We start from the raw sequence: 56,064 nt of genomic DNA, 5'->3' as shown, positions 1-56,064 counted from the left end.
TGCAGTGGTTCCAGGGCGGCAAGCTCAACGTGGCCTACAACTGCCTGGACCGGCACCTGGACACCCGCGGCGACCAGCCCGCCCTCATCTGGGAGGGGGACGATCCCGGTGAGGACCGCACCCTCACCTACCGCCAGCTGCATGAAGAGGTGAGCAAGTTCGCCAACGTGCTCAAGGACCGGGGTGTGCAGAAGGGGGACCGGGTCTCCATCTACCTGCCCATGATCCCCGAGGCCGCCGTGGCCATGCTGGCCTGCGCCCGCATCGGCGCCGTGCATTCCGTGGTCTTCGGCGGCTTCTCCCCGGACGCCCTGCGGGACCGCATCCTGGACGCCGAGTGCAAGGTGGTCATCACCTCCGACCAGAGCCTGCGCGGCGGCCGCAAGGTGCCCCTCAAGGGCAACGCCGACAAGGCCATCGCCCAGTGCCCCAGCGTCAGCACCTGCATCGTGGTGCAGCGCGGCGGCGAGCCGGTGGACTGGCACGAGGGCCGGGATGTCTGGTACCACGAGGCCATGGCCGGTGCCAGCGCCGATTGCCCCGCCGAGGAGATGGACGCCGAGGATCCCCTGTTCATCCTCTACACCTCCGGCTCCACCGGCAAGCCCAAGGGCGTGATGCACACCACCGGCGGCTACCTGCTGCAGGCGGCCATGACCCACAAGCTGGTGTTCGACTACAAGGACGGCGAGGTCTACTGGTGCACCGCCGACGTGGGCTGGGTCACCGGCCACACCTACATCGTCTACGGCCCCCTGGCCAACGGCGCCAAGACCCTGATGTTCGAGGGGGTGCCCAACTACCCGGACTTCGGCCGCTTCTGGCAGGTGTGCGACAAGCACAACGTGTCCATCTTCTACACCGCCCCCACCGCCATCCGCATGCTCATGGGGGCCGGCGACGAGCACGTCACCAAGCACCAGCGCACCAGCCTGCGCCTGCTGGGCACCGTGGGCGAACCCATCAACCCCGAGGCCTGGGAATGGTATCACCGCGTCGTGGGGGATGGCCGCTGCCCCATCGTGGACACCTGGTGGCAGACCGAGACCGGCGCCCACATGATCGCCAACCTGCCCGGCGCCGTGGACATGAAGCCCGGCTCCGCCACCCGGCCGTTCTTCGGCGTGCAGCCGCTGCTGGTGGATGACAAGGGCAACGAGATCACGGAGACCCCCGCCGAGGGCAACCTGTGCATCCGCCATCCCTGGCCCAGCATGATGCGCACCCTCTGGGGCGACCACAAGCGCTTCCTGGAGACCTACTTCTCCATCTATCCCGGACTGTACTTTACCGGGGACGGCGCCCGCCGCGACGCCGATGGCTACTACTGGATCACCGGCCGCGTGGATGACGTACTCAACGTCTCGGGCCACCGCCTGGGCACCGCCGAGATCGAGTCCGCCCTGGTGCTGCATCCCAAGGTGGCCGAGGCCGCGGTGGTGGGCTATCCCCACGACATCACCGGCCAGGGGATCTACGCCTACGTGACCCTCATGTCCGGCGAGCAGGGCAGCGAAGAACTGGCCAAGGAGCTGGTGAAGCTGGTGCGGGACGAGATCGGGCCCATCGCCAAGATCAACCTGCTGCAGTTCGCCCCGGGGCTGCCCAAGACCCGTTCCGGCAAGATCATGCGCCGCATCCTGCGCAAGATCGCCGCCAACGAACTGGAAAACCTGGGGGACACCTCCACCCTGGCGGATCCGGACGTGGTCAACGTCCTCATCGACAGCCGCCTCAACAAGTAAGGCGCGCCTGCGGCGCGGTGTCCGCGGTCCTCCGGGCCGGGCGCCGCGCCGCCCCTACCCTCCCCAGGCCTCCCGCAGGTCTTCCCGATGCAACCGCAGCCACTGCAGGGCGATGATGGGCATGGCCGTCTCGATATTGCGGCGGTCCAGCCAGTCGAAGGCCTCGTCCACCGACAGGATATGGGTGCGGATCTCCTCCCCCTCCGCCTCCAGCCCATGGATCCCCCCTTCCAGCTGGGGTAGATCCGCCCGGCCCACGAACAATGAGATGCGCTCACTGGCGCTGCCGGGGGTGGCGTAGTAGTCGTGCACATGGCGCATCTCCCCCAGGGTGCAGCCCGCCTCCTCCATGGCCTCACGCCGGGCCACCGCCTCCGGATGCTCCCCCGGCTCCACGAGACCGGCGATGATCTCCACCAGCCAGGGCCCGTGGGGGGATTCCAGGGCACCGACCCGGAACTGCTCCACCAAGAGCACCCGGTCCCGCACCGGGTCGTAGGGCAGGACGGCGGCCGCGTCCCCCCGCTGGATCAGCTCCCGCTCGATGACCATGGGCTCTCCGCCCCGGAAACGGGCATGGCTCAGGCGCAGGCGATGCAGCCTGAAGAATCCCCGGTAGAGCTCCTCCACATCCAGCAGATCCCAACGCATCATGGCCTGGTCCTCCATCGCATCTTTTCCCGCCCCGGCGGCGGATTCTATCCCCATGGCACCATACCGCGGCGGATGCGTATACTCGGGTCCATGGACACACTACTGCAAACCCTGGGGACCCTGGTGGGCCGCGAGACGGACCTGGAGGGGGTGCGCCTCCAGGTGATCGAGATCCTGGACGCGCCCCCCCTGCCACGGGTGGTGCTGGGGGAGCCCCAGGGCCAGGCCGAGATCCAGGCGGACCAGCACGGCGATCCCCGGCGCCGCACCCGGCGCACCCACACCCTGTCCCTGACGGACGAGGACGGCACGGACCTGAACCCCGTGATCCGCGCCCTGGCGGGTCCTGAACTGGCACGGCGCCTGAAGGAGCAGCTGATCCCCTGAAGGGCCCTCGCCGGGCCGCCCTGGGGGATTGGTTCGGCAGCCGCCGATGGCGCAGCCGGGGACGGGTCAGGGGTTGGGCCGCTTCGCCCCCAGGATCATCGTTACCCGTTCCATATCCTCCCGGGTGTCCACCCCGGCCGGCGGCACCTCCAGGGCCACGTCCACGTGGATGCGGGCGCCGTTGTACAGGGCGCGCAGCTGCTCCAGGCGCTCGATGCGCTCCAGGGCGCAGGTCTCCATGCGGGTGAAGCGCTTGAGATAGCCCACCCGGTAGGCGTAGAGACCGATATGGCGGTGACAGACCTGCAGCTCCGGCGCGGTCTCCATGTCCAGGGCGTCCCGCTCCCAGGGGATGGGGGCCCGGCTGAAGTAGAGGGCGTAGTCCCGGGCGTCGCGCACCACCTTGACGGTATGCGGATCGTAGAGCTGGGCCGCCCGGGAGATGGGGGTGCACAGGGTGGCCATGCTGGCCTCGGGACGCTGCGCCAGGTTGTCCGCCACCTGGCGGATGATCCCCGGCGGGGTGAGGGGCTCGTCCCCCTGGAGATTCACCACCAGGGTGTCCTCGCCCCACCCCCGCCGGGTGGCCACCTCGGCGATGCGGTCGCTGCCCGACTCGTGGTGCACGGAGGTGGGGCAGGCCTGCCCGCCAAAGCCCTCCACCACCTCGAGGATGCGGTCGTCGTCCGTGGCCACCACCACCTCTTCGGCACCGCTGGCCAGGGCCCGTTCGTACACGTGGCGGATCATGGGCGCACCCGCCAGGTCCACCAGGGGCTTGCCCGGCAGGCGCGTGGAGCCGTAGCGGGCGGGGATCACCACCTGGAAACTCACCGCGCCCCCTCCATCACCGCCGTGACCCCGTACATCAGCGGGCGTCCTTCCACTTCTCCACCTCCTCCTCGCTCAGGGTCCGGGCCTCGTCCTCCAGCATCACCGGGATGCCATCGCGGATGGGATAGGCCAGACGCGCCGCGCGGGAGATGAGTTCATCATGTTCCCGGTCCAGGATCAGCGGGCCCTTGGTGACCGGGCACACCAGGATGTCGAGCAGTCGTTTGTCCATGGTCCTCTTACCTCGTGCTGTGGATTCGGTCGACGGCCTGCACCGCCCCCAGGATGGCCTTCCCCAGGGCCGGGTCGGGCACGGCGCTGACGGGGACGAACCAGTGTTCCGGGCCGGCGATGGGACGGCATTTTACGGCATCCTTCTCCGTCATCAGAACGGGCAGATGGTCGCCGAAGCGGATCTCCCCGGGGGTGAAGGCGTGGTGATCGGGAAAGGCATGGGGCACCACCTCCAGGCCGCGGCGGCGGAGCATGTCGAAGAAGCGGGGGGGATGGCCGATGCCGGCCAGGGCATGCACCCGCTGACCGCGGAAGGCCTCCAGCGGCCGGGTGTGCCCCGGATCGGCCAGCGCCAGGGCGGTGCCCCCGGTCAGGGTCATGGCGTACTCCCCGGGCCCGGGCGTGCCCGTGGCGACGCGAAAATCCACCTCCTGCAGGCGCCCCAGGGGTTCGCGCAGGGGGCCGGCGGGCAGGCACAGGCCATTACCGAAGCGCCGCGCCCCGTCCACCATGACGATCTCCAGATCCCGCCCCAGGGCGTAGTGCTGCAGGCCGTCGTCGGCGATGATCAAGTCGCAGGGATGATGCGCCAGCAGGGCCCGGGCGGCGCGGCGGCGGTCCCGGTCCACATACACGGGACAGCCGCTGCGGGTGGCGATGAGCACCGGCTCGTCCCCCACCTGGGCCGGGTCGCTCTGCGGCGTCACCGCCCGGGGACCGCCCCGGGCGCGGCCGCCGTAGCCGCGGCTGACCACGCCGGGGCGATAACCGTGCTCCTGCAGCCAGCGGCACAGCCAGACCACCATGGGGGTCTTGCCGGTGCCGCCCACGGTCAGGTTGCCCACCACCAGCACCGCCCGCACCGGCAGCCGCGGGTGGCGGCGGGCAGACGACGCCTCCAGACGGATCCGGTTGAGCCGGGCCAGGGCGCAGTAGAGGAGCGACACGGGATACAGGGCCAGGGTCACCCCATCCCGTCCTGCCCAGTGCCGCTCCAGGGGGTGCATGGGCTTTACGTACCGGCCGCGGCGGCATCGGCCTGCGGCTCATGGAACTGGAGCTGGTGCAGGCGGGCATAGGCCCCGTCCCGGGCCAGGAGTTCCCGGTGCGTACCCGTCTCCAGGACGCGCCCCGCCTGCATGACGACGATGCGGTCGGCGTTCTCCACGGTGGACAGGCGGTGGGCGATCACCAGGGTGGTGCGATTGCGCACCAGGTTGTCCAGGGCCGCCTGGATCTGGCGCTCCGATTCCGTGTCCAGGGCGGAGGTGGCCTCGTCCAGGATGAGGATGGGGGCATCCTTGAGCAAGGCCCGGGCGATGGCGATGCGCTGGCGCTGGCCTCCGGAGAGCAGCACCCCGTTGTCCCCCACGGGGGTCTGCAGCCCCTGGGGCAGACGCTCGATGAACTCCATGGCGTGGGCCGCCTCGGCCGCCTCGCGGATGCACGCCTCGTCGGCGGCCTCCACCGGGCTGCCATAGGCGATGTTGCCGGCGATGGTGTCGTTGAACAGGGTGACGTGCTGGCCCACGTAGGCGATCTGGCGGCGCAGCTCCGCCAGGCGGTAGCTGCGGATGTCCTCCCCGTCCAGCAGGATGCGCCCCCGCTGGGGCTCGTAGAAGCGGGGCAGCAGGTTCACCAGGGTGGTCTTGCCGCTGCCCGAACGCCCCACCAGGGCCACGGTCTCGCCGGGGGCCACCTCCAGGTGGACATCCTGCAAGACCTCCCCCTTTTCCGGCTCGTAGGCGAAGGAGACCCCCTGCAGGGTGATCTCTCCCCGCGCCCGCGGCAGGGGGCTGGATCCGGTATCCCGCTCCAGGGGCTCGTCCAGCAGGCCGAAGATGTTCTGCCCGGCGGCGATGCCCTTTTGCAAAGTGGCGTTGACGTTCACCAGGCGCCGGATGGGGGCCAGCAGCAGGAACATGGCCGTGACGAAGGAGACGAAGGTCCCCACGGAGACGTCCTGCAGCATGGAATCCTGGGTGGCGAGCCAGACGATCAGGGCCAGGGCGATGGCCACGAAGAACTGCACGATGGGCACGTTACTGGACTGTGTCGCCACCATCTTCATGTGCAAGCGGCGGTTGCGCTCGTTCACCTCCTCGAAACGCGCCTCCTCGAAGTCCTCACCGCCGAAGATCTTCACCACCCGGTGCCCGTCCAGCACCTCGCCGGCCACGTGGGTCACGTCCCCCATGGAGTTCTGGATGCGCCGGCTGATGCGGCGGAAGCGGCGGGTGACCCGGTCCACGGCGAAGACCACCGCCGGGGCGACGATGAGCACGGTGAGGGTGAGGGTGGCATTGAGATAGAGCATCCAGGCCAGCAGCCCCAACACCGTCACCGAGTCGCGCACGAGCACGGTGAGGCTGTCGGTGGAGGCCTGGGCCACCTGCTCCACGTTGTAGGTGAGGCGGGAGATGAGCTGGCCGCCGCTGTTGCGGTCGAAGTAGGCGGCCGGCATGTGCAGCAGGTGCCGGAACATCTGCCCGCGCAACTCCTTCACCACGCGCCGCCCCACCCACTTGATGCAGTAGTTGGCAAGGAACTCCCCCACCCCGCGCACCACGAAGATGCCGACGATGGCGAAGGGGATCCAGCGGATCACGTTCGGATCCTGCTCCACGAAACTGCCGTCCATCAGCGGCCGCATGAGGGCGGCAAAGCCCGTCTCCGTGCTCGCGGTCACGATCATGGCCACCACGGAGACCGCCAGGTAGGGCCAGTAGTGCAGGGAATGGGACAGCAGGCGGCGATAGACGCGCATGCCCGAGACCTCGCCGGGCTCCACTTGGGGGGATCGGGGGGTGTTCACCGGGGATCCTCCTCCAGGGTGGCGATGGACAGGCGGGAGACCCCCAGGCGGGCGGCGGCGTCCATCACCCGCACCACGGCCTGATGAGGCGCGCGGGCATCGGCCTGCACCACCACGGGGGCGTCGGGGTGGGCCTCCAGGGCCCTGGAGAGGGCGGCGCGCAGGGTGCGGGGCTGGGTGTTCACCAGTTCCGCCCCGTCCACGAAGAAGCGGCCCTGGGCGTCCACACCCACCCGCACCCGCTCCCCGGCGGGCGCCTCCTGGGTAGAGTCTGCCCGAGGCAGCTGCAGCTGCATCACGCTGGGGCGGTCGAAGGTGGTGGACACCATAAAGAAGATCAGCAGCAGGAAGACCACGTCGATGAGCGGCGTGAGCTGGATCTCCACCGGCTCGCTGGCTTTGCGGCGAAAATTCACCCCTGGTTCACCTCCGCATCCCCCCGCTCGCCCTTGAGCACCTCCACCAGGCGGATGGCCTCCTGCTCCATCTCCAGCACCAGCTCGTCCACCCGGCCGCGGAAATAGCGGTGGAAGACCAGGGAGGGCACCGCCACGGAGATGCCGGCGGCGGTGGTGATCAGGGCCTGGGAGATACCTCCCGCCAGTTCGCCGGGATCCCCCACCCCCACGGCGGTGATGACGGAGAAGACCTGGATCATCCCCAGCACGGTCCCCAGCAGGCCCAGCAGCGGGGTCACCGCGGCGATGGTGCCCAGGGTATTGAGGAAACGCTCCAGCTCATGGGCCACCTGGCGTCCCGTGTCCTCGATGGACTCCTTCATCACCTCCCGGGAATGCACCCGGTTCACCAGTCCCGAGGCCAGGATGCGCCCCAGGGGGGAGCCCTCGCGCAGGGCCCGCAGGCGGGCGTCATCCAGTTCCCCCGCCTGCAGCCACTGCCAGATCTGCACCACTAGCCGCGGCGGCACCACGCGCCGCCGTCGCAGGGTCCAGAGGCGCTCCAGGACGATGGCCAGGGCCAGGACGGAACAGGCCAGGATGGGCAGCATGAGCCATCCCCCGGCCTTCACCAATTCAAACACGTGGGCTCACCCCGGATGCGGTTGCTGTGGAACGGTTGCCGCGCATGATACTTGATCGGCCGGGGCAAAGGCCAAGGCCGGTTCAGCGGTGCCAGTGCCGCCGCGCCGCATGGCGGTACCCCGGGGCGACCCGGATCCCCTGGGGCGGCACCTCCACCCGCAGCGCCCCGGAGAGGGCGGTATCCAGCAGCGGGATACCCCGATTGCGCAGCCGCGCCCGCACCGCCGGGTCAGGATGACCCGCGCGGTTGTCGAAACCCCGGCTGACCAGGGCCAGCCGCGGCGAGACCGCCTCCAGGAAGTCCGCCGGCAGGGCGCCGCCGGCGCCATGATGGGGCAACACCAGGACATCGGCCTTCAGAGCCTCTCCCGCGCGGCGCAGCAGCACCGACTGCCCCAACCCCTCCACGTCCCCGGGAAGGAGCACGGACCCTCCCGGCCCCTGCACCCGCAGCACACAGGAGGAGACATTGTCATCCCCCCAGTAAGGCGGCGGATGCAGCACCGTGAACGCCACCCCGTCCCAGGACCAGCGTTCCCCGGCGCGGCAGGCACGGCCGGAGAACCGGGACGGATCGCGACTGAGGACCTCGGTCACCGGCAAGTGTGCGCCCAGGCTGGCGGCGCCCCCGGCATGATCCAGGTCCCCGTGACTGATCACCAGCCGGTCCACCCGGTACCGGCCCACATGCCGCAGGTAAGGCACCACCGCCGCCTCGCCCGCATCGAAGCGGGGCCCGAAACGGGGGCCGGTGTCATAGACCAGGGTATGCGCCCGGGTGCGCACCACCGCCGCCAACCCCTGCCCCACGTCCAGGAGGGTGAGCCGGAAGCCCCCCTCCGGGATCTCCGCACGCGGCGGCCACAACAGGGGCAGGATCAGCAGCAGCCCCAGCCAGCGGGCGGGCAGCCCCTTCGGCCCCAGGAGCCAGGCCATCCCCAGCAGGGCGGGAATCACGGTCCAGGCCGGGGCGGTATGGCGCCAATGAGCCCCGGGCAGGGTCTGCAGGAACTCCAGCAGCGGCCAGAGCAGGCCCACGGCCCCATGGGCCAGGTCCCAGGACAGCGCCGCCGCCGGCGCCGATACGGCGGCAAGGGCCGCCCCGGCCAGGGTCAGGGGCACCACCACGAAGCTCATCCAGGGCACCGCCACCAGATTGGCCAGGGGGGAGATGAGCGACCCCTGCTGGAACAGGACCAGGGTCAGCGGCAGCAGCCCCAGACCCGCCGCCCATTGCACCCGCCACCAAACACGTACGCCGCCGGCGGGTCCGGTGCGTCCCGCCATGACGTAGAGGATCACCCCCACGGCGGCGAAGGAGAGCCAGAACCCGGAGGCCAATACCGAACGGGGATCCAGCAGCAGCACCGCCAGCAGGGCCAGGGACAGGGTCTGCACGGGGCGTTGCGTGCGGCGCCACCACAGGGCCCCCAGGGCCACCAGCAGCATCACCAGGGCCCGCTGGGTGGGCACGGAGAATCCCGCCAGGGCGGCATAGGCCAGGGCACAGGCCAAGGCCGCCGGCACCGCCGCCCGCTGCGCCGGCAGGCGCAGGGCCAGGAACGGCACCCGGCGCCAGAGGGCCAGGACCAGGGCATAGCCCAGACCGGCGGTGAGGCCCACGTGCAGACCCGAGATGGCCATGAGGTGGTTGGTGCCGGTGGCGATGAGGGTGTCCCACTGCCCCGGGCCGATGCCCGAGCGGTCCCCGACGGCCAGGGCCTGGAGGATACCGGCGAAGGGGGCCTGGGGGCCCAGGGCCGTGTCGATCCCCGCCGCCAGCGCCCCCCGCAGACGGTTCACCCCGTGGATAGGGGCCCCGCTGTATCCGATACGGTGGGCGCTGTCGGCATCCCGCACGTAGGCGGTGGCGCGATCACCTTGCCGAAACAACCAGCCCTCATAATCGAAACCGCCGGGATTGCGCATCCCCCCGGGCGGGCGCAGCCGCAGGGTCATCCTCCAGCGCTCCCCGGGGGCCAGGGGCGGGGCGTCCCCGTACCAGCCCACCCGTATCCGCCCGCGCCAGGAGGAATCCTGGACGGAGACCGCCTCCAGGGTGAAGCGGGTCACCCGGCCGCGGGTCTCGGGCAGACCATAGATGACGCCGGTGACGATGCGCTCGCTGCCGGCCAGCTCCGCGGGCAGGGGCGGTCCCACCACCCAGTGGGCATGGGCCAGGGCCCAGAGGCACCCCGCAAGCCCCCAGGCCAGCAGGGGCAGGGGCGGCGGTGCCCGGTACAATGGCAGGGCGAGGGGCAGCAGCAGGATCCAGGCGGGGGACGGCAGCTGCCCCAGCCCGTGCAATAGCAAGACTCCGGCCAGGAAGGCCCATGCCCGCAGCGCCATCTCCATTCCCTGGAACCAGTTCCATGCTCCCGCGGGTGGTCCACCCGGCAGGACGGCATCCATACTCTATATCACGCCATGGCCAAAAAGCTCATCAAGGACCTGTTTCCAGACTACCAGCGCATCCGCCAGCACGAGGCCCTGCGGCTGTTCGGGGCCATCCTGCACGATCCCTTCCTGTGGCACCTGAACCGGCGCTCCGCTGCCGGGGCCTTCGGCGTGGGCCTGTTCACGGCCTTCCTGCCCCTGCCCGGGCAGATGCTGCTGGCGGCGGCCCTGGCCATCATGCTGCGGGTGAACCTGCCCATCGCCGTGATGCTGGTCTGGATCACCAACCCCCTCACCTTCGCCCCCATCTATTACGCCGCCTACACCCTGGGGCGATGGGTGCTGGACAGCCCGGCACGGGGCTTCTCCATGGAACTGAGTCTGGAGTGGTTCACCGGCGAGCTGCTGGAGATCTGGAAGCCCCTGGTGACCGGCAGTCTGATCCTGTCCACCGTGGCGGGGCTGGGGAGCTATGTGGCGGTGCGCCTGCTGTGGCGGCTGCATATCCTGCACCGGCTGCGGGAGAGGCGCCGACGGCCCGGGGCGCGGCGCTGAACGAGGGCCTCAGTCCTGCTTCGGCGACAGGCGGCCGTGGGAGAGCAGCAGGATCCGGTCCGTGCGCGCCGCCAGATCCAGATCATGGGTGACGATCACCAGGGCCGTACCCGAGTCCCGGTTGAGTTCCAGCATGAGTTCGAAGATCTCCTCGGCGCGGCCCCGGTCCAGGTTGCCCGTGGGCTCGTCCGCGAGCACGGCCCGGGGCCGGGTGATGAGGGCGCGGGCGATGGCGGCGCGCTGGCGCTCCCCGCCGGAGAGCTCCCCCGGCTTATGGCCGGCGCGCTCCCCCAGGCCCACCCGTTCCAGCAGCGCCCGGGCGGCCTCGGCGGCCCGGGCCGGGGATTCGCGCCGCACCAGCAGGGGCATGGCCACGTTCTCCAGGGCGGTAAACTCCGGCAACAGGTGATGGAACTGGTAGACGAAGCCCAGATGGGTGTTGCGCAGCCGCCCCCGGCGGGTGTCCGAGAGGCCGGCCAGGTCCTGGCCACACACCGATACCGTGCCGCCAGTGGGCAGATCCAGCCCCCCCAGCAGGTGCAGCAGGGTGCTCTTGCCGCTGCCGGAGGTGCCCACGATGGCCAGCTTCTCCCCCGGGGCCACGTCCAGGTCCACGCCGCGCAGCACCTCCACCTGCATCGCCCCCTCGTCGAAGGTGCGGCGCAGGTCGCGGCAGTGGAGGACGGGGGCGGTGTCGGTTTCGGCTTGCGGCATCGGCATCTCGGACCTCATTCGTAGCGCAGGGCCTGGGCCGGCTGCGTGCGCGAGGCGCGCCAGGCGGGATAGAGGGTGGCCACCACGGTCAGGCCGAAGGCCAGCAGGCCCACCTGCAGTACGTCCCGTGGATCCAGGTCCGAGGGCAGGTCGGAGATGTAGTAGACGTCCGCCGGCAGGAACTGGCGCCCCAGCAGGGACTCGATGGCCGGGACGATGGTCTCCACGTTCAGGGCCAGGGTGACGCCGCCGATCACCCCCAGCACCGTGCCCAGCAGGCCGATGACCGTCCCCTGCACCATGAACACCCCCATCACCCCGGGCGGGGACAGCCCCAGGGTGCGCAGGATGGCGATGTCCGACTGCTTGTCCACCACCATCATCACCAGGGTGGATACGATGTTGAAGGCGGCCACCGCCACGATCAGCGAGAGGATGATGAACATCACCGTCTTCTCCGTCTGCACGGCGCGGAAGAAGTTGGCGTGCTGACGGGTCCAGTCGTTCACCCAGAAGCGCCCCTCCAGGTCCGCCGCCAACTGCCGGGCGATGATGGGGGCGCGCATCAGGTCGTCCACCCTCAGGCGCAGACCGGATACGGCATCGTCCATGCGGTAGATGGTACGGGCATCATCCAGGTGCAGGAAGGCGGTGCCCCGGTCGTACTCGTACATGCCCACCTCGAAGACCCCCACCACCGTCAGGCGGCGCATGCGCGGCAGCACCCCCACAGGGGTGACCGCCGCCTTGGGGGTGATGAGGGTCACCCGGTCCCCCAGGCCCACCCCCAGGGCCCGGGCCAGTTCACGCCCCAGCACCACGCCGTAGCCCCCGGCCTGCAGATCCTCCATCTCGCCCTGGATCATGTGTTGCCCCACCCGGGAGACCCGCGCCTCCAGGGCGGGCTCGACGCCGCGCACCAGGGCGCCGCTGACCCGGTTGCCACTGGCGAACATCCCCTCCCCTTCCACATACGGGGCCACCCCCTGCACATGGGGGGCATCGGCCACCTGTGCCATGACCTGCTCCCAGTCCTGCAAGCGGCCATCGAACTCCGACAGGGTGGCATGGGCGGCCATCCCCAGGATGCGCTCGCGCAGCTCCTGCTCGAAGCCGTTCATCACCGAGAGCACGGTGATGAGCGCCGTGACCCCCAGGGCGATCCCCAGCATGGAGATCAGGGAGATGAAGGAGATGAAGTGATTTCGGCGACGGGCCCGGGTGTAGCGCAGGCCGATAAAGAGTTCGAGGGGACGGAACATGGCGCGATTACATCACAGCGCGGGCGGATTGCCTATGGCATCCAGGTCCACGGGCAGGCTCCGCTCCAGCAGGATGGTGCGGGGCGAGACCTGTGCCCCCAGGGCCAGCACCTCCACCCCCGCCGCCGCGGCCCGGCGCAGCCACTGTCCGTATTCCGGATCGATCTCGTCGGCCGGGCGCACCCGCTCCACGTCCGACCGCTGCACGCAGAAGACCAGGGCGGCGCGGTGACCGGCCTCCACCATAGCCATCAGCTCCCGCAGATGGCGCGTGCCCCGGGTGGATACCGCGTCCGGGAACAGGGCCGTATCCCCCTGCACGGCGGCGGTGACGTTCTTCACCTCCACGTAGCAGTCCTGCCCCGCGAGGCTCAGCAGCAGGTCGATGCGACTGCGCTCACGGCCATAGGCCACCTCCCGCCGCACCCGATGGGCCCCGGCCAGGGTGGGCAGACGCCCGGCCTCCAGGGCCTCCACCACCAGGGCGTTGCTGCGTCCGGTATGGATGCCCACCAGGGTGCCGTCCGCCTCCACCAGCTCCCAGGTATAGGCCAGCTTGCGGCGGGGATCTTCTCGATGGCTGAGCCAGACCCGGGCCCCGGGGGTGCAGCAGCCCATCATGGACCCGGTGTTGGGGCAGTGGGCCGTCACCCGGCGGCCATCGTCCAGATACACATCCGCCAGGAAGCGCTTGTAGCGGCGCTCCAGGGTGCCGGGCAGCAGGGGATCGGGGAAATCCATCCAGGTCCTCTTGGGTGAAGGGGCGGCCAGGATCATACCCGTTCCCCGGCCCCGGGGACATGGGCGGGGGATGCCTCCCAGCCGGCTGGTTTCGGCCCCAGTGGGGGGGTGCTATAGTCCAGCGATCAAACTTGTGTTTTATCCATCGCGCCGGAGCGCCGCCATGCCCGCACGACCCATCTTCTACCTGGGGCTTGCCGCCGCCCTCTGCCTTCCCTCAGCCGGGGCGGACATCCTGCGTCTCCCCGAAGGGCAGCGCCAGGTGATCCAGGCCCCCTGGACCCCACCCCGGGGCATGGACCGGGACACGGTGCTGCGCCGCTACGGCGAACCCCAATCGCGCCAGCCCGCGGTTGGGGATCCCCCCATCAGCCGCTGGGTCTATCCCGGCTTCACCGTGGTATTCGAGGGCCGCTATGTCCTGCACACGGTGGTGCAGGCCCCCGCGCAGCGCAGCCCATCCCCCGACGCGGAACCGTGATGACCGTCCTGCCCGCCGAATGGGCGCCGCAGAGCGCCGTACTGCTCACCTGGCCGCACCCACAGACCGACTGGGCCCCCATCCTGGACGAGGCCGAAGAGGTCTTCGTGCAGATCGCCCGGGAGGTGACCCTCCGCCAGGGGCTCATCGTGGTCTGCCGCGACGAGGCCCACGAGGTCCGCATCTGCCGCATGCTCTCCGGCGCGGGCGCAGTGATGGAACGGGTGGTGACCGCCCTGGCCCCGTCGGACGACACCTGGGCCCGGGATCATGGCCCCATCACCGTGCTGGAGGACGGCCACCCCGTACTGCTGGATTTCCGTTTCAACGGCTGGGGGGGCAAATACCCGGCCGATGCGGATGACGCCCTCACCGGCAGGCTCCACCGCCAGGGGGCCTTCGGCGATCTGCCCCTGCGCCCCGTGGAACGGGTGCTGGAAGGCGGGGCCATCGACAGCGACGGCGCCGGCACCCTGCTCACCACCCGCTCCTGCCTGCTGGCCCCCACCCGCAACCCGGACCTGGATGCCGCCGGCGTGGAGGCGATGCTGCGGGATACCCTGGGGGTGCATCGGGTGCTCTGGCTAGAGCACGGTCACCTGGAGGGGGACGACACCGACGGCCACGTGGACACCCTGGCCCGTTTCTGCGACGCGCAGACCATCGCCCACGTGACCTGCGACGACCCCGGGGACCCGCACCATGGGCCGCTGGCGGCCATGACCCGGGAACTGGAGGCCCTGCGTACCGCCGATGGCCGGCGCTACCGGCTCATCCCCCTGCCCCTGCCTGCCCCGATCCACGACCTGGAAGGCCGCCGCCTGCCGGCCACCCACGCCAACTTCCTCATCCTCAACGGCGCGGTGCTGGTGCCCACCTACAACGATCCCGCCGACGCCACCGCCCTGGCGGCCCTGCAACAGGTCTTCCCCGGGCGGGAGGTGGTGGGCATCGACTGCCGTCCACTGATCCGCCAGTTCGGCAGCCTGCATTGCGTGACCATGCAGATCCCGGCGGCGAGCGTCTGAATCCCGAACCCCCCGGCAGACCCTTTCCGGGTCTTCACCCCGGCCACCAGGAAGGCGCCCCGGCGGACGGCCGCGGCGGTTCCGGTTCGGCGCAGGGGGCCCGCTCGGCCGGCACGGACCCGTTCAGGAAGGGCATCCAGCGCACCGGGTCGCAGCCCTCCCCGGCCCGCAGGCCGGTGGCCGGGTCCACCGGCACCCACACCACCCCCTCGGGGCGCGAGGGCGCGAGCCCCTGGCGGGAAACCCGACCCATCACCTCCGCCCAGATCGGCAGGGCCCCGGAGGACCCGCTCAGGCCCGTGGGACCGTTGTCGTCCCGCCCCACCCAGACCACGCCCACCAGATCGCCGCTGAAACCGGCGAACCAGGCGTCCCGCAGGTCGCCGGTGGTGCCGGTCTTGCCCGCCACCGGCAGCGCCTCCGGCAAACGCCAGCCCAGGGAACGCGCAGTGCCGCTGCGGGTCACCTGGTGCAATGCCGCGATCACCAGGTACACCGGCCCCGGCTCGGCCACCCGGTTCAGGGAGAGGCCATAGCGGCGCAGCCGCCTCCCCTCCCGGTCCAGCACCGCGCGGATGGCCCGGGGCGGCAGGCGGTAGCCACCGGAGGCCAGCACCTGGTAGAGGCCGTTCACCTCCAGGGGCGTCATCTCCACCGCCCCCAAAAGCAGCGAGGGATAGGGTTCCAGTTCCCGTTCCAGACCCAGCCGCCGGAGCCGGTCCACGAACCGCTCCACGCCCACCTCCAGCCCCAGGCGCACGGTGGCCACGTTGTAGGAATGCACCAGGGCCTCCTGCAGGGGGACGGCGCCGTGGTATTCCCGATCGCTGTTCTGCGGCGACCAGACCTCTCCATCGTCCATCTCCAGGTGCAGTGGGGTATCCTGCAGGCGCGTGGCCAGGGTGAAGCGTTCCGGCCGGGACAGGGCGGTCAGATAGAGGAAGGGCTTGATCACCGAGCCCACCGGACGGCGGGCGTGCAGGGCCCGGTTGAAACCGGCACGGCGCACATCCCGCCCCCCCACCAGGGCCAGGACCTCGCCGCTGTCCGCCGCCGTCACCACCACGGCCCCCTCCAGCTGCCCCAGTGGCAACCCCCGTTCCGACTCCAAGCGCCGCAGACGCGTGCGCAGGGCCTCCTCCGCCGCCAGCTGCACCCGCGGATCCAGGGTGGTGAGGATGATCAGCCCCTCCTCCCTCAGGTCCGCCTCACGATAGTCCTGGCGCAGACGGGCCTGCACCAGTTCCAGGAAGGCCGGGAAGGGGGTACTGCCAGCGGGCACCCGCTCGCTCACCCCCAGGGGGGCCTGCATGGCTTTTTGCGCCGTCTCCGGGGAGATCTGCCCCTGATCCCGGAGCATGGCCAGGACCCGATTGCGCCGCTCCAGGGCGCGCTCTGGATGACGCCGGGGATTGTAGTAACTGGGCCCGCGGATCATGCCCACCAACAGGGCGATCTGCGGCCAATCCAGTTCGGAGACCCGTTCGCGGAAATAGAACTGGCTGGCCATACCCACGCCATGGATGGCCCTTGCCCCCTGCTGTCCCAGAAAAACCTCGTTGAGATAGGCCTCCAGGATCTCCGCCTTGGAATAACGCCACTCCAGCAGCAGGGCCATGATGGCCTCGTTGAACTTGCGCACCAGGGTACGCTCCGGGGTGAGGAAGTAATTCTTCACCAACTGCTGCGTAAGGGTGCTGCCCCCTTGCACCGCCCGCCCGGCGCGGAGATTGGCCAGGGCCGCCCGGGCGATGCCCTGGGGATCCACGCCGAAGTGGTGAAGGAAGCGGCGGTCCTCCACGGTCAGCAGGGTCTGCACCAGGGCCGGGGGCACGTCCTCCAGGCGCACCAGCAGGCGGTCCTCCCCGTGACGCGGGTAGATGTTGGCGATGAGGGCCGGCTCCAGGCGCAGGAGCGCCAGGGCAGCGCCCGTCTGCGGGTCCTCCAGGGCATGCACCCGCCCGCCCCGGAAGATCACCCGCGCCCGTCGTGGCCCCTCATAGCCCTCGGGGAAGGGGAAGCCCCGGGTGTGCAGGGTCAGGGTATCCCCCTCCCGACGGTAATGGCCGCTGGCATCCCCCCCCTGACGGTAGTGCAGCAGCCCCAGTTCCCGTTCCAGCTCCTCGGGGGTGAGGGACTGGCCGGCATAGAGCTCCAGGGGGCGCGCGAAGACCCGGGCCGGCAGGGACCAGCGCTTGCCCTCGAACTGGGCCTGGATGCGCTGGTCCAGGTGCACGGTATACCCACCCAGGCCAACCACCGCCCCCAGGGCGGCGAGCACCAGGGCCGGGACCAGCCACCGGCGCCGTCGCACCGGATGGCCGGTCCCTGAAGAAGACGGGTTCCGGGAGGCGTTTTGCCGCCCCTTGCGGGGGGAGGAACTACGGGAATCCGATGCGCGGCTGCGTTTGGCCATACCGGGGGAATGGAGTAGGATCCGTGGGGGTAGACCTTACTATAACCGCCCACCGGCGGCGACGATCGGAGGCCTGTCACATCGGCATGAGCGATCAGCACACAACGCAGCAGCGCCTGCTCATGGCGCTGCAGTCCCCCACGGCCTACCCCCATCCCGTGGACCGGGTGGAGCGCATCGAGACTCACATCTCCACCGTGCTCCTGGCCGGCGACTACGCCTACAAGATCAAAAAGCCCCTGGACCTGGGCTTTCTGGACTTCAGCACCCTGGAGCGGCGGCGCTTCTTCTGCGAAGAGGAGATCCGGCTCAACCGCCGCCTGGCACCGCAGATCTACGAACGGGTGGTGGCCTTTTCCGGAGACCCCGATCGACCCGTGTTCGACGGCACGGATCCCGCCTTGGAATATGCCGTGCGCATGCACCGCTTCGATCCCGGGTGCACCCTGGACCGGCTGCATGAACGCGAAGGGCTGTCGGCGCGGCTCATGGACACCCTGACCCTGCGCATCGCCGATTTCCACGAGGCGGCCGAAATCGCCCCGCAGGACAGCGACTACGGTACCCCGGCGGCGGTGCTGGCCCCCATGGAGGAGAACTTCCGCCAGATCCGCGCCCTCAGCGATGACCCCCGGGCCCTGGAGATGCTGGAGGCGGTGGAGGCCTGGACCCGGACCCGCTTCGATGCCCTCACCCCGCGGCTGGAGGCGCGCCGCCGGGAGGGGCGCATCCGGGAATGCCATGGCGACATGCACCTGGCCAACATGGCCCTGGTGGACGGCGAACCCCTGCTCTTCGACGGCATCGAGTTCAACGCCGACATGCGCTGGATCGATGTGGTCAATGACCTGGCCTTCTTCACCATGGACCTGCACGACCGCGGCGCCCACGGCCTCGCCGCCCGCGTGCTCAACACCTGGCTGGAACGCACCGGCGACTACGCCGGCCTGGCCCTGCTGGACTTCTACCAGGTCTACCGGGCCATGGTGCGGGCCAAGGTGGCCGCCATCCGCCTGGGCCAGGAGGGACTGGAGGCGGCGGAGGCCGAACGCCAGCAGGCCGAGTTCATGGCCTACCTGCAACTGGCCCGGGACTTCACCCAGCCCCGGGACCGGGCCCTGTTCATCAACCACGGCTTCTCCGGCAGCGGCAAGACCAGCATCAGCCAGCCCATCCTGGAGGAGCTGGGGGCGGTGCGCATCCGCTCCGATGTGGAGCGCAAGCGCATGGCGGGCCTGGAGGCCACACAGCGGGGGGACGCGGCCGTGGGCGAGGGACTGTACAGCCGGGAACGCAGCGAACACACCTACGACCACCTGGCCCGCCTGACCGGGGAGATCCTGGACGCCGGCCACAGCGTGATCGTGGACGCCACCTTCCTGGAACGCCCGCGCCGGGACCGCTTCGCCCATATCGCCCGGGGGCGGGGACTGCCCTTCGTCATCCTGGACTACCAGGCCCCGGCGGACCTGCTGCGGCAGTGGGTGCGGGAGCGCACTGAGGCGAACGCGGATGCATCGGACGCCGACCTGTCGGTGCTGGAGCATCAGCTGCGGCACCACGACCCCCTGGGGGACGACGAACCCGTGGTGACCATCGATGCCCGGGGGGAACCGCCGCTGGACACCTTGCGCCGCATCGTGCCCCCGCCGGGGGACACGGGGGACTGATCCATGGCGGGGAGGGTCCCATCCCCGCGGCCTTGGCGGCGGACGGCGGCCCATGCCGCGGTCTGCACCCTGACCTTGCTGCTGGCGGCCTGCGCCTCGCCTCCCCCACGCACCGTAAAGGGACCCGACGAGCCGCTGCCGCCGCTGCGGGAGAGGGTGGTGTTCAGCGCCCTGAGTCAGGTGGGCACCCCCTACCGCTATGGCGGCCGCACCCCGGAGCAGGGCTTCGACTGCAGCGGCCTGGTCTGGCATAGCCATCGCCAGGCGGGACTGAATCCCCCACGCACCACCACCGCCCAGAGCCGTGCGGCCCACCGGATCCCCACCACGGCCCTGCGCCCCGGGGACCTGCTGTTCTTTCGCACCGGCGGAGGCGGCGTGAACCACGTGGGGATCTACATCGGCGAGGGACGCTTCGTGCACGCCCCCTCCAGCGGGCGCAGGGTAAGCACCCAGCGCCTGGACCACCCCTACTGGCGCCCACGTCTGCTGCATGCCGGCCATCTGTACGGAGACACCGACCCACCCGGAGGAAGGAGACCATGAAACCCCTGACCCAGCTCTGCACCCCCCTGATCCTGGCGTGCCTGACCCTCTGCCCGCCGGCCCTGGCCCTGGAACCGGACCACGTCACCCCCCACATGCGTCTCTACAGCGTGGAAGGGGACTTCCAGCTCTACCGGGATGCCCTGGAGATCGCCATCACCGGCCGCGGCATCGTGATCAACAACGTGGCCCACATCGCCGACATGCTCCAACGCACCCGCGATGCGGTGGAGGGGGAACCGGTGTACCGCCACGCCCAGGCCCTGGAATTCTGCAGCGCCGTACACTCCCGGCGGATGATGGAGGCGGACCCGCGCAACATCGTCTACTGCCCCTACGTCATCGTCCTTTACGAGACGGTGCACGAACCCGGGGTCATCCACATGGGCTACCGCCGCCCCGCCGGGGGCGGTGACGATGCCAGCCGGGAGTGCCTGGAACGGGTGGAGTCCCTCCTGGACGGGATCGTGCGCGAGGCCCTGGCGTTCTGAGGATGGACCGGCTCAGGCCCCGATGCGGCGCCGCAGCAGGCGCAGGATCCCCCGCACCACGGGGATCTGATCGTAGAGGTATTCCGCCGGGTCCCAGTAGTCCACATGGCTGACGGCCCGGCCGGCCTCGTTGAAGAGGACACGGCTCACCCCGTCCACATCCAGGCGCAGGCGGCCGTCGGCATCATCCTCCCGGTCGGTGAAGCGCCAGTGGAAGAAGGCCGTGTTGCCCTGGACCGCCCAGGAGTGGAGATAGAAACGCGGTTTCGGGCACTGGCGGAACATGTGGCGGAAGACCCGTCGGATCTCCTCCAGGCCGGTGACATCATTGAAGGGATCCTTGAACCGGGCCTCGGGTTCGAAGATCTCCCCCAACCGCTCCAGGTCCGGTTCAGAAAGTTCGGAGAAGAAGGCGGCATAGCGCCGGGCCCAGGTCTCGGTGGACTCGCTCATGGCTTGAGCATCCTTTGCGTGATACGCAGGAACACCCCATAGGGCAACAGGCGCAACCCGTGCATGATCAGGGCGAAGGGCCGCGGGAAACGGATCTCGAATCTCCGCCCCTCAAGGCCGCGCAGGATGGCCTCCACGGCCGCGTCCGTCTCCATGAGAAAGGGCATGGGGAAACGGTTCTTGTCCGTCATGGGGGTACGCACGAATCCGGGATTGATCACCCTCAGGCGCACCCCCTTCTGCGCCAGTTCCGGCTGCAGGGATTCCGCCATGCTGATCACCGCCGCCTTGGAGGCACCGTAGGGCGCGGCCCGGGGCAGCCCCCGGTAGCCGGCCAGGCTGGCGGTGAGCAGGATCTCCCCCCGCCCGCGCCGGATCATGGCGGGCATCACCGCCGCCAGGCCGTTGACCATCCCCAGGTAGTTGATCCGCATCAGGCGTTCGAACAGGGCGGGATCGAAGGCATCCAGCCCCATGGGCTCGTAATCCCCCTGATTGAAGAGGGCCCGGTCCACGGGCCCGAGATGCGCCTCCACCGCCGCGGCCAGTTTCGCCATGGCGGCGGCGTCGGTCACGTCCCCCGGAAAGGGGACCACCCGCCCCGGACCCGGGGCCTCCGCGGCCAGGGCCTCCAGGGCCTCGGCACGCCGGGCGGTGGCCGCCACCTGCCAGCCCGCGGCCGCCAGGCGCAGGGCCAGGGCCCGGCCGATCCCCGAACTGGCCCCCACGAGCCAGAAGACACCGCCATCCCCACCGGACCCCGTCTGCGCCTGTTGCATGCGTCCTCCTCCAATCGGCCTGTACCTGCCGACTATCCAAAAATTATACAACGATTGTACAATAGCACCATGATCGACACCTCCCCTTCCGCGCAGCGGACACCCCAGGGCGAAGGACTGTTCCCGATCCGTACCGCAGCCGCCATGACCGGCGTCCACCCGGTGACCCTACGGGCCTGGGAACGCCGTTACGGCCTGGTGAATCCCCGCCGCACCGCCAAGGGGCACCGCCTCTACAGCCCGGAAGACGTGCACCGCATCCGCCGCATCCTGGAGCTGCTGGACCAGGGGGTCTCCATCGGCCAGGTGGCCCCGCTGCTGGAATCCCCCGCCCCCGAACCGGGTGAGACACCCGCCACCGGGGTCTGGCCGGGATACCGGCGGGACCTGCAGGCGGCCGCCGCCGCCTTCGATCACCACGCCCTGGAACGCATCTACGCCGATGCCCTGTCCCTGTTCCCGGTGCAGCAGGTCATCCCCCGGCTGCTGGCGCCGGTGCACCGCAGCCTGGTGGAGGACGGCGGCGGCCCCCAGGCCCTGGCGGCCCTGCAGTTCTTCCGTGCCTGGGCCCGGCCCACCCTGGGCTGCCGCTTCCGCCATGAGGCCAGCCATGCCAGCGGCCCGGCGGTGGCCCTCTGCCCCTACCCCCGCCAGGGGGACGGCCTGGAAGCGGACATGCTGGCCCTGCTCCTGGCTACCCACGACCTGCGCGTCCTGCGCCTGTGCGGTCCGGGACAACTGGAGGCCGTGGGGACCCTGCAGGCCCGCAGCGGCGCCGGCGCGGTGGTGCTGGTGGGCCCCGCCCCCCTGGCGGAGGCGGTGATGCGCAAGACCCTGCCCCGCTGGAGCGCACACCTGCCGGTACCGGTGTTCGCCGCCGGCCCCGCCGCCAAGGCCCACACGCCTGCCCTGGAACGGGCCGGCCTCATCCCCCTGGACCCGGACCCGCAGCGGGCGGCCGGGACCATCCATGCCCGCCTGCAGGATCCGGCGGCGGACGACGGATACATCTAGCCCCATGTCCATCACCCTCATCTGGTTTCGCCGCGACCTGCGCCTGGAGGACAACCCGGCCCTTATCCACGCACTGGAGGCGGGGGGGCGGATCCTCCCCGTCTATATCCACGCCCCCGAGGAAGAGGGGGAATGGGCCCCGGGGGCGGCGGCCCGCTGGTGGCTGCACCACAGCCTGCAGGCCCTCGGCGGCGAACTGGCCCGCCGCGGTGCCCCCCTGGTGATCCGCCGCGGCCCCAGCCGGACGGCACTGGAGGCACTGGTGCGGGAGAGCGGGGCGCAGCGGGTGGTATGGAATCGCCTCTACGATCCCGCCGTGATCCGACGGGACCGGGAGATCAAGGCCGCCCTAAGGGAACAGGGGCTGGAGGTGAAGAGCTTCAACGCCGCCCTGCTCATGGAACCCTGGGCGGTGAGCAACCGAAGCGGTCAGCCCTATCGCGTCTTCACCCCCTTCTGGAAGGCCAGCCGCGCCTTGGGAGCGGAACGCCAGAGCCCGGGTCCTTCGGCCCCGGCACATCTTCCGGGTTTATCCGGGGCCCCCGCCACGGAGTCGGTGGAGGCCCTGGACCTGCTGCCACACATCCCCTGGGACACGGGATTGGCCGCCACCTGGCAACCCGGCGAGGCCGGGGCGCGGCAGGCCCTGGCGCGTTTTGCCGAGAAGGCCCTGGAGGACTATGACCGGGGAAGGGACCGGCCGGGGCGGACCGGCACCTCCCGCCTCTCGCCGCACCTGCATTTTGGCGAGATCGGCCCGCGGCAGGTGATGGCGGTCTGCACCCGGGCCCGGGAGCGCGCGGCAGGGGGCGTGGACCGTTTCCTGAGCGAACTGGGCTGGCGGGAGTTCGCCCATCACCTGCTGTTTCACTTCCCGCAGACCCCCACCCGCCCCCTGGACCGGCGCTTCGAGGACCTGCCCCTGGCGGATCCCCGGGAGGTCCCCTTCGAGGCCTGGTGCCACGGGCGCACGGGCCTGCCCATCGTGGACGCAGGCATGCGGGAACTGTGGCACACCGGCTGGATGCACAACCGCGTGCGCATGATCACCGCCTCACTGCTCACCAAGAACCTGCGCGCCCCCTGGCTGGAGGGGGCCCGATGGTTCTGGGATACCCTGGTGGACGCGGACCTGGCGGCCAACACCCTGGGCTGGCAGTGGACCGCCGGCTGCGGTGCCGACGCGGCGCCGTACTTCCGCATCTTCAACCCGGTGCTGCAAGGGGAACGCTTCGATGCCGCGGGCGACTACGTGCGCCGCTGGGTGCCCGAACTGGCCCAACTACCCGACCGCCACCTGCACCGGCCATGGGAGGCCCCGGCGGCGGTGCTGCGCGCCGCCGGGGTGGACCTGGACCGGGACTACCCCCGGCCCGTGGTGGACCTGGCCGAGAGCCGGCGCGCGGCCCTGGCGGCGTTCGAGCACATCAAGGCACGGCCCAAGGCGGACTGAGCCCCCGTCAGCCCCGCACCAGATCCATGAACTCGGCGCGGGTGCGGGCGTCCTCGCGGAAATTGCCCAGCATGACGGAGGTGATCATGGCGGATCCCTGCTTCTCCACGCCGCGCATCATCATGCACATGTGCCGCGCCTCGGCCACCACCCCCACGCCCCGGGCCCCGGTGACCTGCATCACCGCCTCCGCGATCTGGCGGGTCAGGCTCTCCTGGATCTGCAGGCGGCGGGCGAACATGTCCACGATGCGGGCGATCTTGGACAGACCGAGGACGCGGCCATCGGGGATATAGGCCACGTGGCACTTGCCGATGATGGGCAGCAGGTGGTGCTCGCACAGGGAATAGAGTTCGATATCCTTCACCAGCACCATCTCGTCACTGTCCGTGGTGAACAGGGCGCCATTCACCAGGGTCTCCAGGGACTGGTGATACCCCCCGGTGAGGAACTGCATGGCCCGGGCCGCCCGCAGCGGCGTGCCCTGCAGGCCTTCCCGCTGCGGATCCTCCCCCAGGCCTTCCAGCACCCGGCGATAGAGGCCCGCCAACTCCTCGGTGGGCATGAGGGCGCCATCCCCGGCTGCTGCATCTTCGTCCCCGGCGATGCGGGCCGCTGAATTAATCATGGGTCTCCCTCCGATCCGGTAAGGCCGCTGGCATGGCGACCCCGGGGGCCGCCCCCGACCCGGGGTGCTGCCCCCGGGCCTTCAGGATCCTTGTATAACAATTCTCAAAGATTGTACAGTTCGTGTATAAGTATCCTTTCCAGGACAGGGGATATCGCCATGGAGCAACGCATCGCCGTCATCGGCGCAGGGATTTCCGGACTGGCCGCCGCCTGGCTGCTGTCCCGCCGCCATCACGTGACCCTCTACGAGAAGAACGACTACATCGGTGGCCACACCCATACGGTGACGGTGCAGGGGGACCGGGGCCCCCTGGGGGTGGACACCGGCTTCATGGTCTTCAACCATCGCAACTACCCCAACCTGAAGGCCCTGTTCCAACATCTGGGGATCACCTCCCAGCCCACGGACATGTCCTTTGCCGCCTCGGTGGACGACGGCCGTCTGGAATACGCCGGCTCGGATCTGAACAGCCTCTTCGCCCAGCGGCGCAACCTCATCAATCCCCGTTTTCTGCGCATGCTGGCGGACATCCTGCGCTTCAACCGGGCGGGCAAGCGCCTGCTGGCCGAGGGGGCCTCCCCGGACATCACCCTCGGGGGCTACCTGATCCAGGCGGGATACGGGCCCGGATTCCGGGACGACTACCTGCTGCCCATGGCCGCCGCCATCTGGTCCTGCCCCACGCGGCGCATGCTGGACTTCCCCCTGACCGCGTTCCTGCGCTTCTTCGCCAACCACGGCCTGATGGATCTCACCGGACGCCCCCAGTGGCACACGGTCCAGGGCGGCAGCCGGACCTATGTGGAGCGCATGCTGCAGGACCTGCCGCAGGGGGTGCATGCCGACCGCCGGGTGGTGGCGGTACAACGCCGGGAGCCGGAGGTGCGGATCCTCACCGACGATGGTGGCGAGGCCCACTTCGACCAGGTGATCTTCGCCTGCCACGCCGACGAGGCCCTGGAGGTCCTGGAATCCCCCCGGGAGGCCGAGGGCCGGGTCCTGGAGGCCTTCACCTACCAGCCCAACGAGACCTTCCTGCATACCGACACCCGGCTCATGCCGCAACGCCGGCGCGTCTGGTCCTCCTGGAACTACCTGGCCCGGCGGCGTCCTTCCGATGCCCCGGCGCATCAGGTATCGGTCACCTACTGGATGAACCGCCTGCAGTCCCTGCGGGAATCCCGCCAATACCTGGTGAGCCTCAACCCCCTGGATCCCCCCCGGGAGGACACGGTGATCCGGCGCATGACCTACCATCACCCGGTGTTCGACCGGGGGGCCATGGAGGCCCAGGCGGCCCTGCCGGAGATCCAGGGTCAGGACCGCATCTGGTACTGCGGTGCCTGGACGGGTTACGGTTTCCACGAGGACGGCCTGCGCTCGGCCCTGGACGTGGCCTCCAGGCTGGGGGTGACCCCGCCCTGGCCCGCACCGCAGACCGCCGCCCCGGCCGGCGCGGGAGCCCCCAAACCATGACCCCTGCCCCCATCCCCCCCGAGGACGGACGCCTCTACCGCACCCGGGTGATGCACCGGCGGCTCTTCCCGGTACGCTACCGTTTCACCTACCGGGTCTTCAGCCTGCTCCTGGACCTGGACCGCTTGCCGGCCCTGGACACCCGCCTGCGCTGGTTCTCCGTGGACCGGTTCAATCTCCTCTCCCTGCACGCCCGAGACCACGGCCCCGGCGATGGCACTCCCCTGCGTCCCTGGGCGGATGCCCTGCTGGCCCGCCACGGTGTGGACCTGGAGGGCGGCCCTATCCGCCTGCTGTGCTTCCCCCGGGTCCTGGGTTATGTATTCAATCCCCTGAGCCTGTGGTACTGCCATCACCGCGACGGGGACCTGCGGGCGGTGATCTGCGAGGTGAGCAACACCTTCGGCGGGCGTCATCACTATGTCCTGCACGACGCAGGACAATCCATGACATGGCCGGTACGGGCCGACCGGGACAAGGCCTTCTATGTCTCCCCCTTCATCGGCATGGCGGCCCGCTACCACTTCCGCCTGGCGGAACCGGGGGAGCGCCTCGGGGTCTTCATCCATGAATATGAGCACGACCGGCTCATGCTGGCCGCCACCCAGACCGGGGAGGCCCGCCCCCTCTGCGACGCCGAACTGCTCAGGGCCGTGGCCGCCATGCCCCTGATGACCCTGAAGGTGATCTTCGGCATCCACTGGCAGGCCCTGAAGATCTGGCTCAAGGGGGGGCGTTACCAACCGCCCCCGGACAAGGCCGCGAAGGAGGCGGACTGATGTCCCTGGAAGACACCCATACCGTTTCGGGAAACCAACGGCCCGACCCCGCCCTGCGTTTCCTGCTGTGGCAACTCAAACGGCTGCACCAGGGATCCCTGCAGGTGACGGGGCCCGACGGCCGCCCCCACCCCATCCAGGGGGCGCATCCGGGCCTGGACGCAGCCATCCGCATCCACCGCCCCGGCGCCTTGCTGCGCCGGCTCCTGTCCCGGGGTCTCGTGGGCCTGGGCGAGGGCTACATGGCCGGGGAATGGGACACACCGGACCTGCAGACCCTGCTGTCCATGGGCTCGGTGAACCAGGAACACATGCGCACCCTGGTGTACGCCTCCCCCTGGTCCCGCCTGGCCGATTATCTGCGCCATCGCCGGCGGGACAATCACCGCAACGGCAGCCGGCGCAATATCGCCTTCCACTACGACCTGGGCAACGACTTCTACCGCCTGTGGCTGGATGCGGGCATGACCTACTCCTGTGGCCTGTTCGCGGCGGAGGACGAACCCCTGGAGGCGGCCCAGGAGCGCAAATACGCCCGGCTGCTGGAGCGCCTCGAACCCACCCCGGGCGCCCACATCCTGGAGATCGGCTGCGGCTGGGGGGGGTTCGCCGAATTCGCCGCCCGCCGGGGGCATCGGGTCACCGGTATCACCCTCTCCCAGGAACAGCTGGACCACGCCCGGGAACGCCTGCAGGCGGCGGGACTGGGGGATCGGGTGGAACTGCGCCTGCAGGACTACCGGGACGTGACGGACCGCTTCGACCACGTGGTCTCCATCGAGATGTTCGAGGCCGTGGGGGAGGCCTTCTGGGAAGACTGGTTCGCTGCCGTGCGCCGGGCCCTACTTCCGGGAGGGCGCGCCACCGTGCAGGTCATCACCATCGCCGAGGCCGCCTTCGCCTATTACCGCCGCGCCGCCGATTTCATCCAGCTCTATATCTTCCCCGGGGGGATGCTGCCCACCGTACAGGCCTTCGAGGACAAGGCCAAAGCCGCCGGCCTGCGCACCCGGGAGCGGGACTTCTTCGGCGCCGACTACGCCCGCACCCTGGACCGCTGGTACCGACGGTTCCAGGAACAGGCCCCGGCCATCCGCGCCCTGGGATACGACGAGCCCTTCCTGCGCATGTGGGGGTTCTATCTCGCCTACTGCGAGGCGGGCTTTCGCTCGCGCAACACCGACCTGATGCAGACCGTCCTGGAGGCCCCGGTCTGAGGCCGCCCGGGATCCACCCCCTCCCAAGCCGAACCGCGAGGTGAACGCCATGCGCCCCGAAGACCTTGCCGATACCCGCCCCCTGCTGGACCTGGAGGCCTATTTCGACGGCCCGGTGCGGGCCTGGGGACTGTTCCAGGACCGCTTCGGCCGGGTCCACCGGCCCTTCACCGCGGACATCCAGGGCCGCATCGAGGATGGGGAGCTGATCCTGGAGGAGGATTTCTCCTTCGCGGATGGGGAAACGGACCGGCGGGTCTGGCGGCTGCGGCGCCTGGACGAACACACCTACGAGGGCCGCGCCGATGATGTGGAGGGGGTGGCCCGGGGACGCCTCTTCGGCCAGGCCTTCCAATTCCGTTATACCCTGCGCCTGCCCGTGGGGGGGCGCACCTGGCGGGTGCGCATGGACGACTGGATGTTCCTGCACGAGGACGGGGTACTCATCAACCGTGCCGTGATGCGCAAGTTCGGCCTGCCCCTGGGGGACGTGACCCTGGTCTTCCGGCGCATGGATTCCTGAGCCACAAGACCCAACGGGGGGTGGTCCTTTGAAGGCATTTATTGGATACTAATCGGAATATCGGCGGGATCATTCGCCGCGGGTCTGCCCGTGGTGCCCGCCGGTAGTTTGCAGTGACGGGCGCCGCCCGCCGGGCGGGTCGCGGACACAGGTGGCACAGAACCGCCATCCGCCCCGCCCGCCCCCTCATCGCGAGACCTTAGGAGAAGACAATGAAGAAGCAAGACATGAGCCGTAGAAGCTTCATGAAGTTCGGCGCGGCGGGCATGGTCGCCGTTCCCCTGGCCGGCCTGGGCTGGACCACCACCGCGGCGGCCGCCGAACGCCTGGACGAGAACTCCGCCGAGGCCAAGGCCCTGAGCTACGTGCACGACGCCACCACCTCCGAGCACGATTCCTATCAGGAAGGTCAGCAGTGCATCAACTGCCTGCTGTACACCGACCCCAGCCAGACCGAATGGGGCGGCTGCGCCGTGTTCCCCGGCAAGCTGGTGAACGCCAACGGCTGGTGCACAGCCTACGTGGCCCGCGGCTGATCCCGCCGCCTCCGGAGCAGACCGGGCCCATGGCCTACGGGTCCGGCAATCCGGTTCCAAGGACCCGCCCCGTGCGGGTCCTTCCGTTTCCGGGAGATCGTCCATGTCCGATCCATCCCCCCACCCCCCCCTTGATACGGCCATCCTGGGCAAGATCCGGGACGACGTCCCCCTGGAAGGCAGCGCGGATCTGCTCGCTGCCACCCTTGCCATGGCCGCACAGGCCCGGCGCAGCCTGCAGCTGGTGAGCCGGCACCTGGATCCCGACCTCTACGACCAAGGGGAACTGGTGGCGGAATGTTCCCGGCTGGCACGGCGCAGCCGCTACTCCGAGATCCGCATCCTCATCCAGGACCCCGAACCCCTGCGGGGGCGCACCCATGGCCTCATCGAGCTGGCGCAGCGCCTGAGCAGCCGCATCCAGGTGATGCGCATGTCCGAGGCGGACCGCAAGACCCGTGTGGACGCCTTCCTCATCGCCGACGGCGTGGGCTGCATCCACCAACCCCGGGGGGATCGCCACCAGGGCACGGCGAATTTCCATGCCCCGCGCCGGTCCAAATTGCTGATGGCCGAATTCCAGACCCTTTGGGATGCGGCCGAGCCCGATCCCCACCTGAGACGCCTCTACCTGTGAAGCGACGCCCGTTCCTCGGCCTTTCCGCCGTCCTCCTACTGGCCCCGGAGCTGATGCTGCCGGCGGGGGCTAAGGAGCGGCCGATCCGGGTCATCCCCCTGCAGCACCGTCCCGCTGAAGACCTGCTCCCCCTGCTGCGGCCCCTGCTGGGCCCGGGGGAGACCCTCACCGGAGAGGGGATGCGCCTGGTGGCCCGCGCCGAACCCGCCACCCTGGCGCAGCTGGAGCAGGCTGTCGCCGATCTGGACATGGCCGCGGCGGGCCTGCGCCTGAGCCTGCAATGGGGGGAGGCGGATGCGGACACCGAGGGCGGCCGCCGCATCACCACCCGCCGCGACACCGGCATCCGCAGCCTGCGGCTGCTGGAAGGGGAAACGGCCCTGGTGCGCGGTGAGCGCAACCTGCCCCAGGGGAGCGCACGGCTGGTGCCGGTCCCCGGCGGCATCGCCGTGGAGCCCCATATCACACGCCAGCGGCTGCAGGAGGGCTTTTTGGTGACGGCGCGGCTGCTGCCGGGGGAGCGGGTGCGCCTGCACATCCGCAGCCTGCGCGAGCGCCCCGATCCCGCCGGCGGCGGACGCAGCCTCAGCCAGGCGGTGGAGACGACGGTGACCGCGGATCTGGGGGAATGGATCCCCCTGAGCAGCCTGCGCCGGGAGACCTTCGAGGAAGGCACCCGGGTGCTGCGCACCCGAGAGCCGGAACGCCGCCACGTGCTGGACCTGCGGGTGCGCGTCGAGCGCATGGATTGACCGTTTGGGCCCGTTCGCGCCGGGGCCCGCCCCCTGCTACCATGCAGCACCCCCGCCCCCGGACCGCCTTGCCATGACCTACTGCCTCGCCCTCACCGTGGATGCCGGACTCGTCTTCGCCTCGGACTCCCGCACCAACGCCGGGGCCGACCAGGTGAGCACCTATGGCAAGATGCACACCTTCGAACGCCCCGGAGAGCGGGTCTTCGTGCTGCTCACGGCGGGCAACCTGGCCACCACCCAGGCGGTCCTGGGGCGGTTGCGCCGCGACATCGAGGACGGCGCCGCCCACAGCCTGTACACGGTGCGGGACATGGCCGGAGCCGCGGAGTACCTGGGCCGGATCAACCGCGAGGAGCAGGAGAAACACGGCGAGGCCCTCACCCGCGCGGGCTTCACGGCGGAGGCCACGTTCATCCTGGGGGGACAGCTGCGCCAACAGGCCCCGGAACTCTTCCTGATCTATCCCCAGGGGAACTTCATCACCACCTCCGCCCAGACCCGCTACCTGCAGATCGGCGAGAGCAAGTACGGCAAGCCCATCCTGGACCGCATCATCACCCGCGACACCCCCCTGGGGGACGCGGCCCGTTGCGCCCTGGTGTCCATCGACTCTACCATGCGTTCCAACGTCACCGTGGGCCCCCCTTTGGAGGTGATCGTCTACGAACGGGACCGCCTGCATTTCGAGCACTACCTGTGCCTGGAGGCGGACGATCCCTATCTGGCGGACCTGAAGGCGGCCTGGGACGACAACATCCGCCGCGCCTTCCGCGACCTGCCGCGGTTCGACTGGGAATCGGCGGGGGCCCCCGTGCCGGTACGGCACGACCCGTCCCGGTAACGCCGGGGGATCAGTCCCCGGCGGTCTGCACCTGCCGCCCCCCGGCGGTACCGGGATGGAACCAGGTATTGCTGATCAGGCCGTGCAGATCCCCCATCTCCCGCTGCAGGTCATCGATGAAGCGATGCAGGACACGGGCCTCCAGGAGGGGTTCGATGTCCGCCTCCAGGGCGTGGCGCTTCACCTGCAGGGCCAGGCGCAGGGGCAGATCGCCCCGCGGCAGCCGGGCCAGACTGCCCTCCACCTCCCCCAGGGCATGGGCGATGGCCCGGGGGAACTGGGTGTCCTGGATGAGGTAACGCAGCACATCGGCGGGATTGATGCGCCGGCGCACGTGCTGGCGGTACATCTGGAAGGCACTCAGGGAGCGGAGCACGTTCATCCACAGCAACCCCTCCATGGCCAAGGCCTCTGCCCCCTCCGCCCCATCCTCCCGGGCCAGCAGGCCCACCGCCCCCACGTCCAGGAGGCGGGAGGTCATGTCCGCCCGCTCCAGGTTGCGTCCGGCGCGGATGAACTCGTAGCCCTGGTCATGGCTCATGGTGCCCGCCAGCATGCCGGTGATCTGCTGGCAGCGGTCCCGGATCTGGGACAGGTAACGGTACCGCCCGCGCTTGCCCTCCCCGGCGTCCAGCTTGTAGCGGGCGTGGAGATGCAGCTCGTTCACTGTCTCCCAGACCTCGGTGGGGACCCGGTCCCGGGTGGTGCGCACGTTCTCCCGGGCCTGGGTCAGGCAATGGAGGATGGACCCGGGGTTCCTCGGGTCCCCCAGCAGGAAGCGGATGACGTCGGCCTCCGTGTATTCCGGATAGCGGGCATCGAACACCGCCTCGTTGCCGGTGATGGCCACCAGGCCCCGCCAGGAGAGGCGCACCTGCCGGGGCATGTCCAGGGCCAGGTGGTTGAAGGCCGTGACCATGCGCGCGGTGTTCTCGGCCCGTTCCAGGTAGCGGGCCATCCAGTAGAGCCGTTCGGCGACGCGGGAGAGCATGGGTGTCAGTCCCCGGGGTCCGTATCCACGATCCAGGTGTCCTTGCTGCCCCCGCCCTGGGAGGAATTCACCACCAGGGAGCCCCGGCGCAGGGCCACGCGGGTGAGCCCGCCGGCGGTGACGTCACTGCGCACCCCCTGCAGGACGAAGGGACGCAGGTCCAGGTGTCGCGGCTCCACGGCCCCGTCGCAGAGGGTGGGGGCCGTGGACAACTGCAGGGTGGGCTGGGCGATGTAGTTGCGCGGATCGCGGCGGATCAGGTCGGCGAAGGCCTGGCGCTGTTCCGGGGTGGCATGGGGGCCCACCAGCATGCCGTAACCGCCCGATTCGTTGGCGGGTTTCACCACCAGTTGGTCCAGATGGGCCAGCACGTGCTCCCGCTGGCGCGGGTCCATGCACAGGTAGGTGGGCACGTTGGGCAGGATCGGCGCCTCGTCCAGGTAGTAGCGGATCATGTCGGGGACGAAGGCGTAGATCACCTTGTCGTCCGCCACGCCGGCCCCGGGTGCGTTCACCAGGGCCACGTTGCCGGCCCGCCAGGCGCGCATCAGCCCCGGCACCCCCAGCAGGGAGTCGGGCTGGAAGACCTCCGGATCCAGATACAGGTCATCGATGCGCCGGTAGATCACGTCCACCCGTGCCGGGCCCTCGATGGTGCGCATGTAGACACAGTCGTCCTCCGCCACCCTGAGGTCGGCCCCCTCCACCAGCTCCGCCCCCATGCGCTGGGCCAGGTAGGCGTGCTCGAAGTAGGCGGAGTTGTAGATCCCCGGGGTGAGCACCACCACCTGGGGGTAGTCCATGGGACGGGGGGAGAGACTGGCCAGCATGTCGAAGAGCTGGGCCGGGTATTCGTCCACGGGACGGATGCTGTGATGTTCGAACAGCTCCGGGAAGACCCGCTTGGTCACCTGCCGGTTCTCCAGCATGTAGGAGACCCCGGAGGGCACCCGCAGGTTGTCCTCCAGGACATAGAAGCACCCGTCGGCATCGCGCACCAGGTCCGAGCCGCAGATGTGGGCCCAGACCCCGTGCACCGGCCGCATACCCCGGCACTGCTCGCGGAAGTTGCGGGAATGGGCCAGCACCGCCTCCGGCACCACCCCGTCCCGGACGATGCGCCGCTCGTTGTAGAGGTCGTCGATGAAACGGTTCAGGGCGGTGAGGCGCTGGCGCAGGCCCCGCTCCACCCGGATCCATTCCTCCAGGGGGATGATGCGGGGGATGATGTCGAAGGGCCAGGCCCGGTCGATGTTGCCCCCCTCGGTGTAGACGGTAAAGGAGATGCCCATCTCCAGGATGGCGTGCTCCGCCGCCAGGCGCCGCTCCTGGATCTCCGCATCCCCCAGGGAGGCCAGGTAGTTGGCCAGGGTGCGGGCGGCGGGACGCGGCTGTCCGGGGGCGGCCATGAGCTCGTCGTAGAACCCGCCGGGGTCGTAGCGCTGCCAATCGATGCCCATGGGTCCCCCTGGCCGTTACCTGGACGATGCCGCCCGCTTCAGGATACCCCGCCAGCGGGATCCGCCCAAGGGGATCAGCCCGGCTGGTCCACCGGTTGCACCTCCGGGACGCCGCCGCCCTCCCCCAGGGGCATTGCCCCGTTGCGGTAGTGCACCAGCTTCCAGTAGCCGAACAGGTTGGCCGGCTCCACGCTCACCCGGTGCAGATCCGGCAGCTCCGGCAGGCTGTCCAGTTCCATGTCGGTGCGAAAGCCCACCAGGCGCGACAGCGGCCGCAGGGCCCGCTCCGCCCGGCGCACCAGGGGATGGGTGGAGGCGAAGTGGTTGATCACCAGCACGTCCCCCCCGGGGGCGCAGACCCGCTGCATCTCCGCCATGAGCCGGTCCGGATGGGGCACCACCGAGGCCACGTACATGGCCACCACGGCGTCGAAGTGATCGTCGGGGAACCCCAGGCATTCCCCGTCCATCTCCACCAGGCCCTCCACATGGGCAAGGCCCAGGGCCTCCACCCGACGCCGGGCCACCTGGAGCATCTCGGGACTGACGTCGATGCCCGTGACCCGTGCATCATCGCGGTAATCCGGCAGGGAAAGTCCCGTGCCCACCCCCACCTCCAGGATGCGTTGTCCCGGGCGCGTGTTCACGCGCTGCACCGCCATGCGCCGGCCGGCGGCGAAGACGGGGCCGAATACGGTATCGTAATGGCGGGCATAGCGCCGGTAGGCGTCTTTGATCGAGGAGAGGTCCATGCAGTGCCTGATTTCGGTGTGGGAATGGCCCTCCCCTTTTAGCCCCTCGATGGGCGGGTTTCAAGGGCCGTCCCGGCAGACCCCCTCATCGTCCGATCCCCGCCTGTGGCCCACGGACAAGGAGAAGCACACCCCATGATTGTCGAAGGGGATTTCCGACCCGCCCCCTGGCTGCCGGGCGCCCATCTGCAGACCGTGGTCCCGGCCCTGCTGCGCCCCCGGGTGCAACTGCCCCTGCGCCGGGAACGCCTGGAGCTGCCCGACGGGGACTTCCTGGACCTGGACTGGGCCCCGGCGGCGGCCGGTCCGGTCATCCTCCTGCTCCACGGCCTGGAGGGCTCCAGCCGTTCCCCCTACGCCGCCGGACTCATGCGCTGCCTGCACGCAGCGGGTTTCCAGGCCCTGACAATGCACTTTCGCGGCTGCTCCGGCGAACCCAACCGCCTGCCCCGCAGCTACTTCGCCGGAGACACCGGCGATCTCGAACACGTGGTGGGGGTGCTGCGCGGGCGTTTCCCCGAGCGTCCCCTGGGGGCCGTGGGGATCTCCCTGGGAGGCAACGCCCTGCTGCAGTGGCTGGGGGAGAGGGGCGCGGCCGCCCCCTTGACCGCCGCGGCGGCCCTGTCCGTCCCCTTTGACCTGGACGGCGCCGCACGGCGCATGGAACGCGGGGCGTCCCGCCTCTATCAACGCCATCTGCTCACCCGGCTCAAGCGCGCCCTGGCGCGCAAGGCGGGGCACATGGACCTTCCGGTGGACGCGGCGGCGGTGCGGCGGGCACACACCTTCCGCGCCTTCGACGATGCCGTGACGGCCCCGCTGCACGGCTTTGCCGGGGTGGACGACTACTACACCCGCTGCAGCTGCCGGCCCCGCCTGCAGGGGATCCGGATCCCCACCCTGATCCTCCATGCCCGCAACGACCCCTTCATGAGCCCCCAGGTCATCCCCACGGCCGGGGAGCTCTCCCAAGACATCCGCCTGGAGATCACCGACGCAGGCGGTCATGCCGGTTTTGTCGAGGGCTGGGGACGCTACTGGCATGAGCGCCGCATCCCGGCCTGGTTTGACGCCATGACCGGGATGTGATGCCCTTTCCCGGCCCCCACGGGGGCGGCGGGATACCCATACCCATCCACGGCCGCCACGGCGGCCCCTGCTGCGAGGAGAGAATCACGACATGCTTCAGGGACTCATGGTGTTCAACGACTGGATCAACGGCATCGTCTGGGGGCCTCCGTTCATGATCCTGCTGGTGGGCACGGGGGCCTATCTCACCCTGCGCCTGGGCTTTTTCCAGTTCACCCACCTGCGCTTCGCCTGGCGGCGCACCTTCGGCACCCTCTTTCGGCGCCGCAAGGCGGTGGAGAAGGGGGCCATCTCCCCCTTCCAGGCGGTGAGTTCCGCCATGGCGGCCACCATCGGCGTGGGCAACATCGCCGGGGTGGCCACGGCCATCGCCCTGGGCGGTCCCGGCGCCGTCTTCTGGATGTGGGTGGTGGCCCTGGTGGGCATGGCCACGAAGCTGGCGGAGGCCACCCTGGGGCTGAAGTACCGCCAGGTGGACGCGGACGGCCATGTCTCCGGCGGCGTGTTCTACTACATCGAACACGGCCTGGGAAGCCGCTGGAAGTGGCTGGCCCTGGTGTATGCCGTCCTCGCGGGGGTCGCGGCCTTCGGCATCGGCAACATGGTGCAGGCCAACACCATGGCCCATGCCCTGGAGACCGGCATGGGCGTGCCCGACTGGCTCACGGGCCTGGTGATCATGTTCCTGGTGGGCCTGGTCACCCTGGGCGGGATCCGGCGCATCGCCGTCACTGCCGAGCGCATCGTCCCCACCATGGCCCTGATCTATGTCATCGGCGCCATCGGGATCCTGGTGAGCTTCTATGACCGCATCCCGGAGGCCTTCGCGCAGATCTTCACGGGGGCCTTCTCCCCCGCCTCCGCCGTGGGGGGCTTCGCCGGGGCCACCGTGGGCAGCGCCATCCGCTATGGCATCGCCCGCGGCATCTTCTCCAACGAGGCGGGCCTGGGATCGGCCTCCATCGTCCATGCCCAGGCCCAGAACAAGCCCTTTGCCCAGGGCCTTTGGGGCATGTGGGAGGTGTTCGTGGACACCCTGGTGGTGTGCACCATGACCGCCCTGGTGATCCTGGTGACCGGGGCCATCGGTACGGGCCAGACGGGGGCGGAACTCACCTCCACCGCCTTCTCCAATGGGCTGCCGGGCGTCGGCGGCTGGATCGTCCTGCTCTCCTTGGTGCTCTTTTCCTACACCACCATGCTCACCTGGAACTTCTACGGGGAGAAGAGCTGGGAGTACGCCTTCGGCCGGCGGGTCATCCTGCCCTACCGGGTGGTCTTCATCGGCTTTCTCTACCTGGGGGCCGTGGGCGGGCTCAGCACCGTCTGGGATATCTCGGACACCCTGAACGGGCTCATGGCGGCGCCCAACCTGGTGGCCCTGGTGCTGCTGGCGGGGGTGCTGGTAAAGGAGAAGGCGCAGTATCTCAAGGAAGAGCGCGCCGCGAAGCGTCAGGACGGGGAGGATGCCGGCTGAGGCCGGTCCACCCCCTGGGCGGGGCCGCGTTGGCGGTATGCCGACGGTCCCGCCCAGAGGGGAAGGGATCAGGAACCCTGGCCGGGCTCCGTCTGCGCCCGGGTCCTGTCCCCGCCCCAGGCATAGATCCCCAGACCCAGGATCATCACCGCCACCGCCGGGAGGAAGGGCCAGACCAATTCCATGCCCTTGGCCTCCTGTGGCAGTCCCGGGACCGTGGCGAACAACCAGACCGCCCCCGCCAAAAAGATGCCCATTCCGATCGCGGTACGCACGTTCAAACCCCCCTTTTCATCCCCACCCGGGGTGGGTTGGTGTGGTCTTTCAAGGACGGGATGGTCCATGGCACCACTGCGATGCCCGGCAACCGGTCCTCACCTGGCCGCGTCCCGGCCCGTTACATGCTAATGCAGCCCCCGTCCGGGCGCCAACCCGGGTGTAGTTTCCCAAGCCGACGGAGTACCGATCCCATCATGACTGAATCCGCTCAGCCCCCGCTCCTGGCCATCCCGGCCCCGGAGGACGCATCGCACGCCCCCGGGGAGGCAGTCGGTGGACAGCTGCCGGCGGAAAGGGGCAAAAGGGACGAAAGAGAGGTCGCCGTACCCGCCGCGCAAGGGGAATGATCGGGCCGGCGGGGGCCGGATCTGGGAGCGGAAACGCAAAGGGGCCCCGAAGGGCCCCTTGATGCGATACAGGTTGGCATGGCCGGGGAAAGGGACTTCAGTCACCGCCGCCCACGGCCTTCATGCTCAGCCGGATGCGGCCCTGCTTGTCCACCTCCAGGACCTTCACCTTCACGCTCTCGCCCTCGCTGAGCTTGTCGGAGACGCTCTCCACCCGCTCCTCGGAGATCTGGGAGATGTGCACCAGCCCGTCGCGGCCGGGGAGGATGGTGACAAAGGCCCCGAAGTCCATGATCTTGGCCACGCGCCCCTGGTAGACCTTGCCCACCTCCACATCGGCAGTGATCTCCTCGATGCGGCGCCGGGCCTCCTCGCCCGCCTGCTTGTCCACGGAGGCGATCTTGACCACGCCGGAATCGTCGATGTCGATGGTGGCCCCGGTCTCCTCGGTAAGGGCGCGGATGGTGGCGCCCCCCTTGCCGATCACGTCCCGGATCTTCTCGGGGTTGATGCGCAGGGTGATGAACCGGGGGGCATAGTCGGACATCTCGCCACGGGGGGCGCTGAGGACCTTGCCCATCTCGCTCAGGATGTGCAGGCGTCCCTCCCGGGCCTGGGCCAGGGCCTTCTCCATGATATCCCGGGTGATGCCGTCGATCTTGATGTCCATCTGCAGGGCGGTGACCCCCTCCTCGGTGCCGGCCACCTTGAAGTCCATATCCCCCAGGTGGTCCTCATCCCCCAGGATATCGGTAAGGACCGCGTGGCGATCCCCCTCCTTGATCAGCCCCATGGCGATGCCGGCCACCGGGGCCTTAAGGGGCACGCCAGCGTCCATCAGGGCCAGGCTGGTGCCGCAGACCGAGGCCATGGAGCTGGAACCGTTGGATTCGGTGATCTCCGAGACCACCCGCAGCACGTAGGGGAAGTCCTCCTCCGCCGGCATCACCCCCTGCACGCCGCGCTTGGCCAGACGCCCATGGCCGATCTCCCGGCGTTTGGGCGAACCCACCATGCCGGTCTCGCCGGTGCAGTAGGGGGGGAAGTTGTAGTGCAGCATGAAGCGCTCGCGGCGCTCCCCCTCGATGGCGTCGATGATCTGGGAGTCCCGGTCGGTGCCCAGGGTGGCGGTGACGATGGCCTGGGTCTCGCCGCGGGTGAACAGGGCGGAGCCATGGGTACGCGGGAGCACACCGGCGCGCACGCCGATGGGGCGCACGGTACGGGTATCGCGCCCGTCGATGCGGGGTTCACCGTCCAGGATGCGCTGGCGCACGATGCGCTTCTCGATGCCGTGGAAGATCTCCTTTACGGTCTCGGCCGACGCGGCATCCTCCTCCCCGGTGGCGAAGGCCGCTGTCACGGCCTCGCGCAGCTCCGCGATGCGCAGGGTGCGCGCCTGCTTCTCGGGGATCTGATAGGCGGTCGTCAGGTCCTGCGCGCAGTGGGCCTCGATGCGCTCCTGCAGCGTGGTGTCCTGCTCCGGGGGCTGCCAGTCCCAGGCCGGCTTGCCCGCCTCGGCGGCCAGTTCCTGGATGGCCTGGATGGCGGTCTGCATCTGCTCGTGACCGTACATGACGGCGCCGAGCATGACCTCCTCCGGCAGGATGCTGGCCTCGGACTCCACCATGATGACGGCGTTCTCCGTGCCCGCCACCACCAGGTCCAGCTGGGAATCCTTGAGCTGGCTCAGGTCCGGGTTGAGCACATACTCGCCGTCGCGGTAACCCACCCGGGCCGCCCCGATGGGGCCGTTGAAGGGCATCCCGGACAGGGCCACCGCAGCGGAGGCCCCCAGCAGGGCCGGGATGTCCGGATCCACCTCCGGGTTCAGGGACATGACCGTGGCCACGATCTGCACCTCGTTGGTGAACCCCTTAGGGAACAGCGGGCGCAGGGGGCGGTCGATGAGCCGGCAGGTGAGGGTCTCCTTCTCCGAGGGACGGCCCTCGCGCTTGAAGAACCCGCCGGGGATGCGCCCCGCCGCATAGGTGCGTTCCTGATAGTTCACCGTCAGGGGGAAGAAGTCCCGTCCCGGGACGGCCTCCTTGCGCCCCACCGCCGTCACCAGGACCACGGTGCCGGCCACGTTGACCATGACGGCGCCGCTGGCCTGGCGGGCGATCTCGCCGGTTTCGAGGGTGACGGTGTGCTGACCGTACTGGAACGACTTGCTGATGGGCGCCACGACGATTCCCGCTTCGGTTGGGTGGTGCTGGACTGGAGGCGAGGGCCGCGGATTCAGCGGCGCAGGCCGAGGCTGCTGACCAGATCCTGGTAACGCTGCTGGTCCTTGCCCTTGAGGTAATCCAGCAGCTTGCGGCGCTGGTTCACCATCTTCAGCAGACCGCGACGGGAGTGATGATCCTTCTTGTGCTTGGCGAAGTGATCCATCAGGTGCTGGATGCGGGCGGACAACAGGGCCACCTGCACCTCGGGGGAACCGGTGTCGGAGGCGTCGCGCTTGTACTTCTCGACGATCTCGGCTTTGAATTCACTGCTCAGGGACATTGCTTTCTGGGCTCCTGGGATGGGAACCGGCCAATGGGCCGTTCGTTCTATCGATTCCGAAGGCGTAGGATTCTAGCATGCACCCCCCCGGCGGAACAGGGGTTTAGCCCCGGGCGGCGGGCACCATGAGGCGTTTCGGGGCCACCCGGCCGTCGTCCTGCAACCGGCCGATCCCCAGGAAACGCGGCCCCGGGCCATAGACCCGCAGCCATCCCTGCGCAGTGCATCCGGGGACGAAGACCGCCTGGCCCTGGCGCAGGTAGAAGGCGCTGTCGGCATCCAGTTCCACGGCAGGCCAATGGGCCAGGGCCTCGTCCACGGGGCGCAGGACGCCGTCCAGGGCCTCGGGCCCCTCCTCGGCCAGGGCCTCCAGGCGCTCCAGGGGGATCATCTGCGGGTTCTGGTAGGCGCCCAGACCGAGGCGCCGCAGCACCGTGACATGGGCGCCGCAGCCCAGGGCCGCCCCGATGTCCTCCACCAGGGTGCGGATATAGGTCCCTTTGGAGCAGACCACATCCAGGCTGAGCCACTCCCCCTCCAGGGCCAGGCATTCCAGGGCATGGATGCGCACCTGGCGCGGCCTGCGTTCCACCTCCTGGCCCTTGCGCGCCAGGTCGTAGAGGCGCTGCCCCTGGTGCTTGAGGGCCGAGTACATGGGGGGCACCTGCTGGATCTCACCGCGGAATCCCGCCAGCACCGCCTCCACCTGTTCACGGCTCAGGGGGGGGACGGCCTGGGTCTCCACCACCTCCCCCTCGGCATCGCCGGTGAGGGTGCGCTGCCCCAGACGGCAGTTGACTTGGTAGTGCTTGTCCGCATCCAGCAGGAAGCCGGACACCTTGGTGGCCTCGCCAAAGCACAGGGGCAGCAGCCCGGTGGCCAGGGGGTCCAGGCTGCCGGTATGGCCTGCCTTGCGGGCGCGAAAGAGATACTTCACCCGCTGCAGGGCCTGATTGGAGGTGTAACCGGACGGCTTGTCCAGAAGGACGATGCCGTGGACATCACGGCGCGGGATCCTGGGCTTGCTCATGCGGGATCGGGTTCATCTGCGGGGGGGTCATCCCCATGGCGGGCACGGTCCTCGGCCACGGCCTCGTCAATGAGGGCCGAGATGCGGGCGCCGCGCACCTGGGTGTCGTCGTAATGAAAATGCAGCTCGGGCACAGTACGGATGCGCATGCGCCGCCCCAGCTCCCGGCGCAGGAAACCCGCGGCCCGGCGCAATCCCTCGGTGGTGCCGGCGATGGCCTGCGCATCCCCGAGCACGGTGAAGAACACCTTGGCATGGGCCAGGTCGCGGCTCACCTCCACGCCGGAGAGGGTGAGCATCCCCACCCGGGGGTCCTTCAGCTCCTGACGGATCAGCTCGGAGAGTTCCCGCTGGATCTGGTCCCCGACGCGCTGCGGGCGTGAATAGTCTCTGGGCATGGAGGCCTCCGGGTCCGTTGGGGAAAGGAAGGGCGGGCGCGGTTACAGCGTCCGCGCCACCTCCACGCGATGATAGACCTCGATCTGATCCCCGGGCTTGACGTCGTTGTAGTTCTTCACGGCGATGCCGCACTCGGTGCCGGTCTTCACCTCATTGACGTCGTCCTTGAAGCGGCGCAGGGATTCCAGTTCACCCTCGTAGACCACCACGTTGTCCCGCAGCACGCGGATGGGGTTGCCGCGCTTGACGCTGCCCTCCACCACCAGACAGCCGGCCACGGCGCCGAACTGGGAAGACTTGAACACGTCCCGCACCTCGGCCAGGCCGATGATCTCCTCGCGCAGTTCCGGCGACAGCAGCCCCGACAGGGCCTGTTTGACGTCGTCGATGGCCTCGTAGATGACGCTGTAGTAGCGCAGGTCGATGTCCTCGTCGCTGGCCGTCTTGCGGGCACCGGCGTCGGCACGCACGTTGAAGCCGATGATGATGGCCTTGGAGGCCGCGGCCAGGTTCACATCGGATTCGGTGATGCCGCCCACACCGGCGGCCACGATCTTCACCTTCACCTCGTCGGTGGAGAGCTTCTCCAGGGAATCCCGCAGCGCCTCGGCGGAACCCTGCACGTCCGCCTTGAGCAGGATGTTGACCACCGGCGCGGCCCCCTCCTGCATCTGGCTGAACAGGTTCTCCAGCTTGGCGGCCTGCTGCGTGGCCAGCTTGGACTCGCGGAACTTGCCCTGACGGAACAGGGCCACTTCCCGGGCCTTGCGTTCGTCGGCGGTCACAAGGACGTCATCCCCGGCGTTGGGTACGCCCGAGAGCCCCAGGATCTCCACGGGAATGGAGGGCCCGGCGGACTTCACCGGCTTGCCGTTCTCGTCGAACATGGCACGCACGCGGCCGTATTCCTGCCCCGAGAGGACGATGTCCCCCTTTTGCAGGGTGCCGGACTGCACCAGCACCGTGGCCACCGGACCGCGCCCCTTGTCCAGCTGGGATTCCACCACCACGCCGCGGGCCGGTCCCTCCCGGGGGGCCTTGAGCTCCATCAGTTCCGCCTGCAACTGGATGGCCTCCAGCAGGGCATCCACCCCCTCGCCGGTGATGGCCGAGACATGGACGAACTGCGTTTCCCCGCCCCACTCCTCGGAGATGACGTTGTGCTGGGCCAGCTCGCTCTTCACCCGATCCGGGTCCGCCTCGGGCTTGTCGATCTTGTTCACGGCCACCACCATGGGCACCTCACCGGCCTGGGCGTGCTGGATGGCCTCCAGGGTCTGGGGCATGACGCCATCGTCGGCGGCCACCACCAGGACCACCACATCCGTCACCTTGGCCCCGCGGGCCCGCATGGCGGTGAAAGCGGCATGGCCCGGGGTGTCCAGGAAGGTGATGCCGGTGCGGTCCTTGAACGGCACGTGGTAGGCACCGATGTGCTGGGTGATGCCCCCCGCCTCGCCGGAAGCGACCTTGGTCAGGCGGATGTGGTCCAGCAGGGAGGTCTTGCCGTGGTCCACATGCCCCATCACCGTGACCACCGGCGGACGCGGCAGGGCCTCGCCCTGTTCCTCGGCCTCCGGCACCAGTTCGTCCTCCACCTCGCCTTCCTGCATGGGCTTGGGGATATGCCCCATCTCCTCTACCACCAGGGTGGCGGTATCCTGGTCGATGGTCTGGTTGATGGTGGCCATCACGCCCATGCCCATGAGGGCCTTGATGAGTTCGGGGGCCTTGATGGCCATCTTCTGGGCCAGTTCGCCCACGGTGATGGTCTCGGGCAGGCTGACCTCCCGCACCACCGGCGCCGTGGGCTTCTCGAAGCCGTGTTTGCTCGGGGTCTGCGGGGACGCGGCACGTCCGCCCTTGCCCTTGCCGCGGCGGCCGCGCTTCTCGCTGGCCACATGCAGCTCCTCACGCCGGGACTTGCTGTCCTCGTCCCGCCCTTTGCCACGGCGGCGGCGGCGGGGCTGATCCGACGAGGGCGCCGGCGCCGCCTCTCCGGCAGGGGGGGCGGCGGGAGCAGGCGGGGCGGCCGCAGCCGCGGCCCGGGCCTCGGCCTCGCGGCGGGCGGCCTCTTCGGCGGCACGGCGGGCGGCATCCTCGGCCTCGCGGCGGGCCTCTTCCTCAGCGGCCTTGAGGGCCTCCGCCTCCATGGCCTTGCGCTTCTCCTCTGCCTCGCGGCGGCGGGCCTCTTCTTCCTCCGCGCTGGGCGCGGGTTCGGCGGCCGATTCAGGCGCCTCGGCGGCCTGGATCTCCTGCTGCGGGGTCTGATCCTGCGGCGGCATCTCCTGCGGCGAACGCCCGGACGGCGTCGTGGCCTCCCCTGCCGGTTCAGCCTCCGGCCGCGCCGTATCCGCTGCCGTGGACGGCTCCTTGTGCCCGGTCGCGGGTTTCTCGGGGGCCGCGGCCGGCGGGGGGGCGGCCTGTGGGGTTTCACCGCCCTTGACGTAGGTGCGGCGCTTGCGCACCTCGACACTCACCGTCTTGGCACGCCCCTGCCCCCCGGAGACCTTCAACTCCGTGGTACTGCGGCGCCGCAGGGTAATGCGGCGGCCACCGTTCTCCTCGGAGCGGCCATGGGCCTTGCGCAGGTGCTCCAGCAGCTGCATCTTCTGCTCTTCGGTGACCAACTGATCGGGATCGGCGACGGGCACGCCGGCCTCGGACAGCTGTTCAAGCAGCCGTTCCACCGGTGTTCCCACCACTTCGGACAACTGTTTCACCGTAACGTCGGTCATGTGCCGTTACCTCCGATCTCAATGCTTCCGCAGACCCGGCCGCGGCCCAAAAGGCCGCAAGGGGCGCGCACGGCGGGCGCGCGGGGTCCGTCTGACTTACGCGTCTTTGGCCTGGTCCGCAAACCAGGGGGCACGGGCCGCCATGATGAGGCTTGCTGCCTTTTCCGGGTCCAGTCGGATCTGTTCCACGAGATCGTCCACCGACTGCTCGGCCAGATCCTCCATGGTACAGATCCCCTGCCCTGCCAGCTGCCGGGCCAGCTCCGGGTCCATGCCCTCCATGGCCAGCAGGTCCTCGGCCGGCTCGCCACCCTGGAACTGCTCCTCCGAGGCGATGGCCCGGGTGAGCAGGGCATCGCGGGCACGTCCGCGGAGTTCGTTCACGATCTCCTCGTCGAACTCCTCGATCTGCAGCATCTCCGCGGTGGGGACATAGGCCACCTCCTCGATGCTGGAGAAGCCCTCCTGCACCAGGATGCCGGCCACCTCCTCGTCCACATCCAGACTGTCCATGAACAGCTGCTGCAGTTCGGCCGTCTCCTGCTCCGTCTTCTCCTGGGCCTGCTGCTCGTTCATCACGTTCAGCTCCCATCCGGTGAGCTGGGAGGCGAGGCGCACGTTCTGCCCACCGCGGCCGATGGCCTGGGAGAGCTTCTCCTCGGACACGGCGATGTCCATGCTGGCCCGGTCCTCGTCCACCACGATGGACAGCACCTCCGCCGGGGACATGGCGTTGATGACGAACTGCGCCGGATTCTCGTCCCAGAGGATGATGTCGATGCGCTCTCCCGCCAGCTCATTGGAGACGGACTGCACACGGGACCCACGCATGCCCACACAGGCGCCCACGGGATCGAGCCTGGGGTCGTGGGAGCGTACCGCGATCTTGGCGCGCATACCCGGATCCCGGGCCGCGCCCATGATCTCGATCAGGCCCTGGCCCACCTCGGGCACCTCCAGCTTGAAAAGTTCCACCAGGAACTCCGGGGCGGTGCGGCTGATGAAGAGCTGCGGACCCCGCTGTTCGGCGCGCACCTCCCGCAGATAACCACGCAGGCGATCGTTGGGGCGCACCGTCTCCCGGGGGATCATCTCCTCCCGGGGGATGAAACCCTCGGCGTTGCCCCCCAGATCCAGGAAGACACCGCTGCGCTCCGAGCGCTTCACCGTGCCCATGAGCAGATCCCCCACCCGGTCCTGGAACTCCTCCACCACCTTGGCCCGTTCCGCCTCGCGCACCTTCTGTACGATCACCTGCTTGGCGGTCTGGGCGGCGATGCGGCCGAACTCCACCGACTCGATGGGGGTCTCGATGTAGTCGCCCACCTGCGCCTCGGGATGGTCCTGGATGGCATAGGAATAGAGGATCTGCCGTTCGGGGGACTCGAATTCCGGATCCTCGTCATCCACCACGCGCCAGCGCCGGAAGGCCTCGTATTCCCCGGTGTCCCGGTGGATGCTCACGCGCACATCGATGTCGCCACCGTGCTTCTTGCGCGTGGCCGAGGCCAGGGCGGATTCGATGGCCTCGAAGATCACGCCCTTGTCGACGCCCTTCTCGTTGGATACGGCATCCACCACCAGCAGGATTTCTTTGCTCATTACAAACGACTCCAAATCGCTATGCCCGGCCCGCCCCCTCGCGGGATCGACCGGGTCGCCGTCATCTCGGAACGGGCCACCGCGCGGGCCCTCATTGCCCCGCCCGCGGCACGAGGCGGGCACGGGTCACGGCCTCCAGGGGCAGGCGCACCCTGCGGCCGTCCACCTCCAGTTCCACGCTGCCCTCCTCCACGGACCGGATCACGCCCCTGAAGTTGCGCTGCCCCTCCACCGGCCAGGCCGTGCGCACGCGCACCTCCTCGCCCCGGTAACGGTCGTAATGCGCCGGCTCGAAGAGGAGGCGGTCCAGCCCCGGTGAGGACACCTCCAGGCGGTAGGGGACGGGGATGGGATCCTCCACGTCCAGCACACCGCTCACCTGGTCGCTCACCGCGGCACAGTCGTCCAGGGTCACCCCCTGGGGGGCATCGATGAAGAGCCTGAGCAGGGCGCTGCGGCCCTGGACCCGGTACTCCAGGCCCCACAGCACATACCCCATGCCGGTGACCACCGGGCGCAGCAATCGATCCAGTTCCAGGGAATCCTGTCGCACACCGACTCCACAAACAAAAAATGGGCCCCAGGGCCCATTCATGAATACCGCCGGAGATGTCCGCTTGCGCCGCCCGCGTCCCGGATCGGGATCCCGGGCGGGACATGCATCGTCCGGCTAATAAAAAGGCCCCAGAAGGGGCCTTTTCAAGGTACCTGGTAGCGGGGGCAGGATTCGAACCTGCGACCTTCGGGTTATGAGCCCGACGAGCTGCCAGACTGCTCCACCCCGCAACTGAGGATTTGAATGATAACCCCTTGCCCCGGGGATTTCAACCCCCCGCAGCCCCTTCCCCGGGGGTGCGCCGCATCAGATGACGGCGCAGGTCGTACTGATAGACGAACCCGGGGAAGGCAAACACCGCGAACAGCATCAGGGTGATGGCATAAAAGCCCCCACCCTGGGGGTGCAAGGTCCCGGTGAGATACCGCTCCAGCCCCATCCCCAGGCCCAACATGAGGCCGTACAGGAGGGCCCATTCCAGTACCCGCCAGGCGGCCCCCTTCTCCTTCCCCCGGGGGGGGAGCACGAAGAGGATGCGCCGCGTAATCCACGGCAGGTTGGCCGCCAGGATCAGGACGGCGATATAGACCACGGCGACCCACTGGAGCGTATTCATGGGCGTATTATCGCACGGCCGCCGTGAGGGACATCAAGACCCCTGGGAACAGCCCCAGGGCGATCATGGCCAGGCCGTTCAAGGACAGCACCACGTTGAAGTCCCCGCTGCCCGTGAGGGGGGCATCGTCCACGGGCTTGTCGAAGTACATGAACTTGACCACCCGCAGGTAGTAGAAGGCCCCGATCACGGACAGGATCACGGCGAAGAGCGCCAGCCAGATCAGATCCGCCTGGATCACCGACTGCAGCACCGCCAGCTTGGCGTAGAAGCCCACGGTGGGCGGGATGCCCGCCATGGAGAACATGAGCAGCAGCATGACGAAGGCGAACCAGGGGCTGCGGTCATTCAGGCCCTTGAAGTCCTCCAGGTTATCCGCCTCGAAGCCCTTGCGGGAGAGGAGCATGATCATGCCAAACCCCCCGGCGGACATGAGGGCATAGACCAGGACATAGAACATGCCCGCGGCATAGCCCTGCTCGTTGCCCACCATGAGCCCCATGACCACGAAGCCGATGTGGGCGATGGTGGAATAGGCGAACATGCGCTTGATGTTGGTCTGGGCGATGGCCACCACGTTGCCGATGGCCAGAGAGAGCACCGCCAGCACCAGGAGCATGCCGCTCCAGCTCTCCTGCAGGGGGGCCAGGCCGTCCACCAGCAGGCGGATGGCGATGGCGAAACCTGCGATCTTGGGCGCGGCGCTGATGAACAGGGCCACGGGGGTGGGGGCCCCGTGGTAGACATCCGGGATCCACATGTGGAACGGCACCGCCCCCAGCTTGAAGCCGATCCCCACCACGACGAAGGCCAGGGCGAACACCAGGGCCAGATTCAGATCCGGGGAGGTGAGACCGGCGACGATACCCGCGGCCACGCCGGTGAGATTCAGGCTGCCGGTGATGCCATAGAGCAGGGACATGCCGTAGAGCAGCATGCCCGAGGCGATGGAACCCAGGACGAAGTACTTCATGGCCGATTCCGAGGCCGCGGAGGCGTCCCGGTTGAAGGCCACCAGGGCATAGAGGCTCAGGGCCAGCAGCTCCAGCCCCAGGTACAGGGTGAGCAGGCTGTGGGCGGAGATCATCACCATCATCCCCAGCACCCCGAACAGGCCCAGGACGTAGAACTCCCCCTTGTACAGCTCCCGGGCCTGGAGATAGGGCCGGGCGTAGAGGAACACCACCGCCGAGATGAGGAGCACGGCGGACTTGAGCAGGTCCGAGAGGGGATCGGCCACATAGCTGCCGCCGAAGGTGATGCGGGGGTCCGGCGTGGCCAGGACCAGGATCAGGGCCACCCCGCCCAGCAGGGTGAACTGCGTCAGGCCATAGGTGATGTGGCGCCGCTCCTGGGGCAGGAACAGATCGATCACCAGGATGGCGCAGGCCATGAGCATGACCGTCAGCTCGGGGAGGACGGGAGCGAAATCCGGCAGATGGAGGTTCATATCGGTATCCAGTCGCGCTTAGAGCTTGGAGACGGCGATGTGCCGCACCAGGTGGTCCACGGTTTCGTTCATCACGTCCAGCAGCGGCGCCGGCCACACCCCCAGCAGGAGCACGGCCACGGCCAGCACCCCCAGCACCCAGAACTCGCGGCGGTTCAGGTCCTGCAGTTGGGCCACCTGATCGTTGGCCACCTCGCCGTAGATCACCCGCTTCACCAGCCAGAGGGTGTAGGCCGCCGCCAGCACCAGGGTGGTGGCCGCCAGGAAGGCGATCCAGAAGTCCGCGCGAAAGCTGGCCAGGATCACCATGAACTCGCCCACGAAGCCGGAGGTGCCCGGCAGGCCGGCATTGGCCATGGCGAACAGCACGAACAGGGCCCCGAACCAGGGCATGGTGTTGGCCACGCCGCCGTAGTCGGCGATGCGGCGGGTGTGCATGCGGTCATAGAGCACCCCGATGCAGAGGAACAGGGCCGCCGAGACCAGGCCATGGGAGATCATCTGCACCATGCCGCCGCTGATCCCCAGGGCCGCCCCCTGCCAGTCGCCGGTGTTGGCGAAGACCATGAAGGGGATGAACAGCCCCAGGGTGACAAAACCCATGTGGGCGATGGAGGAATAGGCGATGAGCTTCTTCATATCCTGCTGCATCAACGCCACCAGCCCCACGTACACCACGGCGATGAGGGACAGGGTGATCATCAGCCAGTCCAGGGCCATGCTGGCGTCCGGCAGGATGGGCAGGCTGAAGCGCAAAAAGCCGTAGGTGCCGATCTTCAGCATGATGGCCGCCAGGATCACGGACCCGCCGGTGGGGGCCTCCACGTGGGCGTCCGGCAGCCAGGTGTGCACCGGGAACATGGGGATCTTCACCGCGAAGGCCAGCAGCATGGCCAGGAACAGCAGCACCTGGGCGGTCATCCCCAGGGGCACCTGATGCAGGTCCAGGATGGCGAAGCTGCCTGCCTGGACATAGAGATAGATCAGGGAGATCAGCAAAAACACCGACCCGAAGAAGGTGTAGAGGAAGAACTTCAGGGTGGCGTAGATGCGGTTGGGTCCGCCCCAGATGCCGATCACCAGGAACATGGGGATGAGCATGGCCTCGAAGAAGACGTAGAACAGCACCGCATCCAGGGCAGCGAAGACGCCGTGCATGAGCCCCTCGAGGATGAGGAAGGCGGCCATGTACTGGGAGACCCGGTACTGGATCACGTCCCAGGCGGCGATCACCACCAGTACCGTGGTGAAGGCGGTGAGCAGGATCAGCGGCATGGAGATCCCGTCCACCCCCAGGTGGTAGTGGATGTCGAAGGCCTGGATCCAGGGCACCCATTCCTGGAACTGCATCTCGTGGGTGCCCCGGTCGAAGTACACGAACAGGGGGATGCTGATGAGGAAGGTGAGCACGGCGAAGGCCAGGGCCAGGCGCCGCGACGCCTCGGGCACCCGGTCCCCCAGGATCAGCACCATGAGCCCGCCGAGGATCGGCGTCCAGATGACAAGAGACAGCAGTGGCCAGTCAGCGAACATGAAATCGTCCCAATGGAAACCCGCGTTGAATCCGTTGTGGTGCCCGGTCCGGCCTCAGAGGGCGAAGGCCAGGATCAGCCCCAGCAACCCGATGATCATGGCGAAGGCGTAGTGGTAGAGGTAGCCGGTCTGGCCCAGGCGCAGCCGGCCCGCCGCCCAGCCCACCGCGCGCGAGCTGCCATTCACCAGGAGCGTGTCGATGATCAGGGCATCCCCGAAGCGCCAGAGGAACTGCCCCAGGCGGCGGGTGCCCGCGGCGAACACCGCGTCGTTGAAGGCGTCGAAGCCATAGCCCCGCTGCAGCGTCGCGTGCAGCCAGGGGAGGCGCTCCCGGGCCACCCGGGCGATCCCCGGCCGGCGCAGGTAGATATACCAGGCGCTCACCAGCCCGGCCATGGCCAGCCAGAAGGGGGGCATCATGAACCCGTGGGCGAGATAGCCCCACACCCCGTGGTAGTGGTGCCCCAGCTCCGCCAGCACGTCCCGGGACGGGTCCACATGGAGGACGCCATCGAAGAAGTCCCCGAAGAGCAGCGGGCCGATGAGATAGCCGGCGAAGACCGAGGGGATGGCCAGCAGCACCAGGGGCAGGGTCACCACCCAGGGGGATTCGTGGGGTTCGCCCCCGTGACCATGGTGACCGTGGGCGTCATCCTGACCATGGTCCGGCGGCGGGGCATGGCGGAAGCGCTCCTCGCCGTGGAACACCATGAAGAACATGCGGAAGGTGTACAGGGCGGTGACGAAGACCCCCGCCAGCACCAGGACGTAGGCGAAACCGGCGCCGGGGGTGGAGGACAGGTGCACCGCCTCGATGATGCCATCCTTGGAGAAGAAACCGGAGAAGCCCGGAAAGCCGATGAGGGCCAGGGCCCCGACCAGGGCGGTGACATAGGTCACCGGCATGTACTTGCCCAGCCCCCCCATGCGGCGCATGTCCTGCTCGTGGTGCATGGCGATGATCACCGAACCGGCGGCCAGGAACAGCAGGGCCTTGAAGAAGGCGTGGGTCATGAGATGGAAGATGCCCGCGGCGTAGGCCGAGGCCCCCAGGGCCACGGTCATGTAGCCCAACTGGGACAGGGTGGAATAGGCCACCACCCGCTTGATGTCGTTCTGCACCAGGCCGATGAGCCCCATGAAGAAGGCCGTGATGGCGCCGATCACCAGGATGAAGCCCAGGGCCGCCACGGAGTGCTCGTACAGGGGCGACATGCGCGCCACCATGAAGATCCCGGCGGTCACCATGGTGGCGGCGTGGATCAGGGCGGAGATGGGGGTGGGGCCCTCCATGGAATCGGGCAGCCACACATGCAGCGGCACCTGGGCCGACTTGGCCATGGCGCCGATGAAGAGCAGGATGCAGGCCACGGAGAGCAGGGACCACTCGGTGCCCGGCAGCAGGCTCAGGGTGATGCCCGAGAGCTCTTCGGCCCGGGCGAAGAGGGTGGCGTAGTCCAGGCTGGAGGTGTGCAGCACCAGGGCGGCGATGCCCAGCACGAAGGCCATGTCCCCCACGCGGTTGACGATGAAAGCCTTGAGGTTGGCGTAGATGGCCGAGGGCCGCCGGAACCAGAAGCCGATGAGCAGGTAGGACACCAGGCCCACCGCCTCCCAGCCGAAGAACAGCTGCAGGAAGTTGTTCGCCATCACCAGCATCAGCATGGAGAAGGTGAACAGGGAGATGAGGGCGAAGAAGCGCTGGTAGCCCGGGTCGTCCCGCATATAGCCGATGGTGTAGATGTGCACCATGAAGGAGACGAAGGTCACCACCAGCATCATCAGGGCCGTCAGCCGGTCCACCAGAAAGCCCACCTCGAAGCGGAAGCCGTCCGCGACCATCCAGGTATAGACGCTGTCGTTATAGGGGGCCGCCCCGGCCACGGCGTGCTGCCAGAAGACGTATGCCGAGAGGAAGAAGGATACGGCCACCCCGGCGATGGTGACGCTGTGGGCCCCTGCCCGGCCCACCTGGCGCCCCAGGAGACCGGCGACCGCGGCACCCAGCAGCGGGGCCAGCACGATGGCGAGATAGATCGATTCCATGGTCTTACCCCTTCATCTCGTCCAGATCCTGGACGTTGATGGTCTCGCGGTTGCGGAACACCAGCACCAGGATGGCCAGGCCGATGGCCGCCTCGGCGGCCGCCACGGTGAGGATGAAGAACACGAACACCTGCCCCACCAGATCCCCCAGGTAATGGGAGAAGGCCACGAAGTTCATGTTCACCGCCAGCAGCATGAGCTCGACGCACATCAGCAGGATGATCAGGTTTTTCCGGTTCAGGAAGATCCCGGTCACGCTGAGCGCGAACAGGATCGCCCCGAGCACGAGGTAATGCGACAGAGGAATCATGGTTGGTCCCGTTGTTTGGCCCTGCGCAGGTCTCCCGACGCCCCCTGCCCAGGTGGTTTCAGCCCAGGACCGGCGGCGCGCAGGCCACCCCCGGAAGGCCCCTTGACCCCCGGCGGCGGCCGGCTCCCCGGCCCGCGGTTGCGTTCCCCTTTATTGTTTTTCGCTGTGCATCTTCACCATGCGCACCCGTTCGTTGCGCCGCACCCGGGCCTGCCGCCCCGGGTCCAGGTGAAGGGTCCCCGGCCGCCGCCGCAGGGTCAGGACGATGGCGGCGATGATCGCCACCAGCAGGATCACGGCCGCGATCTCGAAGGGATAGACGTACTCGGTGTAGAGCAGATGCCCCAGGGCCGCGGTGTTGCTGTGATCCGCCGCGGCCCGCTCGGGTCCCGGGATGCGAAACACCCCGGCCCCCACCACCATGGCCATCAGCCCCATCATGCCCACGGCCACCACCAGACCCACCGGCAGGAAGCGGGCGAAACCCTCGCGCATGCGGGCCACATTGATGTCCAGCATCATGACCACGAACAGGAACAGCACCATCACCGCCCCCACGTACACCAGCACCAGGAGGATGCCCAGGAACTCCGCCTCCAGCATCACCCAGTGGAATGCGGTGGCGAAGAAGGCCAGCACCAGGGCCAGGGCCGCGTGCACGGGGTTGCGCACCGTGATCACGGCCACCGCCGCACCCACCAGCACGGTGGACATGGCATAGAACAGGATCTCTTCCACAGTCATGATCGGGGCCTCCTCCTCAACGATAGGGCGCGTCGGCGGCGCGGGCGGCCGCGATCTCGGCCTCGTACTTGTCCCCGATGGCCAGGAGCTTCTCCTTGGTCATGATCTGCTCGCCCCGGGACTCGAAGTGATAGTGCTGGATGTGGGTCTCCACGATGGAGTCCACCGGACAGGCCTCCTCACAGAAGCCGCAGTAGATGCACTTGAACAGGTCGATGTCATAGCGCGTCGTGCGCCGTGTACCGTCCTCCCGGAGGGCCGATTCGATGGTGATGGCCAGGGCCGGGCACACCGCCTCGCACAGCTTGCAGGCGATGCAGCGCTCCTCCCCGTTGGGGTAACGGCGCAGGGCGTGCAGACCGCGGAAGCGGGGGGAGATGGGGGTGTTCTCCTCCGGGAACTGGACCGTGATCTTGCGCCTGAAGAGGTGCCGGCCGGTGAGCTTGAGCCCCACCAGCAGCTCCCACAGCATGAAGGTCTTGAAGAACTGCAGAATCGCCGTGGCCATGATCATTCCCTCCTTCAAGCGAACCACGGGCCCAGGCCGAAGGCGACGGCCACGCCCTCGAGGAAGAGCCAGACGATGGTCACGGGGATCAGCACCTTCCAGCCCAGGCGCATGATCTGGTCATAGCGGTAGCGGGGGAAGGTGGCGCGAAACCACAGGAACAGGAACAGGAAGAAAGCCGTCTTCGCCAGGAACCAGTGGATGCCGCCATCCAGGACCCAGCCGATCACCGGCAGGGCAAAGGCCGCCTGCGGCAGGAGGCCCTCCAGGGGGGAGAGCCAGCCGCCCAAGAACAGCAGGGCCGTGAGGGCGGAGATGAGGATCATATTGGCGTACTCCGCCAGGAAGAACACGGCGAAGGCCATGCCGGAGTATTCCACATGGAAGCCGGCCACGATCTCCGACTCCCCCTCCGCCACGTCGAAGGGAGCCCGGTTGGTCTCCGCCACCCCCGAGATGAAGTACACCAGGAACAGGGGCAGCAGGGGCAACAGGAACCAATGGTACACGCTCCCCCGCTGGGCCTCGACGATCTCCCCCAGGTTCAAGCTGCCGGCGGCCATGATGACCCCCACCAGGGCGAAACCCATGGCGATCTCATAGGAGATGATCTGGGCCGCCGAACGCAATGACCCCAACAGGGCATAGCGGGAGTTGGAGGCCCAGCCGGCGACGATGATGCCGTACACCCCCAGGGAGGTGAGGGCCAGGATGTACAACAGACCGGCGTTGATGTCGGCGATGGCCATGCCGTCGTCGAAGGGCACCACCGCCCAGGCCGCCAGGGACGGGGCGATGGCCAGCACCGGCGCCGTCAGGAACAGATAGCGGTTGGCGTTGGTGGGGACGATCACCTCCTTGGTGAGCAGCTTGAGGGCATCGGCGATGGGCTGCAGGAAGCCCCGGGGCCCCACCCGGTTGGGCCCGATGCGGATCTGCATATAGCCGATGATCTTGCGCTCGGCGAAGGTGGTATAGGCCACGGCCAGGAGCAGCGGCGTCAGCAGCAGGGTGATCTTGGCCGAGATCTGCATGATCACCGGCAGTCCTTCCCAGTATTGAACGATGGCTTGCATACTCGGACCCCGATCTCAGACCTTGTTCAGTTCCACCGCGCCGTGGCTGCGGCCCAGGTGCCGGGTGGCGGCCACGCCCACGGGGAGCCAGAGGCAACCCTCGGGGATGGCCTCATCCAGTGCCAGGGGCAGACGCGCCGAGAGCCCCTCCTGGCGCACCTCCACCTGATCGCCCTCCTCCAGTCCCAGGGACCGGGCCTGGCGGGGGTGGATACGGGCCAGGGCATGGGCCCCGGCGTCCTGCGTCGCCTGCAGGGGGGCCGCCCGGCGCACCAGGGAATCCACCCCATAGGGACCCACCGCGCCGATGCGCTGCAGGCCACGGCTGGCCTCGGGCACCGCCAGAGAGGCACCGTCGTGGCGGTAGACGGTGTCGAAACCCTCCACCCCGGCGGCCCGGAGGCGGTCCTTGAGGGCGTCGCGCACCTCTTCGGATGAGAGGTATTCGAACCCCTCAAGGCCGCTCATGTTGCCCAGCACCCGCAGCACCTTCCAGGCCGGCCGGGTCTCCCCCGGGGGCTGCGCGGCCCCGGCCACGCTCTGCCAGCGTCCCTCGACATTGACATAGGTGCCCGAGGTCTCGGCGAAGGTGGCCACCGGCAACAGGACATGGGCCACGCGCTTGAGGGCCTCCCCGGCGAAGGGGGTCAGGGCGGCCACGAAGGCGGCCGAACCCAGGGCCTTCATGACCCGTGCCGGATCCTCGCAGTCCATGTCCGGCTCCACGTTCAGCAGCAGACAGCCCTTGAGGCCCGGCTGCAGCCATTGGTCCGGGGTTTGCCCCGCCGCATCCAGGGATTCGCCCGCGGGGCCACGGTGCGCCACGGCGCCGGCGAGCCAGGCGCCGGCGCCATTGCCGCCGTCCGGGAGATACCCCAGGGTGGCACCGGTGGTCTCACAGACCAGCCCCGCCAGGGCGCGCAGCAGGGCGAAGTGGGGATGGGCATGGGCCTGCACGCCCAAGAGGACGCGGGCCCCCTCCCCTTCCGCCAGGGCCTGGGCCATGGCCCGTACCGTCTCGTCTGTGCGGGCCGCCTGCAGCAGCGCCTTGAACCCCTCGGGCGCGGTGCGCCCGGCCCGCTCCAGGGCGGCACGGGCCACCCCCGCCAGGGCCAGGACCATCCCCCGGGGATCGGCGCTCACCGTCTCGGCGACGGGGAAATTGAAGGGCACCTGACGGGGATTGATGGCCATGACCCGGGCGCCGCCCAGGGCCGCCTTGCGCAGGCGGTGGCCCGCCAGGGGCTGATCCTTGCGGATCTCCGAGCCCACCAGCAGGCAGGCGCGGGTCTGCTCCAGGGCCTCCAGGGCATCCCCCAGGTAGGGGAACAGCGGGGCCCGGTCCTGATCGCTGAAATCGCTCTGGCGCAGGCGATGATCCAGGTTGCGGACCCCCAGGCCCCGCAGCCATTGTTGCGCCAGGTAGAGCTCCTCCACGCTGGC

Annotated in this window: 55 protein-coding genes and 1 tRNA gene (2 of these 56 cut by a window edge); 20 read left to right on the top strand and 36 right to left on the bottom strand. The window is 69.0% G+C overall.

What is annotated here, in order from left to right:
* On the top strand, positions 1-1,745 hold the 3' portion of the coding sequence (gene acs, locus BM214_RS03705) for an acetate--CoA ligase (protein WP_090483856.1). 199 nt of this gene lie to the left of the window's left edge; the window shows 1,745 of its 1,944 coding nt (coding positions 200-1,944); its start codon lies off the left edge, out of view; its stop codon occupies positions 1,743-1,745.
* Positions 1,746-1,799: 54 nt separating this feature from the next.
* Here the strand turns inward: acs and BM214_RS03700 are convergent, their stop codons facing one another.
* Positions 1,800-2,396, bottom strand: a complete 597-nt coding sequence (locus BM214_RS03700) for an NUDIX domain-containing protein (protein WP_090483914.1) — start codon at positions 2,394-2,396, stop codon at positions 1,800-1,802.
* A 93-nt stretch (positions 2,397-2,489) separates the two neighbouring features.
* On the opposite strand from BM214_RS03700, the gene BM214_RS03695 reads away from it, so the two are divergent.
* Entirely contained in the window at positions 2,490-2,786 is a 297-nt protein-coding gene (locus BM214_RS03695) for a hypothetical protein (protein ID WP_090483855.1), read from the top strand.
* A gap of 66 nt (positions 2,787-2,852) precedes the next feature.
* On the opposite strand, the gene kdsB is transcribed toward BM214_RS03695, so the two are convergent.
* From kdsB to BM214_RS03660, 7 genes are all read right to left on the bottom strand, one after another.
* The gene (gene kdsB, locus BM214_RS03690) at positions 2,853-3,620 is read right to left on the bottom strand and encodes a 3-deoxy-manno-octulosonate cytidylyltransferase (protein WP_090483854.1); all 768 of its coding nucleotides are present in this window, start codon (positions 3,618-3,620) and stop codon (positions 2,853-2,855) included.
* Positions 3,621-3,654: 34 nt separating this feature from the next.
* The gene (locus BM214_RS03685) at positions 3,655-3,852 is read right to left on the bottom strand and encodes a Trm112 family protein (protein WP_090483853.1); all 198 of its coding nucleotides are present in this window, start codon (positions 3,850-3,852) and stop codon (positions 3,655-3,657) included.
* A gap of 7 nt (positions 3,853-3,859) precedes the next feature.
* Positions 3,860-4,861 carry a tetraacyldisaccharide 4'-kinase gene (gene lpxK / locus BM214_RS03680; RefSeq protein WP_090483852.1) on the bottom strand — a complete coding sequence of 334 codons (1,002 nt, stop codon included), beginning with the start codon at positions 4,859-4,861 and terminating at the stop codon, positions 3,860-3,862.
* Positions 4,862-4,866: 5 nt separating this feature from the next.
* A complete protein-coding gene (msbA, locus tag BM214_RS03675) occupies positions 4,867-6,621 on the bottom strand; it encodes a lipid A export permease/ATP-binding protein MsbA (RefSeq protein WP_090483913.1) in 1,755 nt (584 codons plus the stop codon).
* 44 nt (positions 6,622-6,665) lie between these two features.
* Positions 6,666-7,085, bottom strand: coding sequence for an ExbD/TolR family protein (locus BM214_RS03670; protein ID WP_090483851.1), 420 nt, complete (start codon positions 7,083-7,085; stop codon positions 6,666-6,668).
* Positions 7,082-7,711 (bottom strand): MotA/TolQ/ExbB proton channel family protein, encoded by a 630-nt coding sequence (locus tag BM214_RS03665; RefSeq protein ID WP_177217568.1) that lies wholly within the window; start codon positions 7,709-7,711, stop codon positions 7,082-7,084. The genes BM214_RS03670 and BM214_RS03665 overlap by 4 nt, the downstream gene beginning before the upstream one ends.
* Before the next feature lie 82 nt (positions 7,712-7,793).
* Positions 7,794-10,061, bottom strand: a complete 2,268-nt coding sequence (locus BM214_RS03660) for a DNA internalization-related competence protein ComEC/Rec2 (RefSeq protein ID WP_090483912.1) — start codon at positions 10,059-10,061, stop codon at positions 7,794-7,796.
* A 78-nt stretch (positions 10,062-10,139) separates the two neighbouring features.
* Between BM214_RS03660 and BM214_RS03655 the strand changes: the two genes are divergently transcribed.
* Entirely contained in the window at positions 10,140-10,664 is a 525-nt protein-coding gene (locus tag BM214_RS03655; protein ID WP_090483849.1) for a DUF2062 domain-containing protein, read from the top strand.
* A gap of 9 nt (positions 10,665-10,673) precedes the next feature.
* Here BM214_RS03655 and lolD read toward each other — a convergent pair whose 3' ends face one another.
* The 3 genes from lolD to sfsA are packed head-to-tail and all read right to left on the bottom strand — an operon-like array spanning position 10,674 to position 13,381.
* Positions 10,674-11,378, bottom strand: a complete 705-nt coding sequence (gene lolD, locus BM214_RS03650) for a lipoprotein-releasing ABC transporter ATP-binding protein LolD (RefSeq protein ID WP_090483911.1) — start codon at positions 11,376-11,378, stop codon at positions 10,674-10,676.
* A gap of 14 nt (positions 11,379-11,392) precedes the next feature.
* The gene (locus BM214_RS03645; protein WP_090483848.1) at positions 11,393-12,640 is read right to left on the bottom strand and encodes a lipoprotein-releasing ABC transporter permease subunit; all 1,248 of its coding nucleotides are present in this window, start codon (positions 12,638-12,640) and stop codon (positions 11,393-11,395) included.
* 12 nt (positions 12,641-12,652) lie between these two features.
* Complete coding sequence (gene sfsA / locus BM214_RS03640; RefSeq protein ID WP_090483847.1) at positions 12,653-13,381, bottom strand: DNA/RNA nuclease SfsA; 729 nt, start codon at positions 13,379-13,381, stop codon at positions 12,653-12,655.
* A gap of 163 nt (positions 13,382-13,544) precedes the next feature.
* Between sfsA and BM214_RS03635 the strand changes: the two genes are divergently transcribed.
* Together BM214_RS03635 and BM214_RS03630 are read left to right on the top strand one after the other, a co-directional pair.
* Complete coding sequence (locus BM214_RS03635) at positions 13,545-13,862, top strand: hypothetical protein (protein ID WP_244887826.1); 318 nt, start codon at positions 13,545-13,547, stop codon at positions 13,860-13,862.
* Complete coding sequence (locus tag BM214_RS03630) at positions 13,862-14,890, top strand: agmatine deiminase family protein (protein ID WP_090483846.1); 1,029 nt, start codon at positions 13,862-13,864, stop codon at positions 14,888-14,890. Before BM214_RS03635 ends, BM214_RS03630 begins: the two co-directional genes overlap by 1 nt.
* Positions 14,891-14,924: 34 nt before the next feature.
* Here BM214_RS03630 and mrcB read toward each other — a convergent pair whose 3' ends face one another.
* Positions 14,925-17,306: a penicillin-binding protein 1B gene (mrcB, locus tag BM214_RS03625; RefSeq protein WP_090483845.1), complete on the bottom strand. Its 2,382-nt coding sequence runs from the start codon at positions 17,304-17,306 to the stop codon at positions 14,925-14,927.
* A gap of 86 nt (positions 17,307-17,392) precedes the next feature.
* On the opposite strand from mrcB, the gene BM214_RS12950 reads away from it, so the two are divergent.
* Genes BM214_RS12950 through BM214_RS03610 form a run of 3 tightly spaced genes read left to right on the top strand, consistent with a single transcriptional unit; the run spans position 17,393 to position 20,013 of the window.
* Complete coding sequence (locus BM214_RS12950) at positions 17,393-18,976, top strand: bifunctional aminoglycoside phosphotransferase/ATP-binding protein (RefSeq protein WP_090483844.1); 1,584 nt, start codon at positions 17,393-17,395, stop codon at positions 18,974-18,976.
* Between the two features lie 3 nt (positions 18,977-18,979).
* Positions 18,980-19,522, top strand: coding sequence for a C40 family peptidase (locus BM214_RS03615; protein ID WP_090483843.1), 543 nt, complete (start codon positions 18,980-18,982; stop codon positions 19,520-19,522).
* The gene (locus tag BM214_RS03610; protein ID WP_090483842.1) at positions 19,519-20,013 is read left to right on the top strand and encodes a DUF302 domain-containing protein; all 495 of its coding nucleotides are present in this window, start codon (positions 19,519-19,521) and stop codon (positions 20,011-20,013) included. Before BM214_RS03615 ends, BM214_RS03610 begins: the two co-directional genes overlap by 4 nt.
* A 12-nt stretch (positions 20,014-20,025) precedes the next feature.
* Here BM214_RS03610 and BM214_RS03605 read toward each other — a convergent pair whose 3' ends face one another.
* A complete protein-coding gene (locus tag BM214_RS03605; RefSeq protein ID WP_090483841.1) occupies positions 20,026-20,466 on the bottom strand; it encodes a nuclear transport factor 2 family protein in 441 nt (146 codons plus the stop codon).
* Positions 20,463-21,245 (bottom strand): SDR family NAD(P)-dependent oxidoreductase, encoded by a 783-nt coding sequence (locus BM214_RS03600; protein ID WP_090483840.1) that lies wholly within the window; start codon positions 21,243-21,245, stop codon positions 20,463-20,465. The genes BM214_RS03605 and BM214_RS03600 overlap by 4 nt, the downstream gene beginning before the upstream one ends.
* Before the next feature lie 144 nt (positions 21,246-21,389).
* Between BM214_RS03600 and BM214_RS12370 the strand changes: the two genes are divergently transcribed.
* Both BM214_RS12370 and BM214_RS03590 read left to right on the top strand, forming a co-directional pair.
* Positions 21,390-22,259 (top strand): MerR family transcriptional regulator, encoded by an 870-nt coding sequence (locus tag BM214_RS12370; RefSeq protein ID WP_177217567.1) that lies wholly within the window; start codon positions 21,390-21,392, stop codon positions 22,257-22,259.
* A 4-nt stretch (positions 22,260-22,263) separates the two neighbouring features.
* Positions 22,264-23,712 carry a cryptochrome/photolyase family protein gene (locus BM214_RS03590; RefSeq protein WP_090483839.1) on the top strand — a complete coding sequence of 483 codons (1,449 nt, stop codon included), beginning with the start codon at positions 22,264-22,266 and terminating at the stop codon, positions 23,710-23,712.
* Positions 23,713-23,719: 7 nt separating this feature from the next.
* Here the strand turns inward: BM214_RS03590 and folE are convergent, their stop codons facing one another.
* Positions 23,720-24,277, bottom strand: coding sequence for a GTP cyclohydrolase I FolE (folE, locus tag BM214_RS03585; RefSeq protein WP_244887835.1), 558 nt, complete (start codon positions 24,275-24,277; stop codon positions 23,720-23,722).
* A 222-nt stretch (positions 24,278-24,499) separates the two neighbouring features.
* Between folE and BM214_RS03580 the strand changes: the two genes are divergently transcribed.
* From BM214_RS03580 to BM214_RS03545, 8 genes are all read left to right on the top strand, one after another.
* Positions 24,500-25,819 carry an NAD(P)/FAD-dependent oxidoreductase gene (locus BM214_RS03580; protein ID WP_090483837.1) on the top strand — a complete coding sequence of 440 codons (1,320 nt, stop codon included), beginning with the start codon at positions 24,500-24,502 and terminating at the stop codon, positions 25,817-25,819.
* On the top strand, positions 25,816-26,598 hold the full coding sequence (locus tag BM214_RS03575; RefSeq protein ID WP_090483836.1) for a DUF1365 domain-containing protein: 783 nt from the start codon (positions 25,816-25,818) through the stop codon (positions 26,596-26,598). Before BM214_RS03580 ends, BM214_RS03575 begins: the two co-directional genes overlap by 4 nt.
* Entirely contained in the window at positions 26,598-27,815 is a 1,218-nt protein-coding gene (locus BM214_RS03570) for an SAM-dependent methyltransferase (protein WP_090483835.1), read from the top strand. The genes BM214_RS03575 and BM214_RS03570 overlap by 1 nt, the downstream gene beginning before the upstream one ends.
* Positions 27,816-27,864: 49 nt before the next feature.
* On the top strand, positions 27,865-28,338 hold the full coding sequence (locus BM214_RS03565) for a DUF3833 domain-containing protein (protein ID WP_090483909.1): 474 nt from the start codon (positions 27,865-27,867) through the stop codon (positions 28,336-28,338).
* Between the two features lie 212 nt (positions 28,339-28,550).
* Positions 28,551-28,874, top strand: coding sequence for a high-potential iron-sulfur protein (locus BM214_RS03560; RefSeq protein ID WP_090483834.1), 324 nt, complete (start codon positions 28,551-28,553; stop codon positions 28,872-28,874).
* A gap of 103 nt (positions 28,875-28,977) precedes the next feature.
* Positions 28,978-29,511 (top strand): DUF7931 domain-containing protein, encoded by a 534-nt coding sequence (locus BM214_RS03555; RefSeq protein ID WP_090483833.1) that lies wholly within the window; start codon positions 28,978-28,980, stop codon positions 29,509-29,511.
* Positions 29,508-30,263: a hypothetical protein gene (locus BM214_RS03550; protein WP_143096339.1), complete on the top strand. Its 756-nt coding sequence runs from the start codon at positions 29,508-29,510 to the stop codon at positions 30,261-30,263. Before BM214_RS03555 ends, BM214_RS03550 begins: the two co-directional genes overlap by 4 nt.
* Positions 30,264-30,336: 73 nt before the next feature.
* A complete protein-coding gene (locus BM214_RS03545; RefSeq protein WP_090483831.1) occupies positions 30,337-31,107 on the top strand; it encodes a proteasome-type protease in 771 nt (256 codons plus the stop codon).
* A gap of 10 nt (positions 31,108-31,117) precedes the next feature.
* Here the strand turns inward: BM214_RS03545 and BM214_RS03540 are convergent, their stop codons facing one another.
* The 3 genes from BM214_RS03540 to BM214_RS03530 all read right to left on the bottom strand — a co-directional run bounded on the left by BM214_RS03540 (position 31,118) and on the right by BM214_RS03530 (position 34,310).
* On the bottom strand, positions 31,118-32,098 hold the full coding sequence (locus tag BM214_RS03540; RefSeq protein ID WP_090483830.1) for an alpha-E domain-containing protein: 981 nt from the start codon (positions 32,096-32,098) through the stop codon (positions 31,118-31,120).
* A gap of 5 nt (positions 32,099-32,103) precedes the next feature.
* Entirely contained in the window at positions 32,104-33,558 is a 1,455-nt protein-coding gene (locus BM214_RS03535) for a circularly permuted type 2 ATP-grasp protein (RefSeq protein WP_090483829.1), read from the bottom strand.
* A 74-nt stretch (positions 33,559-33,632) separates the two neighbouring features.
* A complete protein-coding gene (locus tag BM214_RS03530; RefSeq protein ID WP_090483828.1) occupies positions 33,633-34,310 on the bottom strand; it encodes a class I SAM-dependent methyltransferase in 678 nt (225 codons plus the stop codon).
* A 135-nt stretch (positions 34,311-34,445) separates the two neighbouring features.
* Between BM214_RS03530 and BM214_RS03525 the strand changes: the two genes are divergently transcribed.
* Together BM214_RS03525 and BM214_RS03520 are read left to right on the top strand one after the other, a co-directional pair.
* Positions 34,446-35,399 carry a hydrolase gene (locus BM214_RS03525; RefSeq protein WP_090483827.1) on the top strand — a complete coding sequence of 318 codons (954 nt, stop codon included), beginning with the start codon at positions 34,446-34,448 and terminating at the stop codon, positions 35,397-35,399.
* A gap of 91 nt (positions 35,400-35,490) precedes the next feature.
* Entirely contained in the window at positions 35,491-36,876 is a 1,386-nt protein-coding gene (locus tag BM214_RS03520) for an alanine/glycine:cation symporter family protein (protein WP_090483826.1), read from the top strand.
* 68 nt (positions 36,877-36,944) lie between these two features.
* On the opposite strand, the gene BM214_RS03515 is transcribed toward BM214_RS03520, so the two are convergent.
* The 18 genes from BM214_RS03515 to nuoG form a co-directional block, all read right to left on the bottom strand.
* On the bottom strand, positions 36,945-37,151 hold the full coding sequence (locus BM214_RS03515) for a hypothetical protein (RefSeq protein ID WP_143096338.1): 207 nt from the start codon (positions 37,149-37,151) through the stop codon (positions 36,945-36,947).
* 448 nt (positions 37,152-37,599) lie between these two features.
* The gene (gene pnp, locus BM214_RS03510) at positions 37,600-39,690 is read right to left on the bottom strand and encodes a polyribonucleotide nucleotidyltransferase (RefSeq protein ID WP_090483824.1); all 2,091 of its coding nucleotides are present in this window, start codon (positions 39,688-39,690) and stop codon (positions 37,600-37,602) included.
* Positions 39,691-39,743: 53 nt separating this feature from the next.
* Positions 39,744-40,013 carry a 30S ribosomal protein S15 gene (gene rpsO, locus BM214_RS03505; protein ID WP_090483823.1) on the bottom strand — a complete coding sequence of 90 codons (270 nt, stop codon included), beginning with the start codon at positions 40,011-40,013 and terminating at the stop codon, positions 39,744-39,746.
* 103 nt (positions 40,014-40,116) lie between these two features.
* Positions 40,117-41,043 (bottom strand): tRNA pseudouridine(55) synthase TruB, encoded by a 927-nt coding sequence (gene truB, locus BM214_RS03500; RefSeq protein WP_090483822.1) that lies wholly within the window; start codon positions 41,041-41,043, stop codon positions 40,117-40,119.
* Complete coding sequence (gene rbfA / locus BM214_RS03495; RefSeq protein ID WP_090483821.1) at positions 41,040-41,441, bottom strand: 30S ribosome-binding factor RbfA; 402 nt, start codon at positions 41,439-41,441, stop codon at positions 41,040-41,042. Before rbfA ends, truB begins: the two co-directional genes overlap by 4 nt.
* 42 nt (positions 41,442-41,483) lie before the next feature.
* On the bottom strand, positions 41,484-44,180 hold the full coding sequence (gene infB, locus BM214_RS03490) for a translation initiation factor IF-2 (protein WP_090483820.1): 2,697 nt from the start codon (positions 44,178-44,180) through the stop codon (positions 41,484-41,486).
* A gap of 96 nt (positions 44,181-44,276) precedes the next feature.
* Entirely contained in the window at positions 44,277-45,782 is a 1,506-nt protein-coding gene (gene nusA / locus BM214_RS03485) for a transcription termination factor NusA (protein ID WP_090483819.1), read from the bottom strand.
* A gap of 91 nt (positions 45,783-45,873) precedes the next feature.
* Positions 45,874-46,320 (bottom strand): ribosome maturation factor RimP, encoded by a 447-nt coding sequence (gene rimP / locus BM214_RS03480; RefSeq protein WP_090483908.1) that lies wholly within the window; start codon positions 46,318-46,320, stop codon positions 45,874-45,876.
* A 171-nt stretch (positions 46,321-46,491) separates the two neighbouring features.
* Positions 46,492-46,568: transfer RNA gene (locus BM214_RS03475), tRNA-Met, on the bottom strand.
* Between the two features lie 38 nt (positions 46,569-46,606).
* A complete protein-coding gene (locus tag BM214_RS03470; RefSeq protein ID WP_090483818.1) occupies positions 46,607-46,954 on the bottom strand; it encodes a DUF2818 family protein in 348 nt (115 codons plus the stop codon).
* A 7-nt stretch (positions 46,955-46,961) separates the two neighbouring features.
* Entirely contained in the window at positions 46,962-48,404 is a 1,443-nt protein-coding gene (gene nuoN / locus BM214_RS03465; RefSeq protein WP_090483817.1) for an NADH-quinone oxidoreductase subunit NuoN, read from the bottom strand.
* A gap of 18 nt (positions 48,405-48,422) precedes the next feature.
* Positions 48,423-49,937 carry an NADH-quinone oxidoreductase subunit M gene (locus BM214_RS03460; RefSeq protein WP_090483816.1) on the bottom strand — a complete coding sequence of 505 codons (1,515 nt, stop codon included), beginning with the start codon at positions 49,935-49,937 and terminating at the stop codon, positions 48,423-48,425.
* A 54-nt stretch (positions 49,938-49,991) separates the two neighbouring features.
* Positions 49,992-51,983 carry an NADH-quinone oxidoreductase subunit L gene (gene nuoL, locus BM214_RS03455; RefSeq protein ID WP_090483815.1) on the bottom strand — a complete coding sequence of 664 codons (1,992 nt, stop codon included), beginning with the start codon at positions 51,981-51,983 and terminating at the stop codon, positions 49,992-49,994.
* Positions 51,984-51,987: 4 nt separating this feature from the next.
* Positions 51,988-52,293 (bottom strand): NADH-quinone oxidoreductase subunit NuoK, encoded by a 306-nt coding sequence (gene nuoK / locus BM214_RS03450; RefSeq protein ID WP_090483814.1) that lies wholly within the window; start codon positions 52,291-52,293, stop codon positions 51,988-51,990.
* Positions 52,294-52,443: 150 nt separating this feature from the next.
* Positions 52,444-53,037, bottom strand: coding sequence for an NADH-quinone oxidoreductase subunit J (locus BM214_RS03445; protein ID WP_090483813.1), 594 nt, complete (start codon positions 53,035-53,037; stop codon positions 52,444-52,446).
* A gap of 16 nt (positions 53,038-53,053) precedes the next feature.
* Positions 53,054-53,545, bottom strand: coding sequence for an NADH-quinone oxidoreductase subunit NuoI (gene nuoI, locus BM214_RS03440; RefSeq protein ID WP_090483907.1), 492 nt, complete (start codon positions 53,543-53,545; stop codon positions 53,054-53,056).
* A gap of 14 nt (positions 53,546-53,559) precedes the next feature.
* Complete coding sequence (nuoH, locus tag BM214_RS03435) at positions 53,560-54,621, bottom strand: NADH-quinone oxidoreductase subunit NuoH (RefSeq protein WP_090483812.1); 1,062 nt, start codon at positions 54,619-54,621, stop codon at positions 53,560-53,562.
* A 15-nt stretch (positions 54,622-54,636) separates the two neighbouring features.
* A protein-coding gene (nuoG, locus tag BM214_RS03430; protein ID WP_090483811.1) for an NADH-quinone oxidoreductase subunit NuoG crosses the window boundary here: on the bottom strand, positions 54,637-56,064 show its 3' portion. 957 nt of this gene lie beyond the right edge of the window; only the last 1,428 of its 2,385 coding nucleotides appear in the window; the start codon falls outside the window, past its right edge — the gene reads right to left on this strand; its stop codon occupies positions 54,637-54,639.

It is taken from the genome of Ectothiorhodospira mobilis, assembly GCF_900114895.1.
Lineage (GTDB): Bacteria > Pseudomonadota > Gammaproteobacteria > Ectothiorhodospirales > Ectothiorhodospiraceae > Ectothiorhodospira > Ectothiorhodospira mobilis_A.
This window is presented reverse-complemented; position numbering and strand designations above follow the sequence as displayed.

Coding starts and splice junctions, on each gene's coding strand:
- BM214_RS03610 (WP_090483842.1), top strand. CDS start 19,519: ATGAAACCCCTGACCCAGCTCTGCACCCCCCTGATCCTGGCGTGCCTG.
- BM214_RS03630 (WP_090483846.1), top strand. CDS start 13,862: ATGACCGTCCTGCCCGCCGAATGGGCGCCGCAGAGCGCCGTACTGCTC.
- BM214_RS03660 (WP_090483912.1), bottom strand. CDS start 10,061: ATGGCGCTGCGGGCATGGGCCTTCCTGGCCGGAGTCTTGCTATTGCAC.
- BM214_RS03545 (WP_090483831.1), top strand. CDS start 30,337: ATGACCTACTGCCTCGCCCTCACCGTGGATGCCGGACTCGTCTTCGCC.
- BM214_RS03445 (WP_090483813.1), bottom strand. CDS start 53,037: ATGACTGTGGAAGAGATCCTGTTCTATGCCATGTCCACCGTGCTGGTG.
- msbA (WP_090483913.1), bottom strand. CDS start 6,621: ATGCGCGTCTATCGCCGCCTGCTGTCCCATTCCCTGCACTACTGGCCC.
- BM214_RS03645 (WP_090483848.1), bottom strand. CDS start 12,640: ATGTTCCGTCCCCTCGAACTCTTTATCGGCCTGCGCTACACCCGGGCC.
- BM214_RS03590 (WP_090483839.1), top strand. CDS start 22,264: ATGTCCATCACCCTCATCTGGTTTCGCCGCGACCTGCGCCTGGAGGAC.
- BM214_RS03600 (WP_090483840.1), bottom strand. CDS start 21,245: ATGCAACAGGCGCAGACGGGGTCCGGTGGGGATGGCGGTGTCTTCTGG.
- BM214_RS03580 (WP_090483837.1), top strand. CDS start 24,500: ATGGAGCAACGCATCGCCGTCATCGGCGCAGGGATTTCCGGACTGGCC.
- BM214_RS03570 (WP_090483835.1), top strand. CDS start 26,598: ATGTCCCTGGAAGACACCCATACCGTTTCGGGAAACCAACGGCCCGAC.
- BM214_RS03605 (WP_090483841.1), bottom strand. CDS start 20,466: ATGAGCGAGTCCACCGAGACCTGGGCCCGGCGCTATGCCGCCTTCTTC.
- truB (WP_090483822.1), bottom strand. CDS start 41,043: ATGAGCAAGCCCAGGATCCCGCGCCGTGATGTCCACGGCATCGTCCTT.
- BM214_RS12370 (WP_177217567.1), top strand. CDS start 21,390: ATGACCGGCGTCCACCCGGTGACCCTACGGGCCTGGGAACGCCGTTAC.
- BM214_RS03530 (WP_090483828.1), bottom strand. CDS start 34,310: ATGGACCTCTCCTCGATCAAAGACGCCTACCGGCGCTATGCCCGCCAT.
- BM214_RS03535 (WP_090483829.1), bottom strand. CDS start 33,558: ATGGGCATCGATTGGCAGCGCTACGACCCCGGCGGGTTCTACGACGAG.
- nuoK (WP_090483814.1), bottom strand. CDS start 52,293: ATGATTCCTCTGTCGCATTACCTCGTGCTCGGGGCGATCCTGTTCGCG.
- rbfA (WP_090483821.1), bottom strand. CDS start 41,441: ATGCCCAGAGACTATTCACGCCCGCAGCGCGTCGGGGACCAGATCCAG.
- lolD (WP_090483911.1), bottom strand. CDS start 11,378: ATGCCGCAAGCCGAAACCGACACCGCCCCCGTCCTCCACTGCCGCGAC.
- nuoL (WP_090483815.1), bottom strand. CDS start 51,983: ATGGAATCGATCTATCTCGCCATCGTGCTGGCCCCGCTGCTGGGTGCC.
- mrcB (WP_090483845.1), bottom strand. CDS start 17,306: ATGGCCAAACGCAGCCGCGCATCGGATTCCCGTAGTTCCTCCCCCCGC.
- nuoN (WP_090483817.1), bottom strand. CDS start 48,404: ATGAACCTCCATCTGCCGGATTTCGCTCCCGTCCTCCCCGAGCTGACG.
- BM214_RS03470 (WP_090483818.1), bottom strand. CDS start 46,954: ATGAATACGCTCCAGTGGGTCGCCGTGGTCTATATCGCCGTCCTGATC.
- BM214_RS03635 (WP_244887826.1), top strand. CDS start 13,545: ATGCCCGCACGACCCATCTTCTACCTGGGGCTTGCCGCCGCCCTCTGC.
- BM214_RS03560 (WP_090483834.1), top strand. CDS start 28,551: ATGAAGAAGCAAGACATGAGCCGTAGAAGCTTCATGAAGTTCGGCGCG.
- BM214_RS12950 (WP_090483844.1), top strand. CDS start 17,393: ATGAGCGATCAGCACACAACGCAGCAGCGCCTGCTCATGGCGCTGCAG.
- infB (WP_090483820.1), bottom strand. CDS start 44,180: ATGACCGACGTTACGGTGAAACAGTTGTCCGAAGTGGTGGGAACACCG.
- BM214_RS03700 (WP_090483914.1), bottom strand. CDS start 2,396: ATGCGTTGGGATCTGCTGGATGTGGAGGAGCTCTACCGGGGATTCTTC.
- nusA (WP_090483819.1), bottom strand. CDS start 45,782: ATGAGCAAAGAAATCCTGCTGGTGGTGGATGCCGTATCCAACGAGAAG.
- folE (WP_244887835.1), bottom strand. CDS start 24,277: ATGCCCACCGAGGAGTTGGCGGGCCTCTATCGCCGGGTGCTGGAAGGC.
- BM214_RS03540 (WP_090483830.1), bottom strand. CDS start 32,098: ATGCTCTCCCGCGTCGCCGAACGGCTCTACTGGATGGCCCGCTACCTG.
- lpxK (WP_090483852.1), bottom strand. CDS start 4,861: ATGCACCCCCTGGAGCGGCACTGGGCAGGACGGGATGGGGTGACCCTG.
- BM214_RS03655 (WP_090483849.1), top strand. CDS start 10,140: ATGGCCAAAAAGCTCATCAAGGACCTGTTTCCAGACTACCAGCGCATC.
- BM214_RS03525 (WP_090483827.1), top strand. CDS start 34,446: ATGATTGTCGAAGGGGATTTCCGACCCGCCCCCTGGCTGCCGGGCGCC.
- BM214_RS03520 (WP_090483826.1), top strand. CDS start 35,491: ATGCTTCAGGGACTCATGGTGTTCAACGACTGGATCAACGGCATCGTC.
- BM214_RS03565 (WP_090483909.1), top strand. CDS start 27,865: ATGCGCCCCGAAGACCTTGCCGATACCCGCCCCCTGCTGGACCTGGAG.
- BM214_RS03555 (WP_090483833.1), top strand. CDS start 28,978: ATGTCCGATCCATCCCCCCACCCCCCCCTTGATACGGCCATCCTGGGC.
- BM214_RS03460 (WP_090483816.1), bottom strand. CDS start 49,937: ATGTTCGCTGACTGGCCACTGCTGTCTCTTGTCATCTGGACGCCGATC.
- BM214_RS03695 (WP_090483855.1), top strand. CDS start 2,490: ATGGACACACTACTGCAAACCCTGGGGACCCTGGTGGGCCGCGAGACG.
- nuoI (WP_090483907.1), bottom strand. CDS start 53,545: ATGGCCACGGCGATTCTGCAGTTCTTCAAGACCTTCATGCTGTGGGAG.
- BM214_RS03615 (WP_090483843.1), top strand. CDS start 18,980: ATGGCGGGGAGGGTCCCATCCCCGCGGCCTTGGCGGCGGACGGCGGCC.
- BM214_RS03575 (WP_090483836.1), top strand. CDS start 25,816: ATGACCCCTGCCCCCATCCCCCCCGAGGACGGACGCCTCTACCGCACC.
- nuoH (WP_090483812.1), bottom strand. CDS start 54,621: ATGCAAGCCATCGTTCAATACTGGGAAGGACTGCCGGTGATCATGCAG.
- BM214_RS03685 (WP_090483853.1), bottom strand. CDS start 3,852: ATGGACAAACGACTGCTCGACATCCTGGTGTGCCCGGTCACCAAGGGC.
- sfsA (WP_090483847.1), bottom strand. CDS start 13,381: ATGGATTTCCCCGATCCCCTGCTGCCCGGCACCCTGGAGCGCCGCTAC.
- rpsO (WP_090483823.1), bottom strand. CDS start 40,013: ATGTCCCTGAGCAGTGAATTCAAAGCCGAGATCGTCGAGAAGTACAAG.